Annotated in this window: 57 protein-coding genes (1 of these 57 running past the window's edge); 33 read left to right on the forward strand and 24 right to left on the reverse strand. The window is 69.7% G+C overall.

What is annotated here, in order from left to right; genetic code table 11:
- Positions 1-115: 115 nt before the first annotated feature.
- On the reverse strand, positions 116-199 hold the full coding sequence (locus QWY28_RS19580; RefSeq protein WP_300954482.1) for a hypothetical protein: 84 nt from the start codon (positions 197-199) through the stop codon (positions 116-118).
- A gap of 197 nt (positions 200-396) precedes the next feature.
- On the opposite strand from QWY28_RS19580, the gene QWY28_RS19585 reads away from it, so the two are divergent.
- Positions 397-1,395, forward strand: coding sequence for an IS481 family transposase (locus QWY28_RS19585; RefSeq protein WP_300954355.1), 999 nt, complete (start codon positions 397-399; stop codon positions 1,393-1,395).
- Here QWY28_RS19585 and QWY28_RS19590 read toward each other — a convergent pair.
- Entirely contained in the window at positions 1,291-1,656 is a 366-nt protein-coding gene (locus QWY28_RS19590; protein ID WP_300954356.1) for an MMPL family transporter, read from the reverse strand. The genes QWY28_RS19585 and QWY28_RS19590 overlap by 105 nt on opposite strands.
- A gap of 80 nt (positions 1,657-1,736) precedes the next feature.
- A complete protein-coding gene (locus tag QWY28_RS19595) occupies positions 1,737-3,167 on the reverse strand; it encodes an MMPL family transporter (RefSeq protein WP_300954357.1) in 1,431 nt (476 codons plus the stop codon).
- 148 nt (positions 3,168-3,315) lie between these two features.
- On the opposite strand from QWY28_RS19595, the gene QWY28_RS19600 reads away from it, so the two are divergent.
- Genes QWY28_RS19600 through QWY28_RS19620 form a run of 5 tightly spaced genes read left to right on the forward strand, consistent with a single transcriptional unit; the run spans position 3,316 to position 6,836 of the window.
- Positions 3,316-3,702, forward strand: coding sequence for an ArsR/SmtB family transcription factor (locus QWY28_RS19600; RefSeq protein ID WP_300954359.1), 387 nt, complete (start codon positions 3,316-3,318; stop codon positions 3,700-3,702).
- On the forward strand, positions 3,699-5,669 hold the full coding sequence (locus QWY28_RS19605) for a heavy metal translocating P-type ATPase (RefSeq protein WP_300954361.1): 1,971 nt from the start codon (positions 3,699-3,701) through the stop codon (positions 5,667-5,669). The genes QWY28_RS19600 and QWY28_RS19605 overlap by 4 nt, the downstream gene beginning before the upstream one ends.
- Complete coding sequence (gene lspA / locus QWY28_RS19610) at positions 5,666-6,211, forward strand: signal peptidase II (protein ID WP_300954362.1); 546 nt, start codon at positions 5,666-5,668, stop codon at positions 6,209-6,211. The genes QWY28_RS19605 and lspA overlap by 4 nt, the downstream gene beginning before the upstream one ends.
- Positions 6,208-6,432 carry a hypothetical protein gene (locus tag QWY28_RS19615; protein WP_300954363.1) on the forward strand — a complete coding sequence of 75 codons (225 nt, stop codon included), beginning with the start codon at positions 6,208-6,210 and terminating at the stop codon, positions 6,430-6,432. The genes lspA and QWY28_RS19615 overlap by 4 nt, the downstream gene beginning before the upstream one ends.
- Positions 6,429-6,836, forward strand: a complete 408-nt coding sequence (locus QWY28_RS19620) for a cation efflux transmembrane domain-containing protein (RefSeq protein WP_300954364.1) — start codon at positions 6,429-6,431, stop codon at positions 6,834-6,836. The genes QWY28_RS19615 and QWY28_RS19620 overlap by 4 nt, the downstream gene beginning before the upstream one ends.
- A 595-nt stretch (positions 6,837-7,431) precedes the next feature.
- Here the strand turns inward: QWY28_RS19620 and QWY28_RS19625 are convergent.
- The 6 genes from QWY28_RS19625 to QWY28_RS19650 all read right to left on the reverse strand — a co-directional run bounded on the left by QWY28_RS19625 (position 7,432) and on the right by QWY28_RS19650 (position 10,745).
- On the reverse strand, positions 7,432-8,178 hold the full coding sequence (locus QWY28_RS19625) for a DNA-processing protein DprA (protein ID WP_300954365.1): 747 nt from the start codon (positions 8,176-8,178) through the stop codon (positions 7,432-7,434).
- Positions 8,073-8,462, reverse strand: a complete 390-nt coding sequence (locus QWY28_RS19630) for a hypothetical protein (RefSeq protein ID WP_300954485.1) — start codon at positions 8,460-8,462, stop codon at positions 8,073-8,075. Before QWY28_RS19630 ends, QWY28_RS19625 begins: the two co-directional genes overlap by 106 nt.
- Positions 8,459-8,614: a hypothetical protein gene (locus QWY28_RS19635; RefSeq protein WP_211730933.1), complete on the reverse strand. Its 156-nt coding sequence runs from the start codon at positions 8,612-8,614 to the stop codon at positions 8,459-8,461. The genes QWY28_RS19630 and QWY28_RS19635 overlap by 4 nt, the downstream gene beginning before the upstream one ends.
- A 14-nt stretch (positions 8,615-8,628) precedes the next feature.
- Positions 8,629-9,657: a DUF4192 domain-containing protein gene (locus QWY28_RS19640; protein WP_300954369.1), complete on the reverse strand. Its 1,029-nt coding sequence runs from the start codon at positions 9,655-9,657 to the stop codon at positions 8,629-8,631.
- A 14-nt stretch (positions 9,658-9,671) separates the two neighbouring features.
- Positions 9,672-10,061 (reverse strand): single-stranded DNA-binding protein, encoded by a 390-nt coding sequence (locus QWY28_RS19645; RefSeq protein ID WP_300954370.1) that lies wholly within the window; start codon positions 10,059-10,061, stop codon positions 9,672-9,674.
- Between the two features lie 228 nt (positions 10,062-10,289).
- Entirely contained in the window at positions 10,290-10,745 is a 456-nt protein-coding gene (locus QWY28_RS19650) for a hypothetical protein (RefSeq protein WP_300954372.1), read from the reverse strand.
- 311 nt (positions 10,746-11,056) lie between these two features.
- On the opposite strand from QWY28_RS19650, the gene QWY28_RS19655 reads away from it, so the two are divergent.
- The 6 genes from QWY28_RS19655 to QWY28_RS19680 all read left to right on the forward strand — a co-directional run bounded on the left by QWY28_RS19655 (position 11,057) and on the right by QWY28_RS19680 (position 15,233).
- Positions 11,057-12,643, forward strand: coding sequence for a ParB/RepB/Spo0J family partition protein (locus QWY28_RS19655; RefSeq protein WP_300954373.1), 1,587 nt, complete (start codon positions 11,057-11,059; stop codon positions 12,641-12,643).
- A gap of 117 nt (positions 12,644-12,760) precedes the next feature.
- Positions 12,761-13,765 carry a DUF932 domain-containing protein gene (locus QWY28_RS19660; protein ID WP_300954374.1) on the forward strand — a complete coding sequence of 335 codons (1,005 nt, stop codon included), beginning with the start codon at positions 12,761-12,763 and terminating at the stop codon, positions 13,763-13,765.
- A 76-nt stretch (positions 13,766-13,841) separates the two neighbouring features.
- On the forward strand, positions 13,842-14,303 hold the full coding sequence (locus QWY28_RS19665) for a hypothetical protein (protein ID WP_300954375.1): 462 nt from the start codon (positions 13,842-13,844) through the stop codon (positions 14,301-14,303).
- Entirely contained in the window at positions 14,303-14,608 is a 306-nt protein-coding gene (locus tag QWY28_RS19670) for a hypothetical protein (RefSeq protein ID WP_300954376.1), read from the forward strand. Before QWY28_RS19665 ends, QWY28_RS19670 begins: the two co-directional genes overlap by 1 nt.
- The gene (locus tag QWY28_RS19675; RefSeq protein ID WP_300954377.1) at positions 14,605-14,850 is read left to right on the forward strand and encodes a hypothetical protein; all 246 of its coding nucleotides are present in this window, start codon (positions 14,605-14,607) and stop codon (positions 14,848-14,850) included. The genes QWY28_RS19670 and QWY28_RS19675 overlap by 4 nt, the downstream gene beginning before the upstream one ends.
- Positions 14,847-15,233 carry a hypothetical protein gene (locus QWY28_RS19680; protein ID WP_300954378.1) on the forward strand — a complete coding sequence of 129 codons (387 nt, stop codon included), beginning with the start codon at positions 14,847-14,849 and terminating at the stop codon, positions 15,231-15,233. Before QWY28_RS19675 ends, QWY28_RS19680 begins: the two co-directional genes overlap by 4 nt.
- A gap of 37 nt (positions 15,234-15,270) precedes the next feature.
- Here the strand turns inward: QWY28_RS19680 and QWY28_RS19685 are convergent, their stop codons facing one another.
- Entirely contained in the window at positions 15,271-15,798 is a 528-nt protein-coding gene (locus QWY28_RS19685; RefSeq protein WP_300954379.1) for a hypothetical protein, read from the reverse strand.
- Complete coding sequence (locus tag QWY28_RS19690) at positions 15,776-16,165, reverse strand: hypothetical protein (RefSeq protein ID WP_300954380.1); 390 nt, start codon at positions 16,163-16,165, stop codon at positions 15,776-15,778. Before QWY28_RS19690 ends, QWY28_RS19685 begins: the two co-directional genes overlap by 23 nt.
- A 313-nt stretch (positions 16,166-16,478) precedes the next feature.
- Here QWY28_RS19690 and mobF point away from each other — a divergent pair, with 313 nt between their 5' ends.
- The 5 genes from mobF to QWY28_RS19715 all read left to right on the forward strand — a co-directional run bounded on the left by mobF (position 16,479) and on the right by QWY28_RS19715 (position 29,053).
- Positions 16,479-22,406, forward strand: coding sequence for a MobF family relaxase (gene mobF, locus QWY28_RS19695; RefSeq protein ID WP_300954382.1), 5,928 nt, complete (start codon positions 16,479-16,481; stop codon positions 22,404-22,406).
- Positions 22,407-22,589: 183 nt separating this feature from the next.
- Positions 22,590-23,954, forward strand: coding sequence for a type I restriction-modification system subunit M (locus QWY28_RS19700; RefSeq protein WP_300954383.1), 1,365 nt, complete (start codon positions 22,590-22,592; stop codon positions 23,952-23,954).
- A 7-nt stretch (positions 23,955-23,961) separates the two neighbouring features.
- Positions 23,962-24,594, forward strand: a complete 633-nt coding sequence (locus tag QWY28_RS19705) for a hypothetical protein (protein ID WP_300954384.1) — start codon at positions 23,962-23,964, stop codon at positions 24,592-24,594.
- Positions 24,591-25,817, forward strand: coding sequence for a restriction endonuclease subunit S (locus tag QWY28_RS19710; protein WP_300954385.1), 1,227 nt, complete (start codon positions 24,591-24,593; stop codon positions 25,815-25,817). The genes QWY28_RS19705 and QWY28_RS19710 overlap by 4 nt, the downstream gene beginning before the upstream one ends.
- A 5-nt stretch (positions 25,818-25,822) precedes the next feature.
- Positions 25,823-29,053: a type I restriction endonuclease subunit R gene (locus QWY28_RS19715; RefSeq protein WP_300954386.1), complete on the forward strand. Its 3,231-nt coding sequence runs from the start codon at positions 25,823-25,825 to the stop codon at positions 29,051-29,053.
- A gap of 63 nt (positions 29,054-29,116) precedes the next feature.
- Here the strand turns inward: QWY28_RS19715 and QWY28_RS19720 are convergent, their stop codons facing one another.
- Complete coding sequence (locus tag QWY28_RS19720) at positions 29,117-30,019, reverse strand: Abi family protein (protein ID WP_300954387.1); 903 nt, start codon at positions 30,017-30,019, stop codon at positions 29,117-29,119.
- Between the two features lie 120 nt (positions 30,020-30,139).
- Positions 30,140-30,916, reverse strand: coding sequence for a YfbU family protein (locus QWY28_RS19725; RefSeq protein WP_300954388.1), 777 nt, complete (start codon positions 30,914-30,916; stop codon positions 30,140-30,142).
- 449 nt (positions 30,917-31,365) lie between these two features.
- Here QWY28_RS19725 and QWY28_RS19730 point away from each other — a divergent pair, with 449 nt between their 5' ends.
- Genes QWY28_RS19730 through QWY28_RS19745 form a run of 4 tightly spaced genes read left to right on the forward strand, consistent with a single transcriptional unit; the run spans position 31,366 to position 34,109 of the window.
- On the forward strand, positions 31,366-32,037 hold the full coding sequence (locus QWY28_RS19730) for an ArsR/SmtB family transcription factor (protein ID WP_300954389.1): 672 nt from the start codon (positions 31,366-31,368) through the stop codon (positions 32,035-32,037).
- Between the two features lie 11 nt (positions 32,038-32,048).
- The gene (locus QWY28_RS19735; RefSeq protein WP_300954390.1) at positions 32,049-32,522 is read left to right on the forward strand and encodes a hypothetical protein; all 474 of its coding nucleotides are present in this window, start codon (positions 32,049-32,051) and stop codon (positions 32,520-32,522) included.
- Entirely contained in the window at positions 32,515-33,228 is a 714-nt protein-coding gene (locus QWY28_RS19740) for a DsbA family protein (RefSeq protein ID WP_300954392.1), read from the forward strand. The genes QWY28_RS19735 and QWY28_RS19740 overlap by 8 nt, the downstream gene beginning before the upstream one ends.
- Positions 33,228-34,109, forward strand: coding sequence for a cytochrome c biogenesis CcdA family protein (locus QWY28_RS19745; RefSeq protein ID WP_300954393.1), 882 nt, complete (start codon positions 33,228-33,230; stop codon positions 34,107-34,109). The genes QWY28_RS19740 and QWY28_RS19745 overlap by 1 nt, the downstream gene beginning before the upstream one ends.
- Positions 34,110-34,193: 84 nt before the next feature.
- Here QWY28_RS19745 and QWY28_RS19750 read toward each other — a convergent pair whose 3' ends face one another.
- A complete protein-coding gene (locus QWY28_RS19750) occupies positions 34,194-34,460 on the reverse strand; it encodes a metal-sensitive transcriptional regulator (protein ID WP_300954394.1) in 267 nt (88 codons plus the stop codon).
- On the reverse strand, positions 34,460-34,873 hold the full coding sequence (locus tag QWY28_RS19755; RefSeq protein WP_300954396.1) for a DUF302 domain-containing protein: 414 nt from the start codon (positions 34,871-34,873) through the stop codon (positions 34,460-34,462). The genes QWY28_RS19750 and QWY28_RS19755 overlap by 1 nt, the downstream gene beginning before the upstream one ends.
- A 140-nt stretch (positions 34,874-35,013) precedes the next feature.
- Between QWY28_RS19755 and QWY28_RS19760 the strand changes: the two genes are divergently transcribed.
- The 6 genes from QWY28_RS19760 to QWY28_RS19785 all read left to right on the forward strand — a co-directional run bounded on the left by QWY28_RS19760 (position 35,014) and on the right by QWY28_RS19785 (position 40,511).
- Positions 35,014-35,316 carry a rhodanese-like domain-containing protein gene (locus tag QWY28_RS19760; RefSeq protein WP_300954397.1) on the forward strand — a complete coding sequence of 101 codons (303 nt, stop codon included), beginning with the start codon at positions 35,014-35,016 and terminating at the stop codon, positions 35,314-35,316.
- 7 nt (positions 35,317-35,323) lie between these two features.
- On the forward strand, positions 35,324-36,775 hold the full coding sequence (locus QWY28_RS19765; RefSeq protein WP_300954398.1) for an MBL fold metallo-hydrolase: 1,452 nt from the start codon (positions 35,324-35,326) through the stop codon (positions 36,773-36,775).
- Between the two features lies 1 nt (position 36,776).
- Entirely contained in the window at positions 36,777-37,607 is an 831-nt protein-coding gene (locus tag QWY28_RS19770) for a sulfite exporter TauE/SafE family protein (protein ID WP_300954400.1), read from the forward strand.
- Between the two features lie 118 nt (positions 37,608-37,725).
- Positions 37,726-39,927 carry an MMPL family transporter gene (locus QWY28_RS19775; protein ID WP_300954402.1) on the forward strand — a complete coding sequence of 734 codons (2,202 nt, stop codon included), beginning with the start codon at positions 37,726-37,728 and terminating at the stop codon, positions 39,925-39,927.
- A gap of 197 nt (positions 39,928-40,124) precedes the next feature.
- Entirely contained in the window at positions 40,125-40,292 is a 168-nt protein-coding gene (locus QWY28_RS19780) for a DUF8730 family Cys-rich protein (protein ID WP_300954403.1), read from the forward strand.
- A 15-nt stretch (positions 40,293-40,307) separates the two neighbouring features.
- A complete protein-coding gene (locus tag QWY28_RS19785; protein WP_300954404.1) occupies positions 40,308-40,511 on the forward strand; it encodes a YgaP family membrane protein in 204 nt (67 codons plus the stop codon).
- 648 nt (positions 40,512-41,159) lie between these two features.
- Here the strand turns inward: QWY28_RS19785 and QWY28_RS19790 are convergent.
- The 4 genes from QWY28_RS19790 to QWY28_RS19805 all read right to left on the reverse strand — a co-directional run bounded on the left by QWY28_RS19790 (position 41,160) and on the right by QWY28_RS19805 (position 47,112).
- Complete coding sequence (locus tag QWY28_RS19790) at positions 41,160-41,855, reverse strand: hypothetical protein (protein ID WP_300954405.1); 696 nt, start codon at positions 41,853-41,855, stop codon at positions 41,160-41,162.
- A complete protein-coding gene (locus QWY28_RS19795; RefSeq protein WP_300954407.1) occupies positions 41,852-43,330 on the reverse strand; it encodes a type IV secretory system conjugative DNA transfer family protein in 1,479 nt (492 codons plus the stop codon). The genes QWY28_RS19790 and QWY28_RS19795 overlap by 4 nt, the downstream gene beginning before the upstream one ends.
- Positions 43,327-43,929, reverse strand: a complete 603-nt coding sequence (locus QWY28_RS19800) for a hypothetical protein (RefSeq protein ID WP_300954409.1) — start codon at positions 43,927-43,929, stop codon at positions 43,327-43,329. Before QWY28_RS19800 ends, QWY28_RS19795 begins: the two co-directional genes overlap by 4 nt.
- A gap of 63 nt (positions 43,930-43,992) precedes the next feature.
- A complete protein-coding gene (locus QWY28_RS19805) occupies positions 43,993-47,112 on the reverse strand; it encodes a VldE C-terminal domain-containing protein (RefSeq protein WP_300954410.1) in 3,120 nt (1,039 codons plus the stop codon).
- Between the two features lie 198 nt (positions 47,113-47,310).
- On the opposite strand from QWY28_RS19805, the gene QWY28_RS19810 reads away from it, so the two are divergent.
- From QWY28_RS19810 to QWY28_RS19820, 3 genes are read left to right on the forward strand one after another with little or no spacing between them, the layout of a single operon-like run.
- Entirely contained in the window at positions 47,311-48,396 is a 1,086-nt protein-coding gene (locus tag QWY28_RS19810) for a tyrosine-type recombinase/integrase (RefSeq protein WP_300954411.1), read from the forward strand.
- 31 nt (positions 48,397-48,427) lie between these two features.
- A complete protein-coding gene (locus QWY28_RS19815; protein ID WP_300954413.1) occupies positions 48,428-48,787 on the forward strand; it encodes a helix-turn-helix domain-containing protein in 360 nt (119 codons plus the stop codon).
- 38 nt (positions 48,788-48,825) lie between these two features.
- Positions 48,826-50,619, forward strand: coding sequence for a site-specific integrase (locus tag QWY28_RS19820; protein ID WP_300954414.1), 1,794 nt, complete (start codon positions 48,826-48,828; stop codon positions 50,617-50,619).
- A gap of 547 nt (positions 50,620-51,166) precedes the next feature.
- Here QWY28_RS19820 and QWY28_RS19825 read toward each other — a convergent pair.
- A complete protein-coding gene (locus QWY28_RS19825; protein WP_224126694.1) occupies positions 51,167-51,619 on the reverse strand; it encodes a heavy metal-responsive transcriptional regulator in 453 nt (150 codons plus the stop codon).
- A gap of 54 nt (positions 51,620-51,673) precedes the next feature.
- On the opposite strand from QWY28_RS19825, the gene QWY28_RS19830 reads away from it, so the two are divergent.
- The 3 genes from QWY28_RS19830 to QWY28_RS19840 are packed head-to-tail and all read left to right on the forward strand — an operon-like array spanning position 51,674 to position 53,572.
- On the forward strand, positions 51,674-51,973 hold the full coding sequence (locus QWY28_RS19830) for a thioredoxin family protein (RefSeq protein ID WP_224126693.1): 300 nt from the start codon (positions 51,674-51,676) through the stop codon (positions 51,971-51,973).
- A 4-nt stretch (positions 51,974-51,977) separates the two neighbouring features.
- Positions 51,978-52,223, forward strand: coding sequence for a mercuric ion transporter MerT (gene merT, locus QWY28_RS19835; protein ID WP_500690674.1), 246 nt, complete (start codon positions 51,978-51,980; stop codon positions 52,221-52,223).
- Positions 52,220-53,572, forward strand: coding sequence for a dihydrolipoyl dehydrogenase family protein (locus QWY28_RS19840; protein ID WP_224126691.1), 1,353 nt, complete (start codon positions 52,220-52,222; stop codon positions 53,570-53,572). The genes merT and QWY28_RS19840 overlap by 4 nt, the downstream gene beginning before the upstream one ends.
- A 321-nt stretch (positions 53,573-53,893) precedes the next feature.
- Here the strand turns inward: QWY28_RS19840 and QWY28_RS19845 are convergent, their stop codons facing one another.
- The 4 genes from QWY28_RS19845 to QWY28_RS19860 form a co-directional block, all read right to left on the reverse strand.
- Positions 53,894-54,484, reverse strand: a complete 591-nt coding sequence (locus QWY28_RS19845; RefSeq protein ID WP_300954416.1) for a hypothetical protein — start codon at positions 54,482-54,484, stop codon at positions 53,894-53,896.
- A gap of 120 nt (positions 54,485-54,604) precedes the next feature.
- Positions 54,605-55,246, reverse strand: coding sequence for a DUF305 domain-containing protein (locus tag QWY28_RS19850; protein ID WP_300954417.1), 642 nt, complete (start codon positions 55,244-55,246; stop codon positions 54,605-54,607).
- A gap of 127 nt (positions 55,247-55,373) precedes the next feature.
- On the reverse strand, positions 55,374-55,928 hold the full coding sequence (locus QWY28_RS19855; RefSeq protein WP_224126688.1) for a hypothetical protein: 555 nt from the start codon (positions 55,926-55,928) through the stop codon (positions 55,374-55,376).
- A gap of 28 nt (positions 55,929-55,956) precedes the next feature.
- Positions 55,957-56,570, reverse strand: the 3' end of a protein-coding gene (locus QWY28_RS19860; RefSeq protein WP_300954418.1) for a heavy metal translocating P-type ATPase. 1,804 nt of this gene lie beyond the right edge of the window; only the last 614 of its 2,418 coding nucleotides appear in the window; the start codon falls outside the window, past its right edge; it ends in the stop codon at positions 55,957-55,959.

The raw sequence follows: 56,570 nt of genomic DNA on the forward strand, positions 1-56,570 counted from the left end.
TGTTGGTCTCTTCGACGATCCGGACAGCTCCCTCACGGAACTCCCGGTCGTACTTCTTCCGCTTCTCTGGCATCTCGATCCTCATTGTCGATGCCTCTACGGTCCGGGGGGAACCTCATTTGGCTACCGCTTCGGTGGTGCTGGCGCCGTTGCGATGAGCCTCGGTAATACGGGACAGCAGGAAGACCTCGTAGTCCATCGACAAGCCGAATGCGACGCAGAAGACAAGGACCGGCAAGGTGGTTTCCAGGGTGCCGGTGGGTGTGAAGCCACCGACTAGCTGTGATGTCCAGGGAGGTTGTTCAACCCGGCATCGGTGAGCCTGGCTGACAGACGAAGGCCTCCGGTTGTGAAGTGGAGCTGTCTAGTTCACCGCTTCACTGACCGGAGGCCCTCGTGTCCCACGCTAACGCTGCCCTGACCCCGCGCACCCGTCTGCGTCTCGCCCGACTCATCGTCGATGGCGGGTGGACCTATGCCGCCGCGGCCAAGATGTTCATGGTCGCCCCGCGCACCGCGAAGAAGTGGGCCGACCGCTACCGCGCTGAAGGCGTCGCGGGCATGACCGACCGCAGCTCACGGCCCCACACCAGCCCGACCAAAACCAGTCCGCGGCTGGTCCGGCAGATCGTGCGGCTGCGGTGGCGCCACCGCCTCGGCCCGGTTCAGATCGCCGGCCGACTCGGACTGTCGGCCTCGACCGTGCATACCGTGCTGGTGCGTTGCCGGGTCAACCGGCTCTCCCATATCGACCGGGTCGCCGGCGAACCGCTGCGCCGTTACGAGCATCCACACCCGGGGTCGCTGATCCACGTCGACGTCACCAAGTTCGGCAACATCCCCGATGGCGGCGGCCACAGATTCCTCACCCGCCAGCAAGGCCGTGCCAACGGCATCGCGACCGCGCTGCGCACTGGCGAACGCGGAAAGCACTCGCGCCCTGTGATCGGCACCGCGTTCGTGCACACCGTCATTGACGACCACTCACGCTTGGCCTACGCCGAGATCTGCACCGACGAGAAAGCCAGCACTGCCATCGGCGTGCTGCAACGCGCCGTTGCCTGGTTCACCGACCACGGCGTCACCGTCGAACGGGTGCTCTCCGACAACGGCAGCTGCTACCGCAGCTACGCCTGGCGCGACGCCTGTGCCGAACTCGGCATCAAGCCGAAACACACCAGGCCCTACCGACCCCAGACCAACGGCAAGATCGAACGATTCCACCGCACCCTGGCCGACGGCTGGGCCTACGCCCGCTTCTACGACTCCACCCAGCAACGCGACAACGCCCTACCCGGGTGGCTCCACTTCTACAATCACCACCGCGCCCACTCCGCCATCGGAGGCCGGCCACCGATCACCCGGCTGACCAACGTCCCCGGACACCACAACTAGCCAGCGCAGGTGTCCTTCCTGGAACACGTAGACCAGGGCGCCGAACGTGGCGCTGAGGCTGAGCAGGTTGGTCACGATCGCCTTCAATGGGATGAGCACCGACCCGGTGAACAGAAACAGCAGGAGGAAGGTCGACAGCGCGATCACGGCGAGTGCCCACGGCAACCGGTCCGCGATCGTGTCGGTGGCATCGAGGAGGGTGGCTGCGGAGCCGCCGACCAGCACGTCCCTTGGAGCCGGCTGGTCGCGGATGTCGGTCACGACATCGCGTGCGTCGACGGGGTCAGCCGCGGAGGGGGTGACGGCTAGCCATGTTCCGGCGGGCGCGGTGTAGCGGGCACTCAGTTTGCGGCCTCCTGGCCGGTTGGCGCGGTCGATTGGCCGTCGGCGTACTGGCCGGTCGCGGTCTCGACACTCGCCACTCCGGGCAGGGCCGAGAGTCGTGCGGCGTACTCGTCCAGCTCGTCCAGCCCTGCGCCGGCGTCGCGTTCCGATGGGAGTACCACTGTGATCGGGTCGTCGGCCGCGGCCGGGAAGTCGCGGGCCAGTTGTTCGGCGGCTTGGGCGACGGGGTGCTCTGCGGGCAGGGTGCGGTGGTCCAGCAGTCCGAACCGCACGCCGGTGAACGGCAGGAGCAGCAGGATGAGTACGGCGCTGACCGAGACGAGGATCAGGACGGGGCGGCGCATGACGAGGGCGGCGATCTGGTGCCAGGTCTGCCGCTCCTCTCCGACGCCGGCGCGGCGTCCGGTGATCCGCCGGCGGATCGGGGCGAACAGGTCGGCCCGATCGAGCCGGTGTCCGACCAGGGCGAGCAGCGCGGGGACGACGACCACCGCGGTCACCGCGGCGAGCGCGGTGACCGCGATCCCGGCGTACCCCAGTGACCGCAGGAATGGCATCGGGAACAGCAGGAGCGCCGACAGGGAGAGTGCCACCGTGACTGCGGAGAACACGACGGTTCGTCCGGCAGTCCGCACGGCGATCAGCACCGAGGACTCGACCGAGCGCCCGGCGCGGCGTTCCTCACGGAACCGGGTGACCAGGAACAGGCTGTAGTCCACCGCCAGTCCGAACCCCAGAGCGGTCGTGAGGTTGAGGGCGTAGCTCGACATGGTGGTGGCGTCGGCGATCAGCCCGAGCACTGCCAGCGTCCCGACTACCGCTCCGGCACCCACGAGGAGGGGGAGGCCGGCTGCGATCGACGAGCCGAAGACGAGCAGCAGCACGAGCAGGGTGATGGGCAAGGTCACCATCTCCGCGGAGACCAGGTCGCTCTCCGCCTGCTCGTCCACCGCCAGTCCCACCGCAGCGGGACCGGTAGGGCTCACGTGCAGGTCGCTCGACGCCTCCTCGAGGTTGGCGATGATCGTTCCCGCAGTCTCCTGCGCCGCGTGTTCGCCACCAGTCAGTTGTAAGGCGATCAGAGCTGACCGCCCGTCGGCTGCGCGCAGGGATGGGTCCGGGGTGGTCCAGTAGGACTGCATGCCGGCGACTCCGGGCATTTCGCTCAGCTGCTCGCTGAGTGCGCGTCCCGACTGCGTTGCGTCAGGAGACTCGACGGTGCCGGAGCTCGTCTCGACGATGAGGACCAGGTTTGGCGGGCCGCCGGGAAAGTGGCGGGTCAGCACCTCGGCTGCCTGTTGCGACTCTGCCGAGGGATCCAGGTAGGCGCCGGAGACGAGCTTGTCGCCTGCATCCCGCCCGGCCAGCCCAGCAAGGACCATGAGCAGCAACGCCGTCAGCAGTACCCAGCCGCGGCGACGGAGCAAGAGACCGACGAACCCCCCCAGGCTCCGCATCGTGCTCTCGCGTCCCGCTCCCCCTACGAACCGCTGTCTCTGCCATGGCGAACCCCTTAGGCGCTACCCGCTAACAGCGGCGTTGGACGATCCACGAATGGGACGCTATCATCGGCGCATGTCGATGACAACGGCCAATGACGACCCGGCTCTGCGGCGAGGAGCGTCTCTGTTCCACGGCCTGGCCGATCGCAACCGGCTGGCGATCGTCCGTCAGCTGTCCGCGGGCGAGCGCCGGGTCGTGGACCTGACCGAAGCTCTCGGGCTGGCCCAAGGCACGGTGTCCGGGCACCTGGCCTGCCTGCGCGACTGCGGCCTGATCGTCGGTCGGCCTGAGGGGCGACAGATGTTCTACTCCATCGCCCACCCGGAACTGATGGAGCTGCTCGCGGCGGCCGAGCAGATCCTGGCACTGACCGGCGACGCAGTCGTGCTCTGCCCAAACTTCGGCGCCGAAACCCTCACCGACACCACCCCTACGACGACTGAGGAAGTAGCACCGTGACGGACGCCTGCGGCTGCGGCCACGACGAGCCCCGCAACGACGACGGCGAGCTCGAGGAACACGAGCCTGAACGACTCTGGCAGGTCAGCGAGCTGAGGTTCGCCGCCCTGGCCGGAGTTTTCCTCCTCGCCGGATTCATTGCCGACCGATCCGGCGCCTCCGACTCTATGGTGGTCGGGCTGAATGCGATTGCCCTGGCGCTCGGCGCCTGGACCTTCGTCCCGAACACGTTGAGGCGACTGGCCAAGGGCAAGATCGGCGTCGGCACCCTGATGACGATCGCCGCCGTGGGCGCGGTCATCCTCGGCGAGGTCGCCGAGGCAGCGATGCTGGCCTTCCTCTACTCCATCAGCGAGGGCCTGGAGGAGTACGCCGTCGCCCGCACCCGCCGGGGGCTGCGCGCCCTGCTGTCCCTGGTCCCGGCGGAGGCCACCATCCTCCGCGCCGGTGCCCAGGTCTCCGTCTCCCCGGCCGACCTCGTGATCGGCGACCTGCTCCTGGTCCGCCCGGGTGAGCGCGTCGCCACCGACGGCGTCGTCCGTAACGGCCGCACGGCCCTGGACGTCTCCGCCCTCACCGGCGAGTCCGTGCCCGTCGAGGCCGGCGTCGGCGACACGGTCTACGCCGGTTCGATCAACGGCAGCGGAGTCCTTGAGGTCGAGGTCACCACCACCGCCGAGGACAACTCCCTGGCTCGGATCGTCACCATCGTGGAGGCTGAGCAGTCCCGCAAGGGCAACGCCCAGCGCCTCGCCGACCGGATCGCCAAGCCGCTGGTGCCCGGGATCATGGTTCTCGCCGCCGTGATTGCGATCATCGGTAGCGTCCTTGGCGACCCGTCCACGTGGATCGAGCGCGCCCTGGTCGTCCTGGTCGCCGCCTCCCCGTGTGCGCTGGCGATCTCCGTGCCGGTCACCGTGGTCGCCGCCATCGGCGCCGCGAGCCGCATCGGCGCCCTGGTCAAGGGCGGTGCCGCTCTCGAGGCGCTCGGCCGGATCCGGACCGTCGCCCTGGACAAGACCGGCACCCTGACCCGTAACCAGCCGAGCGTGGTGGAGGTTGCTATCGCTCGGGGACAGACCCGCGAGCTGGTCCTCGACGTGGCGGCCGCGCTGGAGTCTCGCAGCGAGCATCCGCTGGCCCGCGCGATCCTCGCCGCCGTGCCCGAGCACCGCGATGCCGACGACGTCGAGGCGGTTACTGGTGCCGGCCTGATCGGAACGGTCGGCGGCCGGCCCGCCCGGCTGGGGCGGCCTGGCTGGATCCCCGCTGGAGACCTCGCCGAGCCGGTCACAGCCATGCAGGAGGCCGGCGCGACTGCGGTGCTGGTGGAGTACGACGGAGTCGTGATCGGTGCCGTCGCCGTCCGCGACGACCTCCGTGCCGAGGCGGCCGAGGTGGTCGCCCGCCTCCAGGCCGGCGGTTACGAGGTCGCCATGCTCACCGGCGACAATGAGCGGACGGCAACTGCCCTGGCCGCGCAGGCCGGGATCAGCGACGTGCACGCCGAACTCCGCCCCGAGGACAAGTCCGCCATCATCGCGCGCCTCCGCGAGAGCCGGGCGACCGCGATGGTCGGGGACGGGGTCAACGACGCCCCGGCCCTCGCCATCGCCGACGTCGGGATCGCGATGGGAGCGATGGGCAGCGACGTGGCGATCGAGACCGCCGACGTCGCGTTGATGGGTGAGGACCTGCGCCACCTACCGCACAGCCTGACCCACGCCCGCCGGGCACGGTCGATCATGCTGCAGAACGTCGGCCTCTCCCTCGGCCTGATCGCGGTCCTGATCCCGCTCGCTGCCTTCGGTGTTCTCGGGCTTGCAGCGGTGGTCCTGGTCCACGAGATCGCAGAGATCTTCGTCATTGGCAACGGCGTCCGCGCCGGCCGCGCCCGGCCGCTACCGCCCGCGCCGACCGCCCAGCCGACGGCGGCACCAGTGCCGGCGGAAGCCGCTGCGAGGTGACCGCCGGTTCGTGCGAGGCCCCGACGCAAGCGGGAGCCGGTCGCGTCGCGGTCCTGCTGGCGGCCGCGACAGTGGCCGCGGTGGACCTGGCCGCCAAGGCCGTCTCCGAGGTTCGGCTTGCCGACTCGTCGGTTGATATCGGCCTGATCGAACTGCGGCTGGCGTACAACCCGGGCGTGGCGTTCAGCATGGGCGACAAGTTGCCTGCCGGGGTGATCGTGGCCATTACCGCGACGATCTCTGTTGCGTTCGCTATCTACGCGTGGTATCGAGCCCCTCGAGCCGGGTGGATTGAGCGGATCGCCGGAGGCGCAGTGATCGGTGGCGCGGTTGCCAATGTGGTCGACCGCGCGGGCGACGGAGTGGTCACCGACTACCTGCACACCGGGTGGTGGCCCACCTTCAACCTCGCCGACACCTTTCTGGTCACCGGATGCATCGTGATCGCGCTGCTGCACGCCCGCCCCGAACGCACTGTCGACCACGGTGGAGCACCGTTGAAGGACAGTCCGCCGTCCCCGGTGAGCAAGGAGAACTCGTGAGCACCGACACTGCCGCACTAACCCGGAGAGGTCTGCGACTGGCGTGGCTGATCGTGGTCTGGGATCTCATCGAAGGCGCAGTCGCAGTCACTGCCGGGCTGGCCGCCGGCTCTATCGCGTTGGTCGGCTTCGGGATCGACTCGGGCATTGAAGTCTTTGCCGCTTCCGTCGTCATCTGGCAGCTGCGCGGCGGCTCTCAGCCCGTCAGAGCCCGGCGTTGAAGGCCATCGCCGCCACCTTTTTCATCCTCGCGGCGTATGTGACCTTCGAGGCGTTACGGGACCTGATCACCGCCGACAAGGCCGGGGAATCTCTGATCGGAATCATCCTCAACGTAGTTGCCCTGACAGTAATGGTGCCCGTCGCCTTCGCGCAGGGGCGGACCGGCCGCGATCTGGGCAATCCCGTGCTGGTCGCCCAGTCCAAGGAGACCTGGCTCTCCAACTACCTCTCCATCACGGTGCTGGCCGGCCTGGCCCTCAACAGCACAGTCGGCTGGTGGTGGGCGGATCCCATCGCAGCGCTCGCCATCGCAACCGTGGCCCTGCGTGAAGGCACCGAGGCCTGGGCGGAGGCTTCCGAAGCACGGGAGCGCACACGGTCGGGCGACGACCTTCCTGCCTGACCGCTCACATTCCTTGAAGACAGCCCGGAACGACACTCCGCGTGCACGGCCTGCTCCCTCCTGAGAACTGCCCATCACTCGTTGCGGCTTGCGAACGCAACGGCGGGCTGGCCTGGCGAGACCTGGCGCAACGTCGTCGGCCTCAGCGGCGGCACACACCCGGTGTAGAGGTTGTCTGCAACCGTACGAGAGCCTGGCCGGGCGTCGGCGTCGAGCGGGCACACCGGCCTGTAGCCCGGCGCGGGAACACGATTCATGAGCAGCGGCTTAGCCGCCCTTGTCGCTGTCGTGTGCGCCCACCGTCTCCGCGCCAAGCCGCGCAGGTGGAACCTGAAACTTGCACGGACCAGGTCTGCCGCTTCCTGTAGACCTGGTGGCTGCCCGGGACGTCGCGGTATCGCGGCGTCCCGAGGAGCGCGTCCACGTAGCGGCGGAGCCGCAGTTCGCTTGTCACGAGCAACTGGTCAGTTCGCCCCGTTGAGCAGCTCCGGCGGGTCGGTCAGACTCATTATCGGTGTTGCCTCCTTGTCAGTTCAGCAGCGTAGGTGCTCACATCGGTGACATCGGGTTATCCACAGGGCCGCGCGGACAGGCCTCACCGTCGAGGAGCGCCGGCAGACGCGACCGGGCCGGGGACGTGGCCCTGCGGCGAGCGCACCGGTCCCGGGACGAAGGACTCGTCGAGCTGCATCCCGACCGCCGCTGCTAAGTAGGCGTGGGTGGTGAGGTCGGTGATGACCTCCTGCGCGCTAGTGACCAGGCTGGCCTGGCCCAGTCGGACCAGCTGGTTCACGCCGGCCGAGGCGGAGCTGGTGACGGGACCTGGCACTCCCATGACGGGCCGGTGCAGGGCATCGGTCCACTGCGCGGTGGTGAGGGCGCCGCTGCGGAAGGCTCCCTCGACGACCACCGTGCCCTCGGCGAGGCCGGCGACGATCCGGTTCCTCGCGAGGAACCGGGCGCGGGTGGGTGCGGTGCCGGGTGGCGCTTCGGCGACCACGAGGGGGCGATCGGCAATCGCCTCGAGCAGCTGCGCGTGCGCGGCCGGGTAGGGCCGGTCCGCCCCGCACGGCATCACGGCGATCGTCGGGCCGCCCGCGAGAAGGACGCCTCGGTGGGCGGCCTGGTCGACGCCGTAGGCGAGTCCGCTGACGACGGTGTGGCCCATGGCCACGAGGTCCCGGCTCAGCTCGGTGGCCTGATGCGTTCCATTGTCCGTCGCGGCGCGCGACCCCACTACGGCCACGGCGTTGGCTGCGAGCTGGCTGAGGTCAGCCGCTCCCCTGACCCACAGCCCGACGGGTTCGCCGCCGCACTCGTACAGTGCGCCGGCGGCACGCAAGCCCGCGAGCTGGTCGGGCCACGCGGTATCGCCGGGGATGACGAACCGGATGCCGCGGCCGCCGGCCTGCTCGAGGACCTGCCGGGATCGACGTGGGCGAGCTCGTGGCCGATGGTGAAACCCCAGTGGTTCTCCACCTCGGCGGCGGCCTCGAGGTAGTCGAGGACCTTGCCGGCACCGAGCTCGCTGACCAGGCCGGTGACGCGCAGGTCGCCGGGCTCGATGACGCTGCTCAGCTTGACGCGAGCCAGCCGGTCGTCGACGTCGGCCTGCGGAGTGCTCATTCCGGGCCTCCCCACAGCAGGTCGAGGTCGGGTTCGTGGATGACGTCGAGGCGCTTGTCGGCCGCGTAGGCCGCGGGCTCGGGTACGACCAAGCGCCGCAGCTGACGCTCGGTGGTGCTGTGCTGCACCGTGGTGTCGTCGTCGTGGTTCATCGCGGTGGTCCTCCTCAGCGGCCCGGGGCCGGACGGTCGGTGACGGGCTGCGCGCCCGGGATGCCGCGCTGCTGCCCGGGCGGCTTGGGAACGAAGGACTCGTCCAGCTCGGCGGCGAGCCCACGCATCTTGGCCTGGTACCGCTCCCACTCGCGCGGGGGGATGCCGTTCTGCAGCGCCGAGGCGACGATGGCGGCCATGGAGTAGGGCCGGTCGGCGGGCACCTGGTCGAGGGCACACCAGGCCTTGGCCCCGTCACCGTGCAGCCAACTCGCGAAGCCGAGCATGGAGGCCGGCGCCGCGCGGACCTCGTCCGGCGCGCGGCGGGTGAGGTCGGTCCACACGGCCATGTGGGAGGTGCGGTTCTCGCGGCTCATGTCCTCCCAGAGCGCGTCGCGAGTGCTGATCGTCTCCAGGGCCACCAGCATCCGTGCGCCGTCGACGTCGGAGAGCCGGTTGCCGTCGGCGTGGAACTGCTCGAGCCGGTCCAGTGCCCAGTCCCGCTCGAGGGCGGGAGTGCTGGCCTCGGCCGCCGACCGGGCCGCGGGGAGCAGCTGGGCGATCGGCTCCCGGTCACCGACCATGGAGGCGGCCAGCGAGGCTCGGCTGGCCGCCGGCTGGGCGGCGCCGGTCAGGACGGTGGCGGCCGCGATCCGCTCGGCGGTCGCTTGGGTCTGCAGTCCGGTCTGGCCGGTGTTGAACTCACGCCACCGCTCGCCGTCGGCCCACAGCCGGATGTGAGTGGTGATGCCCACGGTCTCGAGGCGGTTGGACAGATGCTGGCTGACCAGCTCGGCGCTGCGCCGGTCCTCGGTGAAGCAGAGGATCGCCAGCCGGGCTCCGGGGCGGGCGTGGCGGCCATACGGGCCGCTGAGGGCGTCCCATACTTCCTCACGGTCTGCGGCCGTCTTCGGCAGGTCGACGCGGGTGATGGGCAGCCCGGGCCTGAAGGGCACGAGCACGATCGACTCCTCCGGCTTGAAGCCGAGGACGTGCGGCACCGCGGCCAGCAGCTCGTCCGGGGACTGTACGACGAGATCCATCGGAGCGAACCTCCTCAGCTGGCCTGGCCCGCGTGGGGGGCGCGGTCGATGCGCGCGGAGACGTACTTGAGCGAGATGCCGACCTCGCCGAAGCGGTTGTCGACGACCACGACGTCCTTAGTGCGCTTCTCGCCGGTCTCCTTGTCAGCCCAAGCTTCGGTGCGCTCGAGGCCGTGGAAGAAGATCGGGTCGCCGGATCCGAAACTGTCGTGCACGTGAGTGGCGGCCAAGCCGAAGATCTTGACGTTGTGGGCGGTGGGCTCGTCGTTGACCCACTCCCCCTGGTCGTTCTGGGTCCGGCGGTTGACCAGGACCCGGCAGCTGACGAACGGCTCGTTCTCGCGGGTGTAAAGCAGCTCTGGCGCCTCGGCCAGGTTGCCGGCGAAGGTGACGGTGGTCGACATGACTTCCTCCTAGGTGACGGCGAGGACGTTGAGTCCCGCGGTCACCTAGGTCCCGTCGGGGTCCGGCAGCGATCACATCTGCCGAACTAGTTGCTCGAGCTCGCGTGCAGCCGGTCATCCCCACAGCGCACAGAAGCGCCCCGACCGGCTCTCGGGCACCGGATCGGGGCGCTGGGAAGGACGCTAGACGCAGCCACCGACACAACACGGTGCCGGCGGCCAGCTGGCCTACCGTGCCGGCCGGCGCCGCGGCGGGCGGTTGCTGAGCTTCTGCGGTGGCGGGGGCAGGTCTCGGCCCAGTCGCCGGCGGGCCTCCTCGGCCGCGGCGATGACTGCCTCCTGGGCGAACGCAGAGCGGGCGAGCATCCGGCCGAGCTCCTGGCGATCGGCCACGAGTGCGTCTTCGACCGCCTCGATGGTCGAGGCGGGCAGGTCGTGCTTCTTGTTGAAGCTCTTGCGGGTCACGCTGACCAGGGCGGGATGGTTCTCGCCGGCGGACGCGATCTCGGCCCGCTTCTGCGGTGAGCGCTTGGCGTGCACCTCGAGCGCCTGGGCGAGCCACCCGACGAACGAGCCGGGTGAGTCGGCGTCGGTGTCCAGGTCGGCGATGTAGGCCGATCGGGCGAGGTCCCACACGCCGGGCTTCCAGTAGATCCCGACCGGGATCGTGGTCTGGCTCGTCACCGGATCACTCCCCTGTCCTCGGCCGCCGGCGTCGAGCTGCAGCGGCTAACACCAACGCCGCTGCATTCCGGTCGGGGCCCTGGGCAGCCGTTCCCACCCTCGCTCGATTTCCTTCGGTTCCAGCCAGCTACGAGGTGCAGCTGCGCCGCGCCGCCGCAGCGGAGTCCGCGCCCGCCGAGGCCGGGGTTATCCCCACCCTCACCGGGTGCCCACCTTTCCACAGGTGCGCCCTGTGGCCCGGTAGGCGTCGGCCCCCACTGGGAGACTTAGCCCTGTCAGTTCTTTCTATTCTACTCATGGAGGACAGCAGCATGCCCGACACCATCCAGACCCGCGCCGACACCGCCGCCGACGAGGCCACCGAGGTCGTCCAGGCCGAGGAGCTCCTGTACCTCGACCCCGCCGACATCATCATCGGCACCAACGTCCGGACCGACCTGCGCGCCGACCACAAGGAGTTCCGCAAGTCGATCAAGGAGCGCGGCGTGCTGGAGGCCGTCACGGTCTACCGCAACGAGGACGGCCAGTACGTCCTGCTGCGCGGCCAGCGCCGCACCGTGACCGCCGCCGAGGTCGGCACCCCGACCGGGCTGATCCCGGCCCGCGTTGTACCCCAGCCCGCAGACGCCGACCGGATCGGTGACCAGATGGTGGAGAACATCCACCGCGCCGGGATGCGCGAGGCCGAGATCGTCGCGGGCGTGGAGCAGCTGGCCCTGCTCGGCGTGAGCGCCGCGCAGATCGCCAAGCGCACCAGCATCGACCGCCCGACCGTGAACGCCGCCCTGGCGGTCACCAAGGCAGACCAGAGCCGCAACCGGCTCGACTCCGGCGATCTGACCTTGGAGGAGGCCGCGATCTTCGCCGAGTTCGAGCACGACCCCGAGGCCGTCGAGCGCCTGGAGAACGCCAAGCGGTGGCGGCGCTCGGTCGCCCACGAGGCGCAGCGGCTGCGCGACGAGGCCGCAGAGCGCGAGGCCGACGCCGCCGAGGTCGAGCGGCTGCGCGCCGAGGGTCTGCCGGTGCTGAGCGCCGAGGAGGTGGCGGAGGCCGACGAGCTGCTGCGCATCGAGCGGCTGGTCACCGAGGACGGTGAGCCGCTGCCCGAGGAGGAGTGGCCCAACGTCCCGGGCGCTCGCGTCCAGGTCGTCAAGGAGTGGGTCTACCCCGAGGACGAGTACGACGAGGAGCACGAGGACGACAGCGACGAAGAGGACGAGGACGACGAGCCCGCCGAGCCCTACCAGCAGTACGTGCCGGTGTGGGTCGTCACCGACCTCGACGCGTCCGGCCTGCGTCGTCGCGGCGTTTCCGGCAGCACCAGCGCCGACAGCAGCGACGAGAGCGAGAGCGAGGAGCAGGCCGAGGCCCGCCGCGAGGAGCGCCACCGCGTGATCGCCAACAACAAGGCCTGGGCGAGCGCGGAGACGGTGCGCCGCGAGTGGCTGGCCACGTTCGTCGCCCGCAAGACCGCCCCGAAGAGTGCCGAGGCCCTGATCTGCGAGGCCGTCGTCACCGGACACCACTCGCTGAGCAAGGCCATGGACCACCGGCACCCAATGCTGTTCACGCTGCTGGGCGTCGACCGTCCCACCGGCTACTACGGCGCGGGGCACGACGAGTGCCACAAGATCGCCACCAAGGCGAGCACGCCGAAGGCCGCGACCATGACCACGCTCACCGCCGTCATCGCCGCGTGGGAGGCCACGACCGGCAAGCACTCGTGGCGCAACCCGACCGCGTGGGACGCGCGCGTGCTCGGCGCGCTCGTGGAGTGGGGCTACCAGCCCAGCGAGGTCGAGCGGATCCTGCTCGGCGAGGAACCGCAGACGAGCACCGGCAGCCACGAGCCGGAGGACGAGGCCAGCGACGACGAGGCCAGCGACAGCGCCGCCTGACCGGCTCCCCACTCCCCCACTTGAGGGCGGTTCTTCCTGTGGAGAACCGCCCTCAGTGGAATAGAAACCATAGAATGAACTCAGTTCGATTGATCCGCTACCGGGAGGACCCCCGACATGTCACACGAGATCGAGACCCACGGCTCGCAGGCCGCAGCCGTCTTCGCCCGCAAGGACGCCTGGCACCGCCTGGGCACCACCGTCCGCGACCGCGCGTTCACCGCCGAGGAGGCCATGACGCTCGGCCACCTGGGCGGCTGGGACGTCCGCAAGTTGCCCCTCACCACCGCCGAGGTCAGCGAGGGCGGCGTCACCGCGATCGAGGTCCCCGGCTTCGCCACGGTGCGCACCAACCCGTTCACCGGCGAGCCCGAGGCGCTCGGCGTCGTCGGCGGCGGCTACACGCCGCTGCAGAACGAGGACCACGCCGAGTTCCTGAACCTGCTGGCCGACGAGTCAGGCGCGATCTTCGACACCGCCGGGTCGCTGCGCGGCGGTCGGCAGGTGTTCATCACGATGCAGCTGCCCGACTCGCTCACCGTCGGCGGCACCGACCGCGTCGACCTGAACATCGCCGCGCTCAACAGCCACGACGGGTCCAGCGCGTTCCGCATCCTCGTGACCCCGGTCCGCGTCGTGTGCGCGAACACCCAGAGCGCGGCCATGCGCAACCACGAGTCGTCGTTCTCGATCCGACACACCCGCAACGCCAAGGCCGCCGTGCAGGCCGCCCGCGACGCGCTCGGGCTGACGTTCACCTACGTCGACGCCTTCCAGGTCGAGGCCGAGCGGCTGATCCAGCAAACCATGACCGACGCCGCGTTCGACGCCCTGATCGACGCCACGTTCGGCAAGGCCGAGGCAGGTGCGACCAAGCGCGTCCGCGAGACCGAGCGCCGTCGCCGCTCCCGGCTGCACTGGCTCTTCGCCGACGCCGAGACGCAGGCCGGCATCCGCGACACCGCGTGGGCCGGCTACCAGGCCGTGGCCGAGTACGTCGACCACTACGCCCCGGTCCGCACCAAGGGCGACGAGCAGACCGCCCGCGCCACGCGCGTGCTCACCAGCGACGACCCCGACCGGATCAAGCGCCGCGCCTGGACCGCGCTCGCCCCGGCCTGACCGTCACGCCAGGTCCTCCGGTGGCGGGCTGAGACCCCGAGTCCGGCCCGCCACCGGCCCAACCGAAGGAGGAGCCATGACCGACACCACCACTCACACCGACCTCGCCACCGAGCAGGTCCGCGCCTGGGACCTCCGGCCGACCGACACCCTGGTCGACCCCGACACCGGCATCGCATTCCCCATCACCACCGTGAGGGTGGATGAGCCCGGCCGCGCCGGACGCGAAGTCCACATCGCAGCCCCGGTCCTCGGCCCCCGCACCCTGCCGCTCAACCAGTTCGTCACCATCGCGAAGCGAGACTCCACCCCGACTGGCACCGCCGCCGACATCGCCGCCAGCGAGGCCAAGGACCGGCACACCCTCAACGAGACGGCCTGCGACCTAATCGTCATCGAGCACCGGCTGCGCGACGTGCGCCGGTGGACCCCCGAGAGCGCCCGCGACCACTTGGACGCGGCCCTGTCCAGCGTCGCCACGGCGCTGGACGCCCTGCACGCCGAGTACGCCACCCGCACCACCGAACAGGAGCAGTGATGACCGAGCAGACCCAGCCGGACCCGACCGGCACCGTGATCAGCGAGCGCGACCAGCGCCGCATCCTCGCCGCCATGATGAAGATGCCGTACGCCGCCAGCAGCCGCGTCCCGAAGCCGTGGACCGCGATGGGCGAGACGGTCACCGCCGATGCCGTCGTGGCGTTCCTCGTCGGCCTCGCCGAGGTCCTGACCGAGGTCTCGGCCGAGAACGACCAGCACCGGCGCCGCCTGTTCTCCCTCGAGGCCGACGTGGAGGCGTTCCGCCGCCTGATCGGCACCGCACCCGCCGAGGTGACCCCGTGAGCGCGCACATCGAGTGGCTGGCCGTCCACGAGACCAGCCTCCAGGTCTTCACTCCCGGCGAGGACTGGGTGGGAGCCGGTGAGCACCGCCAGCCGGTCCTGACGCTCGCCGGTGACGACGTGGTGGCGATCCAGGGCACGCCTGCCGAGTTGCGGGCGCTGGCTGCCCGCATCAGCGTCGTCGTCGCGGCCGCGTCCACAAGGCTCGACCGCTCGACCGCACGGGAGGACCAGCCAGCTTGAGCGACGACGCCACGCTCCGCGCCCTGGAGGCCCGCGCCACCCCGAGCCCGTGGACACCTCACGGCGACAAGATCCGCGCCACCGCCGCCGACGCCCTGATCCCGGACAACATCCTCGTCGCCTACGCCGGTGCTCACTGGCAGCGGCTCGGGATCAGGAAGTACCCACGCGGGGGCGACGTTCCCGAGCACGCGCCCGACGTGGAGTTCATGGCCGCCGCCCGCACTGCGCTGCCCGACCGCCTCGACCGCATCCGCGCTCTTCACGCCAAGTGGGGCGACCATCGCCCGAGGATGCTGACGGCTACCTCGACCTGTGGGAGATGCTCGGCCGGCTCCTCGACGGCGAGCCCGCCTGACCCGCAGCCGGAACGCCGCCCGTAGCGCTGTCCGCTGCGGGGCCTTCTGCATCGGCCCAACCTCACCAGAGCGTCAGCTGCTCGCCCAGCAGCTCCTGGAGCCGCGCGAGGTCGTCGGCCACCAGTTGTGGGTCCGCACGCACCAGGTCGCGCAGTTCCCGCGCCCGCCGACGTGGCCCGCGCGGATCGGCCACTGGGCTGTAGGGCAGCCGCCGCTGCACCGACCACTCGCGCCGATTCTGCGCCGCGCTCGACACCACGACATGATCAGGTGCGATCCGCTGACATAGCGGGTTGTGACACCGATGCCCGAGCAGCCGCGCCTCCGCGAGCACGTCCACGCCGTGCATGACCGCGTACGCGAACCGGTGGGCGATGATCACCCGCCCCGGCGCGTACCAGAACCGGCCATGCCCGCCGCCGTCCGTGCGCTCACGATCGGACCGGCCGGCAACCGCTCCGGTCCACCACAGGCACTCACTGCCCGGCACCGTGGCAACCTTCGCCCGGTACCGCGCGAGCACGGCCGGATCGGCAATCGCTGCCGCGACCGCCGCGAGGCCGGCGTCATCCAGCCGACGAACCGGCACCCGCTCCCCCGCTCTCGGCAGCCGCCAGCGCGGACGTGCCGTCGCCGCCCTGCTCGCGGCCGCCGTCGGCCTGGGGCTCGCTGGCGAGCCGCCGCAGCCGCGTGGCCTCGCGCACCGTCACCGTCTCGCCGCACCACTCGACGGCCTCGCTCAGGGACAGGCCCTCGCGCTCGGTCAGCTCCCGCAGCGCCTCACCGGCGCGCTTCTCGGTCTCGGCCACAGCCGCGTCGCGCTCACCGATGGCGACCATGACCTGCTCGGCCAGGTCGATCACCCGGCGCTCTCGCGCCTCGCGCTCCTTGCGCCGCTTCTCGGCCATCTCCCGCGCCGTACGCCGCGCCTGCTGCTTGATCGTCTGCTGACTCATCCGGTCCTCACTCGCGTCGACATGGACTCTGACAGTCACCTACGACATGTCCCGGTCCCCGAGCGATCACCAAACCCCAGAAACCTTCGAAATCCACTCCCCCACCGACACAGCCGAACCCGTCCAGCCAGCCCGATCCAAACCCGACGCCCCAGCCGTCACCGACACCCCTCAGCGTCTCCCCGATTTCTCGCGACCGACCAAGTGCCACACACCTCTTGCATTCTCGGTCTGCCGAATAGAAAGAACACACCAGAAATCCGGCCGAAAGTGATCGCCTGCCGCGCGCGCACGCACGTAGGTGACCGTGACGATGAGCCTCCACAAGCTGACGGCGGGGTCGGGGTACGACTACCTGACCCGTCAGGTCGCAGCGATGGACGCCACCGACAAGGGCCACACCGGGCTGGCGAGCTACTACACCGAGAAGGGCGAGACCCCCGGGGTGTGGCTCGGATCGGGCATGGAGGGCATCGAGGGACTCGATGCCGGCGACATCGTCACCGCCGACCACATGCAGAGCCTGTTCGGCTCCGGACACCACCCGCTGGCCACCCAGCGGACCAAGGAGCTGGACCTGCGCATCGGCCGCGACGAGGCCGGCCGCCCGACCGAGGCCGACTACAAGACCGCGGTCCGCCTCGGCACCCCGTACAAGGTCTACGACAACGACATCAGCCCGTTCCGGGTCGAGGTCGCCAAGCGCATCGCGGCCCTCAACGAGGCCGCCGGCCTGCCCCGTGACTGGCCGGTCCCCGCGGCCGACCGGGCCAAGATCCGCACCGAGGTGGCGGCAGAGTTCTTCCGTGCCGAGCACGGCCGCGAGCCGGCCGACGCCCGCGAGCTCGCCGCGACGATCGCCAAGCACTCCCGCCCGAAGACCAACGCGGTGGCCGGCTACGACCTGACCTTCTCCCCGGTCAAGAGCGTCTCGGTGCTGTGGGCGATCTCCGACCCGAAGACCGCCGCGGTGATCGAGCGGGCCTACCAGGCGGCGATCAAGGACGCCCTGGACTTCATCGAGTCCAAGGCACTGTTCACCCGCCAGGGCACCAACGGCGTGCGCCAGGTCGACGTCCGCGGCCTGGTCGCCACGGCGTTCACCCACCGCGACTCCCGCGCCGGCGACCCCGACCTGCACACCCACGTGGCCGTGGCGAACAAGGTCCAGACGCTCGACGGCAAGTGGCTGGCGATCGACGGCCGGCCGCTGCACAAGGCGGTGGTCTCGGCCTCGGAGACCTACAACACCGCGCTCGAGCGGCACTTGGTCGACGCCCTCGGCGTCCGGTTTGAGGAGCGCCCGAACGAGGACGCCCGCAAGCGGCCGGTGCGTGAGATCGTCGGCGTCGGCCCCGAGCTCAACCGCCGCTTCTCCAAGCGCCGGCTCGACGTCGAGGACCGTCGCAAGGTCCTCGCGGCCGCGTTCCAGGCCACCCACGGCCGTCCGCCGACTCCGGTGGAGACGATCCAGCTGTCCCAGCAGGCGACGCTGGAGACCCGCGAGGCCAAGCACGAGCCGCGCTCGCTGGCCGAGCAGCGCGAGGCGTGGCACCGCGAGGCGGTCGAGGTGCTGGGCACCCCGCAGCGGGTCATGCAGATGGTCCACGGGGCCCTCAACCCGAAGGGCGCGGCCCGCTCGCTGGCCGACTCAGCCTGGTTCGCCAAGACCACCGACCGCATCGTGGCGACGATGGAGGGCACCCGGTCCACGTGGCAGTACTGGCACGTCTACGCCGAGGCCCAGCGTCAGGTCCGGGCCGCCAATGTGCCCACCAACCAGGTCTCCCAGGTCGTCGACCTGCTGGTCAGCGAGGTCCTCGACGACCACTCGGTGAGCATGGCCCGCCCCTGGGACACCATCAGCGAACCGGCCGAGCTGCGCCGCGTCGACGGCTCCTCGGTCTACACCCAGGCCGGCGCCGACCTGTTCACCTCGAGCAAGGTGCTGGCCGCCGAGCAGCGCCTGGTCGACGCCGCCGGCCGCCACGACGGGTACGCCGTCGAGGAGTCCTCGGTCGAGCTGGCGCTGCTGGAGTCGACCGCCAACGGCATCACCCTCAACGCCGGACAGGCCACCCTGGTCCGGGAGATGGCCACCTCCGGCGCCCGGCTCCAGCTGGCGATCGCGCCTGCCGGGTCGGGCAAGACCACCGCAATGCGAGCCTTGGCCAGCGCCTGGGCTGATGGCGGCGGCACCATCATCGGCCTCGCGCCGTCAGCCGCGGCCGCGGACGCCCTCCGCACATCAATGGGCTCCCAGATCGACACCCAAACCGACACCCTTGCCAAGCTCACGCACTCCCTCGAGCAGGCCCGGCAGACCGGTGCCGCGATGCCGGACTGGGTCGCCGGCATCGACTCCTCCACCCTCGTCGTGATCGACGAGGCCGGCATGGCCGACACCCTCTCCCTGGACGCAGCGGTCTCCTACATCCTCGAGCGCGGCGGCAGCGTCCGGCTGATCGGCGACGACCAGCAGCTCTCCGCGATCGGCGCTGGCGGAGTGCTCCGCGACATCCGCGCCACCCACGGCGCGCTGCAGCTCACCGAGCTCGTCCGGTTCAAGGACCCCGCCGAGGGCTCCGCCTCGCTCGCGCTGCGCGAGGGCAAGGCCGAGGCGCTCGGCTTCTACCTCGACCGCGACCGCGTCCACGTCGGCGACCTGGCCACCATGACCGAGGACGTCTTCGCCGCCTGGCAGGCCGACCGCGCAGCCGGTCTCGACTCGATCATGCTCGCCCCCACCCGCGACCTGGTCAGCGAGCTGAACCAGCAGGCCCGCGCCCACCGCCTCGAAGAGATGGCGGCCGCCGACCCAACTCACGCTGCGGCCAGTGGCCCGGTCCGCCGGCTCGCCGACGGCAACGAGGCCTCGATCGGCGAGCTGATCATCACCCGCGAGAACGACCGCCGGTTGCGCACCTCAGCCACCGACTGGGTGAAGAACGGCGACCGCTGGACCGTCCTGGAGATCCACGACGGCGGCGACCTGACCGTCCAGCACACCCAGCACGGCCGCACCGTGCGCCTGCCCGCCGAGTACGTCGCCCGCTCCACCGAGCTCGGCTACGCGTGCACCGTTCACACCGCCCAGGGCGTCACCGCCGACACGATGCACGGCCTGGCCACCGGCGCCGAGTCGCGCCAGCAGCTCTACACGATGATGACCCGCGGCGCGCACGCCAACCACGTCTACCTCGAGGTCGTGGGCGATGGGGATCCGCACTCGGTGATCCACCCGACGCTGGTTCGGCCGCTCACCCCCACCGACATCCTCGCCTCGATGCTGGCCCGCGACGACGCCCAGCGGTCCGCGACCAGCCTGGTCCGCGAGCAGGCCGACCCGGCCGCCCGGCTGGGCGAGGCCTCCCAGCGCTACCTCGACAGCCTCTACGTCGCCGCCGAGGACCTGCTGCGCCACGAGACCATCACCGGCGCCGACGGCACCACGGTCAACCTGGTCGACGCGCTGGACACCGCCGTCGAGACACTGGCGCCCGGGTTGTCGGATGAGGCCGCCTGGCCCACCCTGCGCGCCCATCTGCTGCTGCTCGGCGCGGCCGGGGAGAACCCCGTCGAAGCGCTCCGCGCCGCCGCCGGTGACCGCGAGCTGGCCAGCGCAAACGACCGGGCCGCGGTCCTGGACTGGCGCCTCGACGCCTCCGGTCTGCGCAACTCGGGCGCCGGCCTGCTGCCCTGGATGCCCGCGATCCCGGCACGTCTGGCCGAGGACCCGCACTGGGGCGCCTACCTCACCCAGCGCGCGCACCTGGTCGAGCAGCTCACCGAGCAGGTCCACACCCGCGCAGCCGAGCAGGCTGGCAAGGGTGGGCTGCCGGTGTGGGCGCAGAACGGCATCCGCCCCGAGGCCGCCACGGTGGCCGACGTCGAGGTCTGGCGGGCAGCCATGCAGGTCCCCGTCGACGACCGTCGACCGACCGGCGCTCCGCAGCTCCAGAAGGCCTCCTCCACCTGGCAGCGGCGCCTCAACCGGGCCGTCACCGGAGACCACACGCCGGCGCTCAAGGAATGGCGTCAGCTGCTCTACACACTGGCCCCGCAGGTCCGCGACGACGAGTTCACCCCGCTGCTGGCCGAGCGTCTGGCCGCGATGTCGCGTGCCGGTGTCACGGCCCACGAGCTGCTGCGCGCCGCCTCCGCGCCCGATCACCCGGCCGGCCCGCTGCCCGACGAGCACGCCGCGGCAGCGCTGTGGTGGCGCATGGCCCGCCAGCTCACGCCGGCGGTCGCCGCGCAGATCGGCGACGGCTCCCACGGTGAGAGCGTCACCACCGACTGGGCGCCGCGGCTCGCGGACCTGTTCGGTCCCGAGCGGGCCGCGAGCATCCAGGCCAGCACCTGGTGGCCGGCGCTGGTCTCCAACGTCGACCACGGCCTGCAGCGCGGCTGGCAGCTCGAGGCCCTGCTGGGCGCCGGCCGAGCGATGCCCAGCGACGGCTGGGACGGCGTCGACGAGTGCCAGGCGCTGGTCTGGCGGACCTCGATCGCGATGGAGACCGCCCCCGACGAGCACGCGCACGAGGTCCACTTCGACGAGCCGCCCGCCGACCTGTGGGAGGGCGTCGAGCCCGACCCCGTGGCGCTCGTCGACCACCCCGACGACGCCCCGTGGCCACTGGCCGAGGACCTCGATCCGCCCGTCGACGTGGTCGACGAGCACCTGGTCGACGTGCTCGAGGAGGATCTGGTCGTCGACGTCGACGAGGACCAGTACGTCGAACCCGACCTCACGCTGGCCGCCTACCTCCGCGACCTCGGCGGCACCCGCCTGGAGCCCACCGACGCCGACATCCGGCTCATGTACCAGCGGGCCGACGAGTGGCACTCCTCCCCCGTGACGCGTGAGCGCATGGTCGAGATCAACGAGCTCACCCAGGCCTTCTTCGAGGCCCGGTTCACCGACTCCTGGGGCCGCGACTACCTCACCGGCCGGTTCGGTGTCGACCTCGCCGGCGCCGCACGGTTCCGCCCCGGTCAGGCGCCAGCCGGGTGGACCAACCTGGTTGACCACCTCCGCGGCCGCGGCGTCAGCGACACAGAGATGCTGGCCGCCGGCGTCGCCACCGAGGCCAGCACCGGCCGCCTCATCGACCGGTTCCGTGACCGCGTGATGTTCCCGATGATCCACCAGGGCGAGGTGCTCGGCTTCGTCGGCCGCCGCCGCCCCGACCTCACCGACACCGACAAGGCCGGACCGAAGTACCTCAACACCGCCGACACCCCGCTGTTCCACAAGGGTGCGCAACTGTTCGGCGTCGTCGACGAGCTGCTCGCCGAAGGTGCCGTCCCGGTGATCGTCGAGGGCCCGATGGACGCCGTCGCCGTCACGATCGCCAGCGCCGGCCTCTACCTCGGCGTGGCGCCGCTTGGCACGTCCCTGACCGACGAGCAGGCCGCCCAACTGGCCGCCGTTGGGCGTGACCCGATCGTGGCCACCGACGCTGACCTGGCCGGTCAGGTCGCGGCCGAGCGCGACTTCTGGATGCTCACCCCGCACGGCCTGGATCCCGGCTTCGCCCGGTTCCCCGACGGCCTGGACCCGGCCGACCTGCTGGCGCAGCGCGGTCCGGCCGCGCTCACCGCCGCGGTGGCCAGCGGGCAGCCCGCCTTCCGTGCCCTCGGCGACCAGCTCCTCACCGAGCGGCTCGACAACCTCGCACCCGAGCAGGCGCGGGTGGCGGCCATGCGGATCCTCTCGGCCCGTCCCAGCCGGGCCTGGGAGCCGGGCGTCAACCAGGTGCGGGCACGGCTGCAGCTGTCCCAGCTGCAGGCCCGCCGCGACCTGCGCGACGCGGTCAAGACGTGGGATGCCGACCCTCGGAAGGCGGCTCTGGCCGAGCTGCACAAGAGCAGCGACGTCCGCGCTCGTATGGCGGCAGCGGCCGACAAGACGCCCGCCGAGCGGTGGGCGCCGCTAGCCCGCGAACTCGACCCGCGCCTGCTCGAGCAGGGCGACTGGCCGGCCACCGCAGCGATGCTGCAGCAGGCCCACGAGCAGGGTCACGAGGTCGGTGCCGCCACCCGTGCGATCGTCACCGAGAAGCCGCTGGGTGACAGCCCCGCCCGCGATTTGCGCTACCGGATCGTCTCCCGTCTCGAGATCCCGATCGACACCGGCGACGGCACGCCGGCGCCGACCGCTTCGCAGGGAGCAGCGCGCGGTCGGCAGGACGTCAACCGTCCCCGGCCGCGGCGGAACGGCACGCCGCGCCGCTGACAGCGTCGGCCCTGAGCGGCCGTCCGCACTGGGCAACTCAGCCGCCGGTTCGGCCCGTTCTCTCGAGTCGCCTATCTCCGTCGGCCGTCGTCACTAGGGTGGTTCCACGTGTCGTGTGAATCGCCTCTGCCGGTGGCTCAGGTGGCACGCCCTGGCGTCTGAGAATCCGGAGAACCCCCTGCCGTGTCCGTCCTGTCCAGCTTCGTGTGGAGTGTTGCCGACACCCTCCGGGGTCCGTACGCCGAGGCAGAGTACGGCTCGGTGATCCTGCCCTTCACGGTCCTGCGCCGATTGGAGTGCGTCATGGGCCCGCACCGCGAGGCGATGGCGGAGATCGTCGCGCAGTACCAGGGAGAACAGCAGCGGCGAACCCACCTGAAGATAAGAACGCGCACGGAGGACTCCGCCGGGCTCTCGTTCTGGACGACCAGCGACTACACACTGAAGAAGGCCCTACAGGATCCAGACAACCTGGCAGAGAACCTGATCGATTACGTCGGCGGCTTCTCGTCCAACCTCGATGTCTTCAAGTCCTTCGACTTCGAGAACGTGATCCGCACGCTCGAGTCACGCGACCGGCTCGCCCAGGTCACTCGCCACTTCGAGCGGATCGACCTGTCGCCCGACGAGGTCTCCAACGCCGATATGGGCGGCCTTTTCGAGAACCTCATCTACCGCTTCGCTGAGTCGGCGAACGACGGCGCCGGCCAGTTCTACACGCCGCGCGACGTGGTGCGGCTGCTAGTCGACCTGGTCTACGCCGACGACACCGAAGCACTGCGCGACCGCGGCACCGTGCGGTCGATCTACGACCCGACGGTCGGCACCGGCGGCATGCTCACCGTCGCCGACGAGCATCTGCACGATCTCAACCCGGACGCCTCCACGGCGCTGTTCGGACAGGAGATCAACCCGCGCACCTACGCCATCTGCAAGGCGGATCTCCTGATCAAGGGTCAGGACCCGTCCAACGTCCGCCAAGGCGACACGCTGGTCGTCGACAGGTTCGAGGACCGGCGCTTCGACTACGTGCTCTCCAATCCGCCGTTCGGGACCGACTGGAAGGCCGTCGAGTCCGAGGTGAAGAACGAGCACGCCCGTGGCGGCCAGGGCCGGTTCGCTCCGGGGCTGCCGGCCGTCGGCGACGCCGCGATGCTGTTCCTGCTGCACGTCGCGTCCAAGATGCGTGACGTCGACGAGACTGGCCGCGGCGGCAAGGCGGGCATCGTCCTCAACGGCTCGCCGCTGTTCAACGGCGGCGCGGGCTCGGGCCCCTCGGAGATCCGCGGGCACATGCTCGAGAACGACCTGGTCGAGGCGATCGTCGCGCTGCCCAACGACATGTTCTATAACACCGGCATCGCCACCTACCTGTCGATCCTGTCCAACTCCAAGCCGGCCGAGCGAAAGGGCACGGTGCAGCTGATCGACGCCACCGGGCTGGGGTCGAAGCTGCGCAAGTCGATCGGCTCCAAGCGGGTCGAGATCGCCGAGAGGAGACCGCGACGCGATCGTTCGTGCGTTCGCCGGCACCACGGCAGAGAATGAGAGCCCGGTGCCGGTGAAGGTCCTCAGCAACCGTGACTTCGCTTACTGGACCGTCACAGTCGAGCGCCCGCTCCAGCTCCGCTTCGAGTGCACTTCCGAGACGATCAGTGCCGTCGCGGAGCACAAGACGCTCGGCAAGATCGACGGTCTGCGCGAAGCCCTCGAATCCTTTGGCGATGCGGTCTACCTCAACCGCGAGAAGTTCAACAAGGACATCGGCATCCATCTACGTGACCACGGTGTCAGCCTGACAGCCGCCCAGCGCAAGACGCTGTGGCAGACGATCGGCGTCCACGACGAGACAGCCGACTACTGCCGAACCACGTCGGGCAAGAACAAGGGCGAGATCGAACCTGATCCGGCGCTGCGCGACACCGAGAACGTGCCCTTCGGTTGGGGTGGGTACCCCAAGACGCACGAGGCGCTCGAGGAGACCGTTCAGGCCTACTTCGACGCCGAGGTGAAGCCGCACGTCGACGATGCCTGGGTCGACTGGGACAAGACCAAGACCGGCTATGAGATCCCGTTCACCCGCCACTTCTACACCTACGAGCCGCCGAGGCCCATCGGTGAGATCGACGCCGACCTCGAGAGGGTCGTGGGCGAGATCATGGTCCTGCTGCGCGAGGTCGAGTCGTGAGCCCGGCGGTATGGGAACGGTCGCGCCTCAAGTACGTCGCCGATTGCAACAGACATGTGCTTTCGGAGTCGACGTCTGATGACCACACATTCAAGTACGTCGACATCAGCGCCGTCGGGCAAGGAACAATGGACATCCCCGATGACACGACTCGATTCGGCGACGCCCCATCCCGTGCGCGCAGACTGGCAGAACCGGGTGACACTGTCATCTCCACGGTTCGGACGTATCTGCGCGCGGTAGCGACGGTTCCCGAGACGGACGAGAAACTGGTCTTTTCGACGGGTTTCGCGGTGTTGCACCCGCGGGCGGACGTCTCCCGGCGGTTCCTTGCTTACGTGCTCCAGGGTGACGAGTTCGTCGACAAGGTCGTCGCGAACAGCGTCGGTGTGTCCTATCCAGCGATCACAGCCACTGACCTGATGTCGCTGGATCTCCTTCTCCCGCATGTTGACGAGCAGCGTGCCATCGCCGACTACCTGGACCACGAGACGGCCCAGATCGACGCCCTTGTGGCGAAGCAGGGGGAGTTCATCGGGTTGCTTCGGGAGCGACGTGACACCGTCGTCCGTCTGGCGATCACAGAACGAACGGGCGAATTCCCCGTCGACAAGCTTGGCCGATCCGCGAAGGTCGGCAATGGCTCCACGCCACGACGAGACGTTGATCGGTACTGGCGCGACGGCGACGTGCCGTGGTTGACCTCAGCCGCGGTCAACCTTCCTGAGGTGACAACCGCGGACCAACTTGTGACCGATGCAGCCGTGCGCGAGTGTCACCTACCGATGGTTGAGCCGGGCGACTTGCTCATCGGTCTGATCGGTCAAGGACCCACCCGGGGTATGGCGACGATCAGCCGAGTTCGGGCGACCTTGAGCCAGAACCTCGCCTATATCGCCCCGGACCAATCGAAGTGGAAGTCGGAGTATTTGCTCTGGGCCCTTCGGGCGTCGTATCGGGAGATCCGACAGAAGGGTGCCGAAAGCGGCGCTGCCCAGGGGATGCTCAACACCGACGACATTCGGCGAATCCGCGTCGCGATGCCGCTGATCTCGGAGCAATCGCGGATCGTCTCGCGACTCGACGATGAGACCTCTCGCATCGACGCCCTGATCGCCAAGGCCGAGGAGCACATCGCCCTCGCCAGGGAGCGGCGCTCGGCGCTGATCACGGCAGCAGTGACCGGGCAGATCGACGTACGGACAGCACGGAAGGCGAGCTGAGACCCATGGCAGTACCGGACGGTACGCGCGAGGACGCGTTCGAGGCTGAGATTGCCGAGTACCTGGCCGCGAACGGCTGGGAGTACAGCGAGTCCGACGAGGGCTACGACGTCGAGCGGGCGATCTGGCCCGAGGACGTGCACTGGTGGCTGAGCGAGACGCAGCCCGACGAGTACGCGAAGGTCGTCCGGGTCGGCACGGGCGCTGAGCAGGCCGATCGCGAAGCGCTTCTCGACTCGCTCGTGTCCCGGCTGGACACGCCGATGAGTTCTGGCGGCGGAACACTGAACGTGTTGCGGCGGAAGTTCTCCCACACCCGCGGTGCGACCGCGCACCTGCGGATGTGCCAGTTCAAGCCGGCCACCACACTCAACCGCGACGTCACCGAGCACTATGGCAAGGTGCGGCTGCGAGTGGTCCGCCAGGTGCACTTCTCACCCAAGCGTGGCGACTCCCGGTCGATCGACCTCGTACTCTTCGTGAACGGCCTCCCGGTTGCGACGATCGAGCTGAAGTCGTTCTTCAAGCAGGAGTGGCGAACAGCCGTCACGCAGTACCGCAAGGACCGCGACCCGGCGGGACAGCCGCTGCTGGGCTTCGGCACGCGTGCCCTGGTGCACTTCGCAGTGGACGATGACCAGGTCCACATGACCACGAAGCTGGCGGGCGAGAAGACGTACTTCCTGCCCTTCAACAGGGGGCACGAGGACACCGGCGCTGCCGGCAACCCGGGCAATCCTGATGGGGCGGCAACGTCCTACCTTTGGGAGCAAGTGCTGCAGCGCGACAATTGGCTGGCCATCCTCGGCTCCCAGATGTTCCTCAAGACCGAGGCTGACGAGAACCCCGCCACCGGCCGGATCAAGCGGTCGACGACGCTGATGTTCCCGCGCTACCACCAATGGCGCGCGGTGAGGAAGCTCGTCGAGACGATCGCCGACGAGGGGCCCGGTCGGCGCTACCTCGTCGAGCATTCCGCCGGGTCGGGGAAGACGAACACGATCGCGTGGACCGCCCATCGGCTCGCCCGGCTCCACGACAAGACCAACGAGAAGGTCTTCGATAAGGTCCTGATCGTCTCCGACCGCCGGGTCCTGGACGCGCAGCTGCAGCAGGCGGTCGAGCAGGTCGACGACACCGTCGGCACCGTTGCCGTCATCGACTCCGCGGCCGTGCGCCGCTCCGGCGGCTCGAAGTCGAGGGCTCTGCTCGACGCCCTGACCGGGTCGGCGCTGATCATCGTCGTGACCATCCAGACCTTCCCCAATGTGAAGGGGCTGCTGGAGACGACGCTGGGCGACAGGAACTTCGCGGTCATCATCGACGAGGCGCACACCTCCCAGTCCGGCAAGACCGCCGCAGACCTGAAGAAGGTTCTGACGGAGGGCGGGCAGGTCGCCACCGAGGAGGAGGTTGACGCGCAGGACGTTGTCAACGAGCTCGTCGAGGCCGACGTTGCCCGCGAGCAGAGGATCACTGCTGAGACCGCAGCCCGGGCCGGTGCCCTGAACGTATCCCTGCTGGCGTTCACGGCGACGCCCAAGGCGAAGACGAAGATGCTGTTCGGCCGTGACAACGACGAGGGCATGCCCGTCTCCTTCGACGTCTACCCGATGCGGCAGGCGATCGAGGAGGGCTTCATCCTTGACGTGCTGCGCGGCTACCAGACCTACAAGACGGCGTTCGAGATCGAGCAGCGCGGCGAGGCCGGCGTCGTCACCGGGATCGCCAGTACCGAGGACGACCGGCTGGTCGACCCGAAGGTCGCCACACGCCGGATCATGCGGTTCGCGAACCTGCATCCCACCAACGTGGGCCAGAAGGTCGAGATCATCGTCGAGCACTTTCGCGCCAACGTCGCCCACCTGCTGGACGGGCATGCGAAGGCCATGGTCGTCACCGAGTCGCGCCAAGCCGCGGTCCGCTACAAGATCGAGACCGACAGGTACCTGCAGCAGAAGCGCTACGGTTATCAGACGATCGTGGCCTTCTCCGACAAGATCAGCGACGACGAGTACGGCCTGGTCGACGCCACCGAGGGATCCATGAACCCTGGTCTCGGGTCCGACCTCGCGAGGGAGTTCCGCCGCCCCGAGTACCGGCTGATGCTGGTCGCTGACAAGTTCCAGACCGGCTTCGACCAGCCGCTGCTGTGCGCCATGTACGTCGACAAGAAGCTTCCGGACGTGCACGCGGTGCAGACGCTGTCGCGGCTGAACCGCACCTACCGCGCACCCTCGGGAGAGGTGAAGGACCGCACGTTCGTGCTGGACTTTGTCAACGATCCCGAGGAGATCCGCGAGGCATTCCTGACCTACTATCTCGAGGCGCATGTCGAGACCGCGACGGACCCGAACCTGGTCCACCGGCTGGCCACGAAGCTGGCCCAGGCGCGAATCTACGTGCCCGCCGACGTGGAGCGCTACGCGGCGGCATGGTGGGTGCCGAAGCAGTCCCACGCCGCGCTCGCGGCAGCAGTGACGCCGGCGCGCGACGAGTTCGCCACCCGCTGGGCAGATGCGCTTGAGCGCCAAGACACCCAAGCGCTCGACGAGCTGCGGACGTTCCGCAAGGACTGCGGCTCCTACGTGCGCCTGTACGACTTCATGTCTCAGGTCGTCGACTACGGCACCAGCGACCTGGAGAAGCTGGCCGAGTTCCTGCGGCAGCTCACGAGGCTGCTGGTAGTTCATGGTGACGGGTCCGCGGACGTCGACGTGTCCGGCCTCGAACTGCGCCGCGTGCGGCAGATCGACCAGGGGAAAGCCGATATCGCTTTGTCCGGGGACCACGACACGCCGGCGCTGGGAGGCATTTCCGGGGTCGGGTCGGGGGTGTCGCGTCAGGATCCGCAGCAGGCGCTGCTATCCGACGTGGTCGCCCGGATCAACGCCCTTTTCGGGGCTGAGTTCGCCGACCCGCAGATCGAGGGCTTCGTGGTTGCCGCGGCCGGGATGGCCGAGGAGGACCCCCGCATCGCCGACCAGATCGACCACAACGCAGTCGATCAGTTCCTGGCCTCGCCGGATCTTCGGGAGACGCTCACCGACGCCGCTGTACTGAACGAGGGCGCGTTCGGCAAGCTCACCGGCGCGCTGACCGGCGAGAACGAGCGCGCCGACGAGCTGATTCGGCTCATCGGCAGCTACCTCTACCAGTCCCGCCGCATGCGGACGTCTGACGAGGCGGATTCCGACGACGCCGATGCCTCGGACGAGCGCGGGCGACTGCAATGACGACGTGGAGATCCTCGGGCGGATGCCGCGGGGCCTTGTGGCTCACGTGATGCGCCGAGCAGGTCAGTTCGACCAGAGAGTGCTCGAGCCCTGCCAGTCGGCATGAGCACCGGTGTGGGCGATCGGCACGGCCTGCACGGTCGTCGGGTAGCTCTTGAAGACAGCCGGAAGCAGGGCGGTCCGCCCAAGCTGTAGACGGTCGAGCAGGAACTGGACCAGCGTCAGCTGCCCGAACGTGCGAGACCAGTCGGTCGACACCGCATCGAGGTCGGCGTGCACGCCGACCTTGGGCAGCCTCGGCGTGATCGTGTGAACCCGATTGAACAGCCGCCCGTGGTGGGCGCAGGTGTTGCGCACCAGGTTGAGCGCCTTCAGCCAGCTCGCGAGCTGCGGTGCGCGCAGACCACACGCGTCGGCGACAGCGTCCTGGACCTGCCGGGGAGCGAATCCGTAGAGGTAGGACAACCCGCCCCAATCGAGGACCTCGACGGCTGCCCAGGCCGGGAGACGTCCGCCGTACCTGTCGTGGTGATGGGCGACGAAGTCCTCGCGCGACCTGGCGAGCTCGTCGTGGTAGCCGGCGAGCCACTTGTGGTATTGGTTGCCGCTGCGGGCTGTGGGACCGAGGTGGTCTGGGTCGAGGTGAGCACACGGATCGACGCTGCCGAGCTCGTGGCCGAGCAGGGCCCGCAGCGCCAGCTCGATTGGGGCGAGTACCGAGAATGTGGCTGCCCTCAGCCGTGCGTCGAACTCGTAGAGCGCGACAACGTCATCGAGCTTGGTTCCCGGGTAGAAGTCGTCGACCCGGGTCCCGCTGACCTGCTGCCTGAAGGGGTACCAGTAGCCGCTGAGCCGGTAGTAGTTGACACGTCGCAGCGTCGCGACCGCCTTGACGCGGTCTCCGATGACCATGCCTCTGCCGGCGAGCAGGTCGACCTGCTCCTCGTAGGTGCGGAACGCCTTCACGTCATCGTGCACGGCGGCCGTCCGGAAAAGTGAAGACCGGCCCTGGGCCTACCGAAGTAGGCGGAACCGGTCGTGATGGCGCAAGGCTACCACCACTCGGCTGCTCGCAGCTCATCTTGATCAGTCCTCCGAGCGCCGCGACGGGTGCACCCGTGCGTCGCGGATGTGCTGCAGCTCCTCGGCCGAGAGCAGGTAGTCGTGCCGGTCCAGCCCCCCGCGGCGCTCGCGGCCGTCCATGATCCGTCGGAACTCCGCCAGCATCCTCAGGTAGGTGTCGAGCATCGGCCAGTGCGAGTTGCCGCCATCGGCACGCGCGACCTGGTCGCGCAGCTCGGTCCACCGCTCGGGCTCGCGCATCTGGAACTCGACGTAGTCGGCCATGTGGCCCTCGAGCGAGTCATCGAAGTCGAAGCCCTGGAACTCCAGCGCCCGGGCCAGCTCGCCGTCGACGGGCGTGCCCACCTTGGCCAGGTGGGCGATGCTGTAGGTCAGCATCCGGAACATCTGCAGGATGTCGACCACCCGACGGCAGTCGCGCCGCGATAGCTCGGTGCGGAATCCGGCAACCTCGTAGGAGTACTCGCCGGTGAAGCCGGACTCCAGGATCTGTGCGCGCATCAGCTGGTACTCAGGGTCACCATCAACGTCGTTCGCGTCCTTTGGCAAGACCCGTGCGAGGATCCGGTGCAGCAGCGAGAGCACCTGCCGGTCCATGATCCTCATGCTCTCCGGCGCGGGCTCCTCGCTGCGACGCCCCTCGTCCTCCTCGTACACGGGAACGACGACCTCCATGAGCAGGTCCCGGACAAACTCGCTGAGGGTCAACCCTTCGTCGTCCGCCATCTCCTTGAGTCGGTCACGGACCCGGTCGTCCAGCCGGATATTCAGAACAGCCATCTCGACCTCCCGTAAGACTGTATGACGCCTAACGTAGCACCGTCATACAAAACGCGCGGGGATCGAGTTTCAGCGTCAACTGTCGGTTGCCTCGCTGGCCAACTGGCGGTGCATGGCGGCGAGCCTCGCCTGCGGCTCGGGGTGGCTCGCGAACCAGCGCCCCTCAAGGCGCGCCCACGCTCGGTCGAGCACACCATCGGGCAGTCGTCGAACGACGTTGTCCTCGTAGAACCGCATCAGTTCTGCGGGGACCCCGCTGCATCCGTGGTCTGCCGGGGGCCGAGCCAGGCTGGTGAGACTCCCGGGGCAGTCGAGACCGGCGGAATCTGGCGCACCGTCTTCCCTGCTGACGAGCAGGGCGCCGTAGGGGGTACGGCGGTGTCGCGCCGCACGCGGCGGGACGACATTCGCGGGGTTGTACAGTCCTCCAGAGATCATTGGAGGATGACGTGGATTCGGATCGCCGACACCATCTGTTTGACGAACTGGCCGTGGTGGGCAAGGCCTTCGGCAGCCCCAAGCGGTTGGAGCTCGTCGAGCTGCTCGCGCAAGGGGAACGCACTGTCGAGAGCCTGGCACGGACGGCGGGCATGGGGATGACAACCGCCTCTGCGCACCTGCAGGTCCTCAAACTCGCCAACCTCGTCCGCACCCGGCGAGATGGCACGAAGGTGTACTACCGCCTCGCGGGTGACGACGTCGCGGAGCTGTACGTTGCCATGCGCCGGGTTGCTCGCGAGCGGTCCGCGGACGTGAGCAGGGCTCTGGAGGCGTACTTGAACCTGCCGGGTTCCGATGAGGTGGGCCTGGTCTCGCGTGCAGACCTCAAGCGATTGCTGGAGCGCGGAGAGGTCACCTTGGTCGACGTTCGCCCGCCGGAGGAGTACCTGGCAGGGCACATCCCTGGCTCGCAGAACGTGCCTCTCGGTGACCTCGGCGCTCAGGTCGAGCAGCTGCGTTCTGCAGGAGCCGTCGTGGCCTACTGCCGTGGCAGCTTCTGCGTGATGGCGCACGACGCGGTGCGCATCCTGGGCGGTGAAGGGATCGCGGCCAGACGTCTCGAGGACGGCATGCTGGAGTGGCGCGCGGCTGGCCTTCCTGTGGCGGCGGGCGCGTCATGAGGGCCGCATGGATGGTGCTGGCGTCGTGGCCGGCGCGGCGATGGCTGGTAGCACTCGCGGCGGCGGCCGGGTTCGTTCTCGTCGTCGCTGTGCCCACCGACCTGATCGACACGCCCGTCTTCGGGCGTGAGGTGCCGCCGACCTGGTGGGCGTGGCCATCGCTCCTCGTGTCCTCGCTGCTGGGCGGAGCCCTGGTGGCCACCTACGTGCGAGCTGCCCAGGTCGACGAGGCCTCCACCCGAAGAGGGGGCTGGGTGGGCGCCCTGCTCACCTACTTCGCGGTCGGGTGCCCTGTGTGCAACAAGCTCGTCTTGCTGGCCCTCGGCACCGCCGGCGCCATGACCTGGTTCGAGCCGTTCCAGCCTGTCCTGCAGGGCGTTGCCGTCCTGTTCCTGCTGTGGGCGCTGCGCCGTCGGCTGCTGGGCGAGTTGTCCTGCTCCGTCGCCACCCCCGAGACCCCGCTTGGAGACACCGTTCGTGCCTGAGTCCCGCAAGAGTCCCGTCGTCCCAATCGTTGTGGCAGTCATTGCGGCCCTCGCCCTCGCCTTCGTCTTGGCGCAAGGGGCGCTGGGGGGCGACGACCGCGGCGTCGACAACGCCGCGGACGTCGGCGCAAGTCCGACGGACCCGCCGGCCGGCTGGGACCAGCTGGTGCGCCGTGTGGACGGTGACCCCATGGCGGTTGGGGCGGTCGATGCGCCGGTGGTGATCATCGCCTACTCCGACTTCCAGTGCCCGTTCTGCGGGAAGTTCGCTCGCGAGACCGAGCCGGTCCTGGTTGAGAAGTACGTCGAGGACGGCACCTTGCGCATTGAGTGGCGGGACTTCCCCTACCTCGGCCCGGAGTCGACCGTGGCTGCCCGGGGAGGGCGGGCGGCAGCTGCCCAGGACCGCTTCTGGGAGTTTCAGCGAGCGATGTACGCCAACCAGCTGCCCCCCAACAGCGGCAAGCTCGACGAGGACCACCTGATGGCGGTGGCCAAGGACCTCGACCTCGACGTTGGCCGCTTCAGCGAGGACCTCGCGTCACCGGTGAACCTGGCTGCGATTCAGGACGACTTCGCGGAGGGCCAGGGCATCGGCGTGACCGGCACCCCCGCTTTCATCATCAACGGCGTTCCAGTGATCGGCGCTCAGCCACTCGAGGTGTTCGAGCAAGCCATTGAGAAGGCCGCCCAGGAGGCTGGCTGATGAGCGAGGTCGGTGTGATCGCGTCGTTCGCGGCCGGGATCCTGGCGCTGCTGTCACCGTGCAGCGCCCTGTTGCTCCCGTCATTCTTCGCCTACGCCTTCACCACCCGACGAGCCCTCGTGGCTCGGACGCTGGTCTTCTACCTGGGCCTGGTGGTGACCCTGGTGCCCCTCGGAACGGGCGCCAGCGCGGCGTCGTCGCTGTTCTACGGGCACCGACCGTTGCTGATCGCGGTCGCTGGCTGGACCGTCGTCGGGCTCGGCGTGCTGCAGGTGTTCGGCCGCGGATTCGCCATCCCCGGCGCGCAGCGGCTCCAAACGGCCGTCTCCGCCCGCAGCAACGGCGGTTGGCTCTCCACCTTCTTCCTGGGGGCTGTCTACGGCCTCGCAGGGTTCTGCTCGGGTCCCGTGCTGGGCGCGATCCTGACGGTCGCAGCTACCCAGGAATCGCCGGTCGAGGGAGGCGCGCTGCTTGCGGTGTACGCCCTGGGCATGGCAGCGCCGCTCCTGGTGCTCGCAGCACTCTGGGACCGGTTCGACCTCGGGAGCCGCCGATGGTTGCGTGGCCGCACGCTCTCGCTGGGGGCGGTCCGCCTCCACACGACCTCGTTGCTGGCCGGTCTGCTCTTCATCGCCGTCGGGGTCGTGTTCCTCCGCTACGACGGGACGGCAGGGCTGACCGGATCCCTGGGCCTCGGCGACCTCACCGACCTGGAGTACTCGGCCCAGCAGGCAGTCACCGAGTGGGCGGCAGCGGTGCCGGCATGGGCCGTTCCGCTGGTCGTCGCGCTGGCCGCCGCCGCCGTCGCCTGGCGGCGACGGGCGAGCCGCTCTTCACACGTGGCGCCCGAGCTCGAGCGGGTCACCACGCGTCCTGAATGAGCTCGTCGATCGCGGGTCAGGCCGCCGGCCTCGTCGTCCGAGGGCCGGCGGCCTAGCGTCACGCCGCCGCGCAGGCGGCGTGACTTACGCCAGGGAGAGGAAGAGCTTCTCCATCTTCTTCACGTCCACACCGTCGAGGCCCTCGTCGGACTCGGTCAGGCACTGCTGCAGGCCGGTCGCGACGATGGCGTAGCCGGCGCGGGAGAGCGCCTTGTTCACGGCGGCGAGCTGGGTGAGGACGGACTCGCAGTCCGAACCTTCCTCCATCATCCGGATCACGCTGGCCAGGTGGCCGTTCGCGCGCTTCATGCGCGTGATGATCGCCTTGATCTCACTCGGGTCCAGGTCCATCACTTGCTCCCCTCCAGTGCAGCCAGGGCTGCGGTCAACCGCTCGCGCGCGTCGGCAGCCACAGCGCGCAACGCGTCACCATTCTTCCCCTCGGCGGCGAACGACATCATCGCGTCCGGGTCGAACGCCTCGACCACCGTGGTCGATTCATCGACGGCTCGCACGACCACGTTGCACGGCAGCAGAGCCGCGATGGACGGCTCAGCCCCCAGTGCGCGGTGGGCGAGCTCGGGGCGGCACGCGCCCAGGATCACCTGCGGCACGACATCGACGTCGAGCTTCTTCTTCAGCGTCGCCCGCAGATCGATCTCGGTGAGCACGCCGAACCCCGCCTCGCCGAGTCGGGCGCGCACTGCCTCGACCGTCTCCGCGTACGGGCGGGCGACGGTCGTGCGGATGGTGTAGTCGGTCATGGGTATCCCTCCTGGGGGATGCGAAGTCGCGTAGTGCGGCATCCCTGGCGTCAACTGTACAACCCCCTGGGGGGTTGTGCTAAGTTCTCGACTAACCCCCCAGGGGGATGATTTTGAATCGCGATCGGAAGGAGCAGGTTATGCAAGAGGTGACCATCGACCAGGCCGCATCGGCGGCTACCGGCGCGGGCGTGATCGTGGACGTCCGCGAGCCGGCCGAGTACCGCGACGGGCACATCCCCGGTGCGGTGAACATCCCGATGGGCCAGCTGACGGCACGACTGAGCGAGATCGATCGCCACCAGCCCGTCTACGTCGTGTGCGCCTCGGGCAACCGCAGCAGCGCCATGACCGACGTCCTGACCGCAGCCGGTTTCGACGCCTTCAACGTCGCCGGCGGAACCAGCGCCTGGATCCGGTCCGGGCTCCCCGTGGAGAAGTGAGGCAGCCATGACCCACCAGCGAAACGACACCCCCGACCCTGCGACGAGCGAGGCCGAGCAGCACCCTGCCGGCGAGATCACCGTCCGCGTCGTCGAGACGCCCTCGCTCGGCGACCGCACCTACGTCGTCCACGACGGCGAGGTCGCCTTTGTCGTCGACCCCCAGCGCGACATCGACCGCGTCCAGCAGGTCCTCAAGGACGACGGTGTCCGCCTGACGCACGTGTTCGAGACCCACATCCACAACGACTACGTCACCGGCGGCCTGGCGCTCGCCGAGGCCGCCGGCGCGGCGTACCTGGTCAACGCCGAGGACGACGTCTCCTTCGACCGGACCCCGGTCCGCGACGGCGAGGTCGTCGAGGTGGGCAGCCGGATGCGGGTCCGCGCCATCGCGACCCCCGGGCACACCTTCACCCACCTGTCCTACGCGCTCTCGACGGTCACCGACGGGCACGAGGAGCCGTACGCCGTGTTCACCGGCGGGTCGCTGCTCTACGGCGCGACTGGGCGGCCCGACCTGCTCGGCACGGAGCACACCGACGAGCTCGTGCGTCACCAGCACGCCTCTGCCCACCGGCTCGCCTCCGAGCTGCCCGACGACGCCGAGGTCTACCCCACCCACGGGTTCGGCTCGTTCTGCTCGGCGACCCAGTCGGACGCCACCTCCTCGACGATCGGGCAGGAGAAGCACTCGAACCCGGTGCTGACCCAGGACGAGGAGACCTACGTCCGCGAGCTCCTCGACGGCCTGGGCGCGTGGCCGGCCTACTACGTCCACATGGGGCCCGCGAACGCCCGCGGACCACAGGCGCCGGACCTCTCCCCGGTCCAAGAGGCCGACGCGACCGAGCTGCGCCGCCGCATCGAGGCCGGCGAGTGGGTGGTGGACCTGCGCAACCGCACCGCGTTCGCCGCCGGTCACGCCCCGGGCACGGTCAACTTCGGGCTCGACGGCGCCTTCTCCACCTACCTCGGCTGGCTCATCGAGTGGGGCACCCCGCTCACCCTGCTGGGGGAGACCGCCGAGGACGTAGCGACCGCGCAGCGCGAGTTGGTCCGCATCGGCATCGACCGGCCCGCCGCGCAGGCCACCGGCGGCCCCGAGCAGTGGACGACCGGCGAGGTCGCCCACTTCCCGACCGCGACGTTCGCCGACCTCGCCCAGGTCCGCCACCACCGCCAGGTCGTCGTCCTCGACGTCCGTCGCGCCGACGAGCACGCCAAGGCCGCCATCGACGGCGCGGTCAACATCCCCGTCCACGAGCTCCCGCGCCGCGTCGCAGAGGTCCCGGACGGCGAGGTGTGGGTGCACTGCGCCGGCGGCTACCGCGCCTCGATCGCGGCGTCCTTCGTCGCGGCCGCCGGCCGCACACCGGTCGCGGTCGACGACACCTTCGACAACGCCGAGAAGGTCGGGCTCCACCTCGTCAGCCCCAGCGACGGGTCGCAGGACTGACATGAGCCTCGCCGTCGTGATCGTCGCGGTCGCCGCCGGCGCCCTGATCGGATTGTCGTTGGGGGCGCTGGGCGGGGGCGGCTCGATCATGGCCGTCCCGGTCCTGGTCTACGCACTGGACCAGTCCGCGGCGCAGGCGACCACCGGCTCGCTGGTCGTGGTCGGCGTGACCTCGCTGATCGCCGCGATCACCGCCCACCGGGCAGGCAACGTGCTCCTCGGCCGTGGCGTGGTGTTCGGCGCGGTGGCGATCGGCGGCGCCGCCGCAGGAGCGAAGGCGGCCGCGCACGTCCCCGACGACGCGCTCCTCGCAGCGTTCGCGGGCCTGATGCTGCTCGTCGGGGTCCTGATGGCGTGGCGCCAGCTCGGCCACCGCCGCGGATCGAGCGAGGACCGCCCCCGCCCCAGGCTCGACGACCCGATCATCACCTTCAGCCCGACCTTCGCCTGCCAGTGCCCGCGCGCCCTCAAGGTGCTGATCACGGCCACCGCAGTCGGGCTGCTGACCGGGTTCCTCGGCGTCGGCGGCGGGTTCCTGGTCGTCCCGGCCCTGCTCTTCGCGCTGGCACTGCCGATGGAGTACGCCGCCGGCACCTCTCTTGTCGTCATCACCATTACCAGCGCATCGGCCCTCGTGGTCCGCGCCGGCACCGGGACCAGCCCGGACTGGGGTCCGGTCCTCGCCCTCACCGCAGCATCCGCCCTGGCGGCCGTCGCCGGAGCTCGCCTGGCGGACCGGGTCGACACCGACCGACTGCAGCAGGTCTTCACTGCTCTGGTCCTCGGCGTCGCCGTCTTCACCGCAACCCAGGCCCTCCCCGCCCTGACCTGACCTGACCTCCCCGACCTGACACACCGCAGGACCGGCGCCGGCGACCGCCCACCCGGCCCGCCCGGCCCGCCCGCACTCACGCACACAACGAACCCACCCGAACGAGAAACGGATCATCATGAGCAACACGACGGCGCCCCGCCACGCGGGTCCGCCCTCCTCGCCCGGCTCGACCCGGCCGGTCAGCGCCGACATGGGGCCCCTGGGCCGCCTCGGCGTGTGGGTCACCGACCACGCCAAGCTCGTCACCGTCGTCTGGCTGCTGACCATCGCCGGCCTCGGCGCCTTCGCACCCCAGGTCGAGCACAACCTGTCCGGCGCCGGCTGGCAGGCAGAAGGCTCGGAGTCCGTGGAGGCCCGCGAGCTCGCCCGCGAGCACTTCGGCGGCAACGCCTCCTCCGCCATCCAGGTCGTCGTCCGCTCCACCGACGGGCCGGTCACCGAGGGCGAGGGCAAGGACGTCCTGGCCGAGGTCACCGCCGTCCTCGAGGCCGAGCCGCGCATCGCCGAGGTGGTCGCGCCCACGCCGGGCGCGACGCTGTCCCAGGACGGCGACACCGCGATCGTGCTCGCCGGCGCCGGTGCGGACACCAACGAGATGGTCCGCGTCGCCACCGACCTCAAGGCCGAGCTGCAAGAGCTGTCCACCGACGCCGTCGAGGTCAACCCCACCGGATCCTCGCTGCTGTGGAGCGACTTCAACGAGGCCAACCTCGACGCGATGCTGAAGTCCGAGCTCATGTCCTGGCCGGTCACCCTGGCGATCCTGGTGCTCGCCTTCGGCGCGCTCGTCGCCGCCGGCCTCCCGCTGCTCCTCACCCTCGCCGGACTCGTCGCCTCCGCCGGTTCCCTGGTGCTCATCAACGAGCTCGTGCCGGTCTCCATCTGGGCGATGAACTTCGCGATGATGTTCGCCCTCGCCCTGGGCATCGACTACGCCCTGTTCGTCGTCGTCCGCTACCGCGCCGCCCGCGCTGCGCGCGCCGGCAGCGGCCGCACCGACATCGCCGGCAAGCAGCGGGCGATCGCCCAGACCATGGACACCGCCGGCAAGGCCGTCCTGCTCTCCGGCCTGACCGTGCTGATCTCGCTGTCCGCGGTGATGCTGGTTCCCTCCCCGTCATTCCGCTCGATGGCAGGCGGGATCATGCTCTCGGTCCTCTTCGTCCTCGCCGCCACCCTCACCCTGCTGCCGCTGGTGCTGTTCAAGCTCGACGACCGCATCAACAAGCTCGCGCTCCCGTGGTCGAAGTCCGGCGAGCACCGCTCCCCGCGCTTCGCCGCCTGGGGCGAGCGGCTCTGGAAGCGGCCCCTGGTCTGGGGCCTGGCGTCCCTGGTCGTGCTCCTCGCACTCGCCGCCCCGATCGCCGGCCTCACGACCGCCATGCCCTCGATCAAGGTGCTCCCCGAGGACGCCTCGGCCCGGGTCGGCTACGACCAGGTCCAGGAGTCCTTCGGCGACGGCGCCCCCGGCACCCTGCAGCTCGTCATGAACGACGCCGACGCCGCTGCGGCCACCGAGGTGCTCAAGAACGACGACGGCATCGCCGCCGCCATGCCGCCGATGCCCGCAGCCGACGACAGCGGGCTGGTCATGGTCCAAGCGGTCCCGACCGTCGACCCCTCCGACCCGCAGCTCGGCGAGACCGTCGACCGGCTCCGCGCCGACCTCCCGGCCTCCGCCCTCGTCGGCGGCGCCCCGGTAGAGAACCTCGACCTCAAGACCCAGCTCGACGAGTCCACCCCGCTGGTCATCGGCGTCGTCCTCGTCCTCGGCTTCCTGCTCCTCCTCGTCGCCCTCCAGGCACCGCTGATCTCACTGCTCGGCACCCTGGCCAGCCTGCTGTCCACCGCCGCGGCCTTCGGCGTCGCGCGGCTGGTCTTCCAGGAGGGATACGGCGCGGACCTGCTCGGCTTCGAGTCCCAAGGCTTCCTCGACGCGTGGGCGCCGGTGTTCTTCTTCGCGATGATCTTCGCCATCGCCATGGACTACACGGTCTTCCTGCTCGCCTCGGCCAAGGAACACTACGAGCGCACCGGCGACCCGAAGGAAGCGATGGTCGGCTCGCTCGCCCACTCCGGCCGGGTGATCTTCGCCGCCGGCGCCGTCATGGTCGCGGTGTTCTTCACCTTCGCCCTGTCCGGCCCCATCCCGCCCAAGGAGATGGGCGTCGTCCTCGGCGTCGCGGTCCTGCTCGACGCGTTCCTCGTCCGCCTGGTCCTGCTCCCGGTCCTGCTCCGCCTCACCGGCAACGCCGCCTGGTACACCCCGGCCTGGCTCAAGAGGATCCTGCCCAACATCACCTTCGCCCACGACTGAGGGTCCCTGACCGTTGGCACGCCCCTAGCGCGCCTTTCGCACGACCTTCAGCACGCTCCAGCGGCCGGTGCGCGGCGCAGTTCTCGACCTCGTCGAGGGAGTTCCGCGCGCCGGCCCGCCTGGCGGACGCAACTTGCGACTGCTGCCCCCACCGCCGCACACCCGTGCGCAACCGCCAATCAAGGAGAACCACGCCCATGTGCCGTGCAACAACCTGTCGCACCTGCAAGAAGACGACCTGGGCCGGCTGCGGCCAGCACATCAACCAGGTCAAGGCCGCCGTGCCCGCCAGCCAGTGGTGCCCCGGCCACCCCAAGGCTGAGCGTTCCGGGGGCGGCTTCCTCAGCCGCCTGCTCGGCCGCTGAAATGAGGATCGACACGTGAACATCGACCGCGCAATCTTCCTCCTCGCCGGAACGCTCGTCGTACTCAGCGCGCTGCTCACCCTGCTCGTCTCGCAGTGGTGGGTGCTCCTGGCCGCCTTCGTCGGCCTCAACCTGGCGCAGTCCAGCCTCACCGGCTTCTGCCCCGCGGCCGTCCTGCTCCGCAGATTCGGTGTCGCCAGCGGCTGCGCGCTCCGCTGACCCACGGCGTCGGGGGGGGGGGGGGGGCGGGGGGGGGGGCCCCCCCCCCCCCCCCGGGGGGGGGGGGGGGCGCCCCCCCCCCCCCCGCGGCTCCACCCGCCCTTCGGCGCTGGCTGACGAACCGTGGGCCTACCGTCCGGTTTGGTCACGGTGGAAGCCCCATGACCGGCTCGCCGCGTCGGGATGAAAGGCGCTGATAAGTTTATCAACGTCTGCGCCGCAAGTGTCATGGCGCAACGCTCACCCAGGTCAAGGCACCGCCCCGGGCCCCTGTTCGGCTCTCAGCGTTGTTCGGGGCGCGCGATGCGCCGGGCTACACCGGAAGCCCGGTTCGGTTACTTGCGTCCTCGCGGATCTCCTCGACGGTGATCGCCTGCGGTGCCCCGGGGGATGGCAAGGTCGTAGGCATCGGGGATGCCGTCAACCAAGTCGTAGTGTGCCAGCGGTTCCTTCAACCGGGGGCTCGGGCCTACCGAACCGGCTGACCTTGTCCGCGGGGCCTGATGAGCGCGAACGAGCGGGCTGGCAAGCACTCCGTCGCTGACATTTCGATTGGCCGTCGTTGGATGAGGCGCCGGGCGCACAAAATGCCAGTTGAGCGGAAGAACCGGCGTGGCCACTGACAAGATGAGTGGCGGCTGACAGTCATTAGCGCGGTCCCTTCTCAGTTCGGGTGCGCGGCTGCGCACCGAGCGGGTCGTCCTTGATCTCGCCGGTGTCCAGGTCGACCTCGACTAGGCGCGGTCGACCAGTTGGCTCGGGCTGCTCGTGGGCGCGGCGGTTGATGGGCAGCGCGTCGATGTCGTGGGCGAAGGCGTTCTCACGCCGCTGGGTGCTGGCCTCGCCCAGGTGCTCGTTGTGCCGCGGCCTGGCTGGCCAGCTCTTGTGCTCGTCGTCGCAGTGGGTGCGCAGCCGGTTGCGCATGCGGTCGGCGAACGCCGGCAGGCAGTAGCGGTGCCACTCCTCAAGGGCGTCGCTGGTCATCGCGAGTCCGGCGCGGCGGCGCTGGTCGGCCAGGACCGCGATCTCGTGGACCAGGTGCGGGTGCACGGGCCAGCAGCTGGGGATGAGCCCGGAGACGTCCCAGGTGTACTCGCGGTTGAGCCAGATCACGACGTCCTCGAGCCACTCCCACAGCTGGTGGCGCAGCTCGGGGTCCAGGCACGTGGCCGGCTCCCACGGCCGGGGTAGCAGGGCGTGGTTGCCCAGCGCCTTCTTCTGCTCCTCGGTGCCGTTGATGGCGATGTGGAGCTCGCGGTAGGCCAGCCGGACGTGCTCCCCCGGCACAGGGAACGCGTAGACCATCGGTGTCGGTGCGGCCCGTCGGGCCTGCTCGGTCGTCACAGCTCACCCCTTGTCGAGTCGATCTCGTCGTCGACGAAGCCGAGTCGGCGCGCCTCGACGAGGGCAGCGGTCGCCCGGGCCTCCGGGGTGATGACCATGCGGCGGTCGTTGGTCAACCGCGCCCGTAGCGCCCGCTGGTCGGCCAGCAGCTTCTCGCCGGCCTTGCCCTCCACGCAGCGGTGCAGAGCCGCGATGATCGGCTTGCCGTTCTCAGCGATCACCAGGGCCCGCCGCTCGGGGAGCTGGCGGACCTCCTCGGGCCGCATGATCGGGATGTCGTCGCCGGAGAAGTTGCGGCTACCGCCGTTGAACCCACCGGTGGAGTGGGTGACCCGGCCGATGCGCACCGTCCCGAGCAGGTCGGAGATCTCCTGGTTGAACGCGACGTCCTTGGATCCGCCGAACATCACCAGGGTGTTGGTGAGGCCGAGCAGTGCCCGGGCCTCGTGCTCGCCGAAGATGCTCGTCAGCTGGGGCCGGGTCTGGGCGGCCCAGATGAACGACAACCCCAGGGCACGCTCGTTGGCCATCCGGGTCCGCAGCGTCGGCAGCGGCGCGGTCGACGGCAGCTCGTCGAGCACCGAGACCAGCGGCGGACACAGCCGGCCACCCCACGGCGAGTTGTTGGCAAGCAGCAGCCCGGTGTCCAGAACGTGCTCGGCCACCGCGGTCATGAGCGGGCTGGCCGAGGCGTAGGGATCTTCGCGGCCCAGCAGGTAGATGGTGCCGCGTCGGCGGATCACGTCGGCCAGATCGGTGGCCGGGTGCCCCGGGCTGGGCACACAGCGGCGCCGGATGTCGGCCTGGAAGAACAGCGACACCGCCTGCTGCACGGTGGTGACGGTGTTGCCGGCGGTGCGGTCGTCACCGTTGAGCGCACCGTGCAGCAGGCCGTGCCAGAACGGCTCGGCGTGCGGGTGCCGGCGCAGGATCTCCATCGGCTGGGTGGCCGCGGTCGGGTTCGCTACCCACTGCAGGACGTCCTCGAGGGTCTTGCCGGTCAGCGCCGCGGCGTGGAAGTAGCCCTGCAGCACCTTCGCGGACTCCGCGGCGTAGAACCGGGCGGCATCGTCACCGGTGCCTCCGGTGATCGCACCCTTGACCGTCCCGGCCGTGAAGGCCTTGGCTCGCCGCTCCGCGACCTTCGGGTCAACGCACCCGGCGATCGGATCCCAGATCAGCTCGTCGACGACTCCTTCGGCCAGACCGAACGGGTCGAGCACAACGCAGGGCCGGTCCTCGCGGGAGCGTTCGGTGAGGCTGAGCAGCAGGTCCTCGACCTTCGTCAGGGTCACCAGGGCAGCACCCGGGGCGCCGAGCAGCGCCGGGGTGAGCAGGTCGAGGGTCTTGCCGGAGCCCTGCGGCCCGATCACGCCGGCGGTGCGGTCCCACGGCACCCACAGCTCGCCGCCGCGCGGCTCGTGCGCGTCGCCGATACGCCAGCCCACGTCCCACGGGTTGAACCTCAGCTTCATCGCTCCTCCTTCGTGCGGCGGCCGTCGAGGAGCCACGGACTGAGTCCGTGGCCGAGCTGCGGCCCTGCTTGTTCGGTGAGGTCTCCGGCGGTGCGCTGGACGGGTGCCGCCGTGGCGGTGGCGTGCTTGCCGTAGAGGTCGGGTCGGACGATGCCGGCGACCTTGCGCAGCCGGGTGACGCCCAGGAGCTTCTCGGCCTCGGCGGCGGTGGCCATGCCGCGCATGCGTCCCGGGCCCCAGCGCTGGTAGGCCCACACGCCGACCCAGATCGTGGCCGTCAGCAGCGCGGCCTCGGTCAGCGCGAGGCTGACCCACACCAGACCACGACCAGCCAGCCCGTCAGGAGTGGGTGCGGGCAGCCCGGCGTCGGCGTGGCCGCCGAGCACGCCGGGGAGGCTGGTCCAGAAGGCGGTCCCGATCGGCGAGGGGAACGCACCGGCGTTGGCGTCCGGCCAGGTCCACCCGGCTCCGGCGAGCAGGTTCGCGACCGATCGGCCCAGCTGGATGCCGATGACGATGACGAACAGTGTCGCCAGGGCGACGGCGACAGGGATCTCCCAGGTCCAGGGGTACGGGTCGCGTCGGCGCTCTCTCTGCATGGATTCACCTCGTGGTCAAAAGTTCTGGCTGGTCACCTATGTGCCGGGAGTCCCCGGCAGCGATCAGACGGCGCGGGTCGGGTTTGAGGCGTTCTCAGCCAGCCAGGTCGAGGGGTCGACGTTGTCGGGGCCGTAGATCGAGCCGTTCTTGAGGTGGACCTCGAAGTGGAGGTGGCACCCGGAGACGTTGCCCTCCTTGCCGACCTGGCCGATCGGCTCACCGGCAGCGACGGTCTGGCCGCGGCTGACGCTGACGCTCTGCATGTGCGCGTACCAGGTAGTCAGCGACCCGGCGCCGGTGGTGACCTTGACCAGCTGCGGACCGGCCCAGCCCTGGCTGGTGTCGATCTCGATGGTCCCGGCGTGGGCTGCGTAGACCGTCGTGCCGCAGGGCGCGGAGAAGTCGGTCCCGGTGTGCCAGTTGGACCAGTAGGGGCCGGTCTCGTGCCAGTTGTGGTTGTCGGTGCCGATGTACTTCGCCGGCACCGGGTAGACCACCTCGTCGCAGGACGCGCCCTCGAGGCCGATCGGGGTGACCTTGGCGTCGGGCAGCACGTTGATGTGCGGGTGATCCATGTGGTTCGCGGTGGCCGAGCCCCGGTCCTCCATCCGCCGCCAGCCCTCGTCGGCGCGCGCGACCGACCAGATGCGCTGGTACCAAATGATGTAGTCGATCCCGAGCTGGCGAGCGTGGGCCTGGGCGTAGGCCACGAGCGCGTCGCCTTGGGCCTTGCCGGCGGGGGTGAGCGGGACCATGAAGTCGGCCGCCAGCCCGGCCGGGTGGCCGTCGGGGTCGGTGGCGCTCTCGCGGTAGCCGCCGACGGTCTTGATGTCGAACATCGGGCCGAGGATGTTGACCAGCTGCGTCAGCTGCGGCTTGACCGGGCCGAGGTTGTAGTTGGTCGCCTGCGCCACTGCACAGCCCACGCTGCTGCCTGCGGCGGTGGCGACCACCAGTGGATGGTCGGCGATCTTGCTGGCCTGCGTGCTGTTGTCAACCTCGGCGCTGGCCCAGGTGAGGTTGGCGCCGTAGATGTGGTCGATCGGCGCGTCCTTCTTGGGCTTCTTGCACGGCTCAGCCGACCCGCCGAAGGCGTTGGTGAGCTCGGGGGTGAGCGCGCAGTGTGAGGAGTCGTTGCCGTCCTTGCCGTCGTTGAAGTCGCCCACGATCACCGTCGGAATCCCGGTGCCGGCGACGTCGGTCATGGTGGCCAGCTGGCGGCGCAGCGCCTCCTTGCGGTGCGCGGCGGCGTTCCCCTGGGTGTTGGCCGGGTTGTGGATGCTCCACACCCAGATGACCTGGCCGGTGGTCGTCGACGTCAGCTGCACCAGTGGCATGCCGACGTCCTTGCCGCCGAAGTAGGGGATGTCGACGAGACGGCCGTCGGTCTGCTTCCACTCGTTGCGGTCCCAGATGACCCGGTTCTGTGCCTTCCCGCTGGCCGGGTAGATCCCCCACTTGCCCGCGTACTGGTTCTCCAGGGCGTTGGCCTGCGGGCCGTGCACCTCCTGGAGGCCCGCGATCGTGACCCCTGCGTTCTCGATCGTGCGCATGGCCCCGGGCAGTCGCTTGTCCCAGGTGTCGAAGCCGGGCCGCTCCCCCGCCTCGTCGGTGTGACCGGCGCCGAGCAGGTTGAGAGTGCCGACCGTGACGGGGTTGATGGTCTCGCCCTGGCAGTTGGCCACGTTCGTGGTGGACCCGTCGTCGGGAAGGTCGGGCAGGTCGCCGCCGAGCAGGTCGGTGATGTCGCCGGCGACGCCCTCCCACTGGGCATAGGCGTCGGGGTAGCCGGAGCGCTGCACGGCCTGGGCCGCCTGGGTCAGCGGCATGTTCTGCCAGCCCGGGATGTCGAGCAGTCCGGGGTTGCCGGTGTGCTGGGCTTCACCGAAGAAGGCCCGTGCGGCGAGGACCGGGTTGGTGACCTCGGCGCGGCTGCCCCAGCCCTGAGAGGGGCGCTGCTGGAACAGGCCGCCGGAGTCGCGGTCGCCGCCGGTGAGGTTGACCAGCTTGGACTCCTGGATCGCGGTGGCGATGGCGATCTGCAACCCGCGGCGGGGCACCTGGAGGTCGCGGGCGACCTGGGCGATGGTGATCGCGTTGCGGGCCTGCTCGGCGGTCATGGTCGGGTAGCTGGAGGCGAACCGCAGCCTCATCAGCTGGGCGAGCACGTCCCCGGATGGCGGCTCGGCCGCCGTCCTCGTGGTGTGGGCGGCGTTCACCACGCCGTCGCTGGTGGCGGCGGGCGCGGGCGCGCTCTCGGGGCCGGCGCCGTTCATGGAGAGGCGGGCTGAGATCCAGTGGTGGTCGGAGACCATCGTTCCGGACCATCCCCGCTCGAGGCGCACGCCCTGGTGCTGGGGGAAGAAGACGAAGTCGACCGCGTGGTTGTGCCAGCCGTAGCCGGCGGCCTTCATCTTCGCGGCCGCCGCCCACGGCAGGTTGGTGTAGGAGGCGTGGGTGTTCATGTCGCCGCCGATGAGCACCGGGCCGTGGGTGGCCAGCGAGTTGCGCAGCTGCAGCAGGATGTCCATGCCGGCGCCGTACTGCTGGGGCCGGGTCAGTGGCGGGTTCCCGTGCTGCCGGGGCCACTTGTGCGGGTTGGTCATGTGGTGGGTGGAGATGACCGAGACCACGGCGCCGTCGGCGCGCTCGAGGATCACCCACGTGGCGAACCGGTCCCAGGTGACCGCCCGGCCTTGGTAGTAGGTGTTGTCGTCGACGACGAGGGTGACCCGGCCGCCGTTGGCCTTGGACCAGGTGTCGCGCTTCCAGAGCACGACGTTGCCCATGGAGTTGTTGTCGCCGGTGTGGTCGGAGACCCGGAACGCGCCGTAGCCGGGGGCGGCGGCCTCGATCTGCGCCAGGCTCCACCCGCTCGCCTCGTTGAGGGTGACGAAGTCGGGGTCGGTCGAGAGGACCTTGGGCATGGACGCGCGGAAGCCGTCCAGGCCGGACCGGCGCGGGATGTTGGCCTGCGCAAGGGTGACCTTGCCCTTGACCGGGCCGCCCACGGGCCCGTCGATGACGCCGAGGTCCCCGAGCTCGGTGGGGGCGGTCTGGTTGGTCTGGGTGCGGCACTCCGCGGCCGCGGTCGTGCTCATGACCACCATCAGGGAGACCAGCAGCGGCAGGCCCATGAAGATGATCAGGACCGGCAGTCCGGCGAGCAGAAGCTTCTTCACGACAGGTCAGTCCCGAGCGCCTCAGCCGGCAATCTCTAGGAACTCAGGTTCGATCGGACGTCCATGCGCCCCGATCTGCGTTTGCGCAGGTGGCGTCGGTTCAGCTCTCTGGAGGGCGCGCATTGACGAAGCGTCACTCTGAACGACGGTTTGGCTGTAGCATCGACGCATGATCGCCTCCATTGAAGTCGGTGACTGATGGGTCTGGTGGCGTTGCCGGGCGGCAGCGCTGTTGATCCGGCACTTATAGGTGCGCAGGCGGTCCAGGACTTCGAGCAGGAGCTGGTGGACCAGTACGCGCTGGCGATGTCGGCGGCCGGTCTGACTGACCGCCATATCGGCGCGACTCGGGCGATCGTCATCGAGTTCGCTCGCTCGCTGTCGACTCCGCTGTGGGGGGTCACCTGTGCGGACGCGGACGCGTTCTTGGCCCAGCAGCGGCGGATGGGGCTCAGCGTGTCGACCCGGGCGGGGAAGGCCGGCGCGTTGGCGGGCTTCTACGAGTTCGTGATCGCCCGCTACGGGGGCACGATCCGCCGCGCGACTGGTGTCTTGGTCGAGCAGCCGATCGATGAGTTCAATCGCCAGTCGGGGGCATCGCTGGGGAAGGTCCGGGTGCCGCCGTCGGATGAGGAGATCGACTCGCTGTTCACCGCCTGGCGCGGGTCGGTCACACAGGCGCGCAAGTACCGGCCGGCGGCCCGCGACTACTTCGCTGCCTCGTTGTGGCGCCGACTCGGGCTGCGGATCAACGAGACCGTCATGCTCGACATCCGCGACTGGCGCCCCGATCTGGGCGAGTTCGGCAAACTCCACGTCCGCCACGGCAAGGGCTCGGGCGGCCGCGGACCCAAGCCACGGTTGGTGCCTGCGATCAACGGCGCGAACCAGTTGCTCGACTGGTGGCTGGCCGAGGTCCGCCCGCAGTACGGTGAGGATTGGGCCGACCCGGACGCGCCGTTGCTGCCCTCTGAGCGGTTCGACAGGGATCTGGATCGGTGCGGACGTGTCGGTGCGAACGCGCTGCGCCGCGCCCTGGGTATCCAGGTCGACGAGTGGCTGCCGGCGTGGTCGGGGCGAATGACGCCACACGTGCTGCGGCACTACTGCGCCTCGTCGCTGTACGCGGCCGGCATGGACATCAAGGCGCTCCAAGAACTCCTTGGCCACCAGTGGCTGGCGACGACCTCGGGGTATCTCCATGTCCGCAGTGACCACATCGAACGCGCGTGGAACAGCGCGAGCGACCGCATCGAAGTCCGCCTGGGCCTCCGTACCGACTAACGAGACCGAAGAACCGAAGGAGCTGATCCAGATGCAGTGGAGCCTGCGGCTGCGGGCCGCCGAACGAGGGATCTGGAAGTCCGCGCAGTTGCGCAGGATGCTGTCCGATGCCGGGCTCGAGATCTCCGCCGGAAAGATGTCGTCGTGGTGGGCCGGGACCCCGCCGACGATGCGCCTCGAAGAGCTCGACGTGCTCTGCTTCGTGCTCGAATGCACCCCGAACGACCTGATGACACCCGAGCCGGACAAGGTCGCCGCGCGCCGTCCCCGCAACACCGACGCCGCCAACGACAACGGCGGAAATGGCGGCGACGAGTCGAACGGCAACGGCGGCGCGCCACCGGCGGTCACCCCGCGGCTCGGCAAGCCCCGCTCGACCCCACCGCTGTAGCCCGCACCCCGATCGCCCACCGAAACGACGAGCACCGCATGCCTGCGCCCGGCCCCAACGCGGCGTTGCGGTTGCCGCCCAAGTGCAACGCGTGCCAGAGCAACCGCGTCGCGTGGACCCGCCCCCGGGTGGACTTCTGCTATCAGTGCCTGCCCGGCGGCCCATTCGCGGCTCCACCGTGCAACCGCTGCCGCTCCCGCACCGACTACTTCAGTCAGGGGCTGTGCAGTCGGTGCCATCCCCGCAGCTCCGAACACGTCGGATCGTGCAAGGGCTGTCTGGCCTGGGGTGTCTACCCCCGCTACAACTGGACCTGCTGGTCCTGTCGCTGGTGGCAGAGGCACTACCCGAAGGGCACCTGCTCCTCCTGCGGCCGCACCAGCCACGTCAGCGACCGGCAAGCCTGTCGGCTGTGCCTTGAGAACGCCCGCCTCGACCAAGAACCCGGCCGAGCACCCGATGTCACCGCGGCGAACCAGCACAGCCAGCAGCTGTTCTTCGCCAACATGGTCTTCAAGCGGCGCGCGACACCGGTGCCTGACTACGTCCGCAGGGATCGCCGATGGTCGACGAAGACCAAGAACCAGCTGCCCTACGAACCCGGCACCAGCTTCGACGACAACGCGCTCGAACAGCTGATCCTGTTCGACATGGACCCCGACCCCGCGGTGCTGCGCCAACGCCTCCTGGTCGAGGACAGCGAACTGACCCGTTACTGCGCGGCCATCGTCGCCGACCACGCCCGCCGCTACGGCTGGAGCGTCAAGCAGCGCAATGCCGTGACCCAGTCCCTGCGGCTGCTGCAGATCCTGCGGCCCACTTCCACCGCTAAGGTCCGCGCCAGTGACGTCGTGGCGTTGCGCCGATACGACGGCACCATCACCTCCACCCTCGACGTCCTCGCAGAAGCCGGGCTCCTGATCGAGGACGTACCAACCCGGGTCGAGCGGTACTTCAACGCCAAGTTCATCGAATCCGGAGCCCTCCCGGACACGATGCGGGGGCACCTCCAGTTGTGGCTTCAGATCATGCTCGGCGGATCCCGACAAGCACCACGCCAGGTGCCCCGCGAACCCGAGACCGTCGAGATCCACATCCAGGGCCTCGCGCCCGTCGTGCAGGCATGGGTCGAAGCCGGGCGCCAGTCGTTCGCCGAGATCAGCACAGACGACATCCTGGCCGCCCTCGCGGCCCTGCCCGCCGGCACCAGCCACCGCCACTTCGCCGAGATCGGACTGAAGTCGCTGTTCAAGATCCTCAAGGGCCGCCGACTCGTCTTCACCAACCCGATCAAGGACATCGACCTCACCCGCATAGCCACGAACCTTCCGCTGCCGCTCGACCCCGCTTTGATCCGCGCCGAGCTCGACTCGCCCAATTCGGCCCTCGCGCTCGCCGTCGCGCTGGTGGCCTTCCACGGCCTGACCGGCAAGCAGGTCCGTGAGCTGCAGTTGTCCGACATCGTGGACGGCCGGCTGCACCTCGACGGCCGCGACATCCCGCTCGCCGCACCCGTGAGGACACGGCTGAGCGCCTGGCTCGATCATCGCAACCGCACTTGGCCGGCCACCGCGAACCCGCACCTGCTCATCAACCGACGCACCGCGCCGCGTCTCGTCCCCGGCGGTCCGTCCTTTCCCTGGAGGGACAGCCGCGTTCGCCCGCGCGCCCTGCGAGAGGACCGCATCCTGCACGAGATCCACGCCACCGGCGGCGACGTACGCCGCATCTACGACCTCTTCGGACTCAGCGTCGAAGGCGCCACCCGCTACCTCAAGACGATCGAGCACCCCGACCTGAGGAACAAGGACCACCCCGGCAACCGGACATGACCATGTCGTTGCGTCCCGCGCGGCGTGGGCCGAGAGTCGTCGCAACATCCTCACGCCACGGATAAGCAACCGTGACGCGCACGAATCGGACACTCTGACGCCACTGACTTTGGTCACGGCCGCAGCGTGGCGGCTCAGCGTCCCCCTATCCGTCCCCCCGGGCCGTCCAACCTCGGGGGGACGCAGCAGCCCGCGCCACGTTTGCGCAGGTCAGACAGCGTCCCCCCGAATTTCAAGAAAGTTCTGAGACCCGGTCACTCGGACGGTGGGTGGGAGTCCCGCAAGCGGATCCGCTGGCGGTCGTCGGCCGGCGCCGTTGCGTCCGGGACCGCGGTCACGAGTTGTACGCCGTTCGGCCCCTCGTGCGATTCGAGCGGTCGAGCGCTAGCGGTGGCCGATAGGCAGAACCCAGCGGAATGCGCTCAGCAGGGGTTTGCGGCACCAGCACGTCGCCGAGCAGTGGCACCGTGAAAGCCCGCTGCTTCGGCGACCCGGCTCCCCAGGGCCGCAGTGAGGTAGAGCGTGACCGGGATGATGATGCGGCGCCTCATGCCGGTGAACCTACCTCCAGGCCTACGGCGTCCGTGCGTGGTCGTGAGGCCAGTGGTTGGGCGATGATGTGGCAGATCGCCTCGTCGGAGCAGTTGGCCGGGTCCAGCCGACGGCTGAGGCTGATCAAGTGGACGAGATCCGCTTCGAGGGTGGCCAGCTCGCATTGCCGCTGCTGCACGTCGAGCAACTTCGCAGCGAGGAGGTCCTGCACGTGACCGCACGGGGTAGCGCCTTCGCGGCGCAGGTCGAGGATCGTCGCGATCTCGACCAGGGTGAGGCCGGCGGCTTGAGCGTTGCGGATGAAAGCGAGCGTGGTGAGTGTCGAGTCGTCGTACTCGCGGTAGCCGTTGGGGCCTCGATGCGGTTGCGGCAGCAGTCCCTTGCGTTCGTAAAAGCGGATTGTGGCGGTCGGGACCCCGACGGCCTCGGCGACTTCTCCGATGCGCATGATCTCACTGTACCGCTTGACCTTGTACCGCGGTTCAAGGTTTAGCGTCGGGGCGTGGACATCACGCTGCTCTATTTCGAGGACTGCCCGAGCTGGAAGGTTGCGGACGAGCGCCTGGCGCTGATCGCAGCCGAGCGCGGCGACGTGACGGTGACCCGCCGACTGGTTGAGACCCCGGAGGACGCCGAGCGCGTCGGGTTTCTGGGCTCACCCAGCATCCAAATCGACGGCGTCGACCTGTTCGCCGAGTCCGGCGCGCACGTCGGGCTGGCTTGTCGGAGATACGCGGTCCCCGGTGGCCATGAAGGCGCACCGACACTCGACCAGATCCGTGTGGCGCTCGCCGATGCGTGACCGGATGGGCACTGTCGGGCCCGTGGCCGCGGTCGTCGGCGCAGTCGGCATCTGTTGCGGACTGCCGGTGCTGCTGTCGCTGGGGGTGCTCGGTGCGGTGGCCGGGGTGTCCCTCCAGAGCTGGGCCTTGATCGGTGTCGGCCTCGTGCTCGTCGTCCTCGGTTGGGTGACGCGGGTGCGGCGCGGGCGGTGTCCCGTGTCAGACATCGACGAGACCACCAATCACCCGTTTAAGGAGAGCCGCCGATGAGCCAGAGCTACGACCTGATCGTCCTTGGCGCCGGGATGGCCGGTGTGGCGTCTGCGAACAAGTGCGCCAGCCAGGGGTGGCGCGTCGCGATCGTCGACCCGCTGCCCTACGGCGGCACGTGCGCGTTGCGGGGGTGCGACCCGAAGAAGATCCTTCGCCGCGGCGCGGAGATCATCGACAGCGCCCGCCTGATGGAGGGCAAGGGCATCGACGCGGGCGGCCTGTCGATCAAATGGGGCGACCTGATGAAGCACAAGCACGGCTTCACCGACCCGGTGCCGGAGAACATGGAGGCCGGCCTGAACGGCAACGGCGTCGAGACGCTCCACGGCCCGGCGCGCTTCACCGCTGAGCGACAGATCGACGTCGACGGCACCCGCTACGACGCCGACCGCTTCCTGATCGCCACCGGCGCCAGGCCCCGCCCCTTGGACTTCCCGGGTCACGAGCACCTGATCGACAGCACCGGCTTCCTCGACCTCGACGACCTTCCGTCACGGATCCTGTTCGTGGGAGGCGGCTTCATCTCGTTTGAGTTCGCCCACATCGCCGCCCGCGCCGGCGCCTCCCCGGTCATCGTGGACCGCGGCGAACGACCCTTGAAGGGATTCGACCCCGACCTCGTCGAGCTGCTGGTCGCCCGTGGCGCCGAGATCGGCGTCGAGCTGCGACGCTCCACCAGCATCGTGGCTGTCGAGCCGAACAGCCGCGGCTACATCGTCACCCTGGACCGGGCCGGAGTCTGCGAAAGCATCGAGACCGACCTCGTCGTCCACGGCGCGGGTCGTGTCGCGGACCTCGCCGGTCTTGCCCTCGACGCCGCCGGGGTGGAATGGGGCGAGCGTGGCGTGAGCGTCTCGGATCATCTCCAGAGCACCACGAACGCAGCCGTGTGGGCTGCCGGGGACTCCGCGGACACCGCGGGGATGCCGCTGACACCGGTGGCGGTCATCGAGGCCAAGGTCGCCTCCTCCAACATGATCAAGGGCACCACGGCCGCTCCCAACTACAGCGGCATCCCGACGGCGGTGTTCACCATCCCCGAGCTCGCCCGCGTCGGCATGCTCGAAACGGAGGCTCGCGAGCAAGGCATCGACCTGACCGTCCGTCATAGCGACACCAGCGGCTGGTACTCCAACTACCGCCTCGGCGAGACCACCGCGGCCGCGAAGGTCCTCATCGACCGGTCCACGGACCGCGTCGTGGGCGCCCATCTGCTGGGACCCGAGTACGGGGAACTCATCAACACCTTCGGCCTAGCCATCACGCTCGGGCTCACCACCCGTCAACTCAAGTCGACCACCGCTGCGTACCCGACCGTGGGGTCCGATCTCGGATCCATGGTCTGAGTGCGTCGCTCCGGCCCAGGGCACCGAGGCAGGGCCTTGTGGTGGCACGCTCCGAGCGACGGTCTGGCTTTGGTCACGTCCGCGTGACGGCAAGCAGATGTGGTGCACCGTGGCCGTAAGCGAATCGACTCGCGGAGCGTGCCCAGCAGGATCCCCTGCCGGGACGACCTCGCCACAGAAGATCCGAGGGGACCAGATCGCCACTGGCGGTTCTGCTCTCGGAACGTCGAGGCCGGAGCGCGTACGTGCGGTACCGCTGGGGACAACCACCCTCAACGGTCCCTCCAGCGAGGTCGCGGACCACTTCGGCGTGGGCGTGGGTCATGGAAGGGTCAGCTCGATCTCCTGCTCGGGTTCGAGCTCGAGGTCGCCGGGGTCGCCGGTCACGGGGGCACCGTTGCTGGTCACCCTCACCTCCTCACCGGCGTTCGCCTTGACGCCACCGATCTGGGTCGGCGTCAGGGCGACGCCCCACTGGGTGAACAGCTGGCCGAGGGTGAACTTCTCCCCGACGGTGTGGGCTTCGATGTGAATGGTGCCGTCACCTTCGTGGGTGTGGACCGCGGACATGGCGCCAGTATCGGGGTCGACGCCGATGTTGGGCGGGACGGGGACCGGCTGATCGTCGATGGTGATAGCCAGCGTGGGGTGGTAGTGCTCGGCCGTGCCCATCGGGCCGAGGTCGAGCCCGGCGGCGGCGACCCGGGCCGGAACGTCGCCGGGTGCTGGCCATGGCGGGAGCGAGATGTCGTCGGGCTCAACGCCGGCGGAGCTCGACGAACTCGACGAGCTCGATCTGGTCTCGCTAGTGGCATCGGTGGCCGCCGGGTCCGTGCCGCATCCGGCGGCGATGAGGGTGAGGATTGTTGTGACGGCGGCGGCCGCCAGCTGAGCGGGGGTGGGTGTCTTCATGGAGGTGTTCCCTTTGCTGTGGTGGCGTGCCTCGGTTGGGTCGCCGGAGGCGTGCGGAACGTGGGGCACACGAACAGGGCGGACGCCACCGCCACGGTGGCGTCCGCCTGCGCTGCGGGTTCAGGAGTCGAGGAGGCCCCGCATGATGTCGATCTCCTGCTGCTGGGCGTCGATGATCTGGCCAGCGAGGTCGACGGCGTCCTTGAACTGGCCGTCTCCTTGCTCAGTCTCGGCCATCTCAATGGCGCCTTCGTGGTGCTCGATCATCATCTCGAGCCACATGTCCTGGAACTCGGCGTCGGAGGCGTTCTCGAGGGCGTCCATGTCCTCGGAGGTCATCATTCCGGGCATGTCGTCGTCGCCCATGTCGTCCATGTTGTCGGACATGTCGCCCATGTCGTGGCCGGAGTTGACGTGGTCGCGCATGGTCTCGGGGACGTCTTCGCCCCACTGGGTGAGCCAGTCGGCCATGGTCTCGATCTCCGGGCCCTGGGCGTCGCGGATGTCCTCGGCGAGGGCCTGGACCTCGGGGTCGAGGTCGCGCTTAATGGTCAGGTCAACCATCGACAGCGCCTGGGCGTGGTGGGGGATCATGTCGCTCGCGAACGCGACGTCGGCGTCGTTGTGCTCGGTGGCGCTGACCTCGGACTGGCCGCCCGCGTCGGAGGTGTCGTCGCCGCAGGCGGTAACGCCGGCGCCGAGGACAAGGGTGAGCGCGACGGCGCCGAGGGCGCGCGTACGGGTCTTGGTCTTGATTTGCATGCGAGTTCTCCTGGAAGTCAGGTAGTCAGGTGGGGTGTTGCGGGCAGGCGGAAGCGGCACCCGGCCGGGACGCTGGTGTCGAACTCTGACGGTCGAGGTCAGCGGTGGCGGGCGGTCGCAGGGCCTGTCAGCACCTGATGACGGAGAACTGCCACTCATGGGGTGGCCCGGTGCAACGCACCCACCGCAGCGCCCGTTCGCGGACGGCTGCGGGCATGAACGCCTCCGGCTGCAGCGGCCGGAGGAAGCCGGTGGCGAGGAGCGCCAGCAGCGTGAGCGCTGCAGCGGCGAGCATGACGACGCACAGCATCACCATGCTCGCCATGCCGTGACCCGAGCCGGAACCAGCGTCAGCACTGACCTCAACGCTGGCCTCGGGGGCTGCCATCGAGGACTGAGTCGCGGCGGAGTGCGCGTGTCCGTCGTGCGAGTCCCCCGAGGCCATCGCCTCCTCATGGGAAGAAGTCATGGCCGCCGTACTCGTCATGCTCATCGTGCCTGAGGGCGTTGGGACCGTGGCGGCTGGCGAAGCGCCGTGGCTGGCCAGGGCGTGCATGCCGAGGATGCCGACGACCAGGGCCGCTACGAGGGCGGCCACTGCGCTGCGGCCGGTCAGCCGCGCAGCCGTCCGCGCCCACAGGGAGTTGCGGGTGCGGCGGCTGGTCGCGGGCACGGGGCTCATCGGCTTCGATGGTACGGAAACACTGGAATCAGGGCAGCCGCTGGGTTCGCAACCTCAGGGCGTTGATGATGACGCTGACCGACGAGAGAGCCATCGCGGCCGCGGCGATGACCGGGGACAGCAGCCACCCGAACACTGGGTACAGCACTCCGGCGGCGATGGGGATGCCGGCGGTGTTGTACCCGAACGCCAGGACCAGACCGCGTCGGACGTTGGACATGACGGCATGTGAGAGCTGTCGGGCGTGGGCTATGCCGTTGAGGTCGCCGCGGAGCAGGGTGACTCCGGCAGATTCGATGGCGACGTCGGTGCCGGTGCCCATCGCCAGTCCGACGTCGGCTGCGGCGAGCGCAGGGGCGTCGTTGACGCCGTCTCCGGCGAACGCGACGACGCGGCCCTCGGCACGGAGTCGGTTGACGACGTCGGCCTTGTGGTCGGGCAGGACCTCGGCTTCGATCCGGTCGATGCCTAGGTCGGCGGCGACCGCGGCGGCGGTGACCTGGTTGTCGCCGGTGAGCATGATGACCTCGATGCCCTCCTTGCGCAGCGCCGTGAGCGCGGCCGGGGTGGTGTCCTTGACCTGGTCGGCGATGCCGATGACGCCGGCTGGGGTGCCGTCGATGGCGACGAGGACGGCAGTCG

The organism is Nocardioides oceani (assembly GCF_030412965.1).
GTDB classification, from domain to species: domain Bacteria; phylum Actinomycetota; class Actinomycetes; order Propionibacteriales; family Nocardioidaceae; genus Nocardioides; species Nocardioides oceani.

Coding starts and splice junctions, on each gene's coding strand:
- QWY28_RS19765 (WP_300954398.1), top strand. CDS start 35,324: ATGACCCACCAGCGAAACGACACCCCCGACCCTGCGACGAGCGAGGCC.
- QWY28_RS19655 (WP_300954373.1), top strand. CDS start 11,057: ATGCCCGACACCATCCAGACCCGCGCCGACACCGCCGCCGACGAGGCC.
- QWY28_RS19845 (WP_300954416.1), bottom strand. CDS start 54,484: ATGAAGACACCCACCCCCGCTCAGCTGGCGGCCGCCGCCGTCACAACA.
- QWY28_RS19600 (WP_300954359.1), top strand. CDS start 3,316: ATGTCGATGACAACGGCCAATGACGACCCGGCTCTGCGGCGAGGAGCG.
- QWY28_RS19665 (WP_300954375.1), top strand. CDS start 13,842: ATGACCGACACCACCACTCACACCGACCTCGCCACCGAGCAGGTCCGC.
- QWY28_RS19810 (WP_300954411.1), top strand. CDS start 47,311: ATGGGTCTGGTGGCGTTGCCGGGCGGCAGCGCTGTTGATCCGGCACTT.
- QWY28_RS19690 (WP_300954380.1), bottom strand. CDS start 16,165: ATGAGTCAGCAGACGATCAAGCAGCAGGCGCGGCGTACGGCGCGGGAG.
- QWY28_RS19715 (WP_300954386.1), top strand. CDS start 25,823: ATGGCAGTACCGGACGGTACGCGCGAGGACGCGTTCGAGGCTGAGATT.
- QWY28_RS19800 (WP_300954409.1), bottom strand. CDS start 43,929: ATGCAGAGAGAGCGCCGACGCGACCCGTACCCCTGGACCTGGGAGATC.
- QWY28_RS19630 (WP_300954485.1), bottom strand. CDS start 8,462: ATGAGCACTCCGCAGGCCGACGTCGACGACCGGCTGGCTCGCGTCAAG.
- QWY28_RS19780 (WP_300954403.1), top strand. CDS start 40,125: ATGTGCCGTGCAACAACCTGTCGCACCTGCAAGAAGACGACCTGGGCC.
- QWY28_RS19760 (WP_300954397.1), top strand. CDS start 35,014: ATGCAAGAGGTGACCATCGACCAGGCCGCATCGGCGGCTACCGGCGCG.
- mobF (WP_300954382.1), top strand. CDS start 16,479: ATGAGCCTCCACAAGCTGACGGCGGGGTCGGGGTACGACTACCTGACC.
- QWY28_RS19840 (WP_224126691.1), top strand. CDS start 52,220: ATGAGCCAGAGCTACGACCTGATCGTCCTTGGCGCCGGGATGGCCGGT.
- QWY28_RS19820 (WP_300954414.1), top strand. CDS start 48,826: ATGCCTGCGCCCGGCCCCAACGCGGCGTTGCGGTTGCCGCCCAAGTGC.
- QWY28_RS19645 (WP_300954370.1), bottom strand. CDS start 10,061: ATGTCGACCACCGTCACCTTCGCCGGCAACCTGGCCGAGGCGCCAGAG.
- QWY28_RS19640 (WP_300954369.1), bottom strand. CDS start 9,657: ATGGATCTCGTCGTACAGTCCCCGGACGAGCTGCTGGCCGCGGTGCCG.
- QWY28_RS19750 (WP_300954394.1), bottom strand. CDS start 34,460: ATGGACCTGGACCCGAGTGAGATCAAGGCGATCATCACGCGCATGAAG.
- QWY28_RS19855 (WP_224126688.1), bottom strand. CDS start 55,928: ATGAGCCCCGTGCCCGCGACCAGCCGCCGCACCCGCAACTCCCTGTGG.
- QWY28_RS19825 (WP_224126694.1), bottom strand. CDS start 51,619: ATGCGCATCGGAGAAGTCGCCGAGGCCGTCGGGGTCCCGACCGCCACA.
- QWY28_RS19795 (WP_300954407.1), bottom strand. CDS start 43,330: ATGAAGCTGAGGTTCAACCCGTGGGACGTGGGCTGGCGTATCGGCGAC.
- QWY28_RS19580 (WP_300954482.1), bottom strand. CDS start 199: ATGGACTACGAGGTCTTCCTGCTGTCCCGTATTACCGAGGCTCATCGC.
- QWY28_RS19775 (WP_300954402.1), top strand. CDS start 37,726: ATGAGCAACACGACGGCGCCCCGCCACGCGGGTCCGCCCTCCTCGCCC.
- QWY28_RS19770 (WP_300954400.1), top strand. CDS start 36,777: ATGAGCCTCGCCGTCGTGATCGTCGCGGTCGCCGCCGGCGCCCTGATC.
- QWY28_RS19850 (WP_300954417.1), bottom strand. CDS start 55,246: ATGCAAATCAAGACCAAGACCCGTACGCGCGCCCTCGGCGCCGTCGCG.
- QWY28_RS19735 (WP_300954390.1), top strand. CDS start 32,049: ATGGTGCTGGCGTCGTGGCCGGCGCGGCGATGGCTGGTAGCACTCGCG.
- QWY28_RS19660 (WP_300954374.1), top strand. CDS start 12,761: ATGTCACACGAGATCGAGACCCACGGCTCGCAGGCCGCAGCCGTCTTC.
- QWY28_RS19815 (WP_300954413.1), top strand. CDS start 48,428: ATGCAGTGGAGCCTGCGGCTGCGGGCCGCCGAACGAGGGATCTGGAAG.
- QWY28_RS19635 (WP_211730933.1), bottom strand. CDS start 8,614: ATGAACCACGACGACGACACCACGGTGCAGCACAGCACCACCGAGCGT.
- merT (WP_500690674.1), top strand. CDS start 51,978: ATGGGCACTGTCGGGCCCGTGGCCGCGGTCGTCGGCGCAGTCGGCATC.
- QWY28_RS19670 (WP_300954376.1), top strand. CDS start 14,303: ATGACCGAGCAGACCCAGCCGGACCCGACCGGCACCGTGATCAGCGAG.
- QWY28_RS19725 (WP_300954388.1), bottom strand. CDS start 30,916: ATGGCTGTTCTGAATATCCGGCTGGACGACCGGGTCCGTGACCGACTC.
- QWY28_RS19755 (WP_300954396.1), bottom strand. CDS start 34,873: ATGACCGACTACACCATCCGCACGACCGTCGCCCGCCCGTACGCGGAG.
- QWY28_RS19745 (WP_300954393.1), top strand. CDS start 33,228: ATGAGCGAGGTCGGTGTGATCGCGTCGTTCGCGGCCGGGATCCTGGCG.